The sequence below is a fragment of the Flavobacterium sp. genome, from assembly GCF_031423415.1.
GTDB lineage: Bacteria > Bacteroidota > Bacteroidia > Flavobacteriales > Flavobacteriaceae > Flavobacterium.
In genome coordinates this window covers 1-57671 of the sequence record NZ_JANPFL010000148.1, presented here as the reverse complement: position 1 = coordinate 57671, position 57671 = coordinate 1, and the positions used below count along the sequence as shown (strand labels likewise).

At 35.0% G+C, this 57671-nt stretch carries 53 protein-coding genes and 1 tRNA gene (1 of these 54 running past the window's edge); 25 read left to right on the top strand and 29 right to left on the bottom strand.

Translation table 11 applies throughout. The features are described 5' to 3' along the window. The 4 genes from RMO83_RS13115 to RMO83_RS13100 all read left to right on the top strand — a co-directional run. A protein-coding gene (locus RMO83_RS13115) for a LysM peptidoglycan-binding domain-containing protein (RefSeq protein ID WP_310560153.1) crosses the window boundary here: on the top strand, nucleotides 1-512 show its final stretch. The gene continues 1183 nt to the left of window position 1, outside the view; only the last 512 of its 1695 coding nucleotides appear in the window; its start codon lies beyond the left edge, outside the window; the stop codon is at nucleotides 510-512. Nucleotides 513-670: 158 nt separating this feature from the next. Further along, nucleotides 671-901, top strand: a complete 231-nt coding sequence (locus RMO83_RS13110) for an addiction module protein (RefSeq protein WP_310560152.1) — start codon at nucleotides 671-673, stop codon at nucleotides 899-901. Continuing rightward, nucleotides 901-1200 carry a hypothetical protein gene (locus tag RMO83_RS13105; RefSeq protein WP_310560151.1) on the top strand — a complete coding sequence of 100 codons (300 nt, stop codon included), beginning with the start codon at nucleotides 901-903 and terminating at the stop codon, nucleotides 1198-1200. The genes RMO83_RS13110 and RMO83_RS13105 overlap by 1 nt, the downstream gene beginning before the upstream one ends. Nucleotides 1201-1725: 525 nt before the next feature. After that, nucleotides 1726-3135: an amino acid permease gene (locus RMO83_RS13100; RefSeq protein ID WP_310560150.1), complete on the top strand. Its 1410-nt coding sequence runs from the start codon at nucleotides 1726-1728 to the stop codon at nucleotides 3133-3135. A gap of 148 nt (nucleotides 3136-3283) precedes the next feature. On the opposite strand, the gene ald is transcribed toward RMO83_RS13100, so the two are convergent. Continuing rightward, on the bottom strand, nucleotides 3284-4414 hold the full coding sequence (gene ald / locus RMO83_RS13095) for an alanine dehydrogenase (RefSeq protein WP_310560149.1): 1131 nt from the start codon (nucleotides 4412-4414) through the stop codon (nucleotides 3284-3286). A gap of 213 nt (nucleotides 4415-4627) precedes the next feature. Between ald and RMO83_RS13090 the strand changes: the two genes are divergently transcribed. Beyond that, entirely contained in the window at nucleotides 4628-5086 is a 459-nt protein-coding gene (locus tag RMO83_RS13090) for an Lrp/AsnC family transcriptional regulator (protein ID WP_310560148.1), read from the top strand. Nucleotides 5087-5168: 82 nt separating this feature from the next. On the opposite strand, the gene RMO83_RS13085 is transcribed toward RMO83_RS13090, so the two are convergent. Next, entirely contained in the window at nucleotides 5169-6566 is a 1398-nt protein-coding gene (locus RMO83_RS13085; protein ID WP_310560147.1) for a trypsin-like peptidase domain-containing protein, read from the bottom strand. A 136-nt stretch (nucleotides 6567-6702) separates the two neighbouring features. On the opposite strand from RMO83_RS13085, the gene dapF reads away from it, so the two are divergent. From dapF to RMO83_RS13060, 5 genes are all read left to right on the top strand, one after another. Continuing rightward, nucleotides 6703-7485: a diaminopimelate epimerase gene (gene dapF / locus RMO83_RS13080; RefSeq protein ID WP_310560146.1), complete on the top strand. Its 783-nt coding sequence runs from the start codon at nucleotides 6703-6705 to the stop codon at nucleotides 7483-7485. A gap of 201 nt (nucleotides 7486-7686) precedes the next feature. Continuing rightward, nucleotides 7687-8220, top strand: coding sequence for a GNAT family protein (locus tag RMO83_RS13075; RefSeq protein ID WP_310560145.1), 534 nt, complete (start codon nucleotides 7687-7689; stop codon nucleotides 8218-8220). A gap of 99 nt (nucleotides 8221-8319) precedes the next feature. Next, a complete protein-coding gene (gene mltG, locus RMO83_RS13070; protein WP_310560144.1) occupies nucleotides 8320-9360 on the top strand; it encodes an endolytic transglycosylase MltG in 1041 nt (346 codons plus the stop codon). After that, entirely contained in the window at nucleotides 9360-10277 is a 918-nt protein-coding gene (locus tag RMO83_RS13065) for a DUF2279 domain-containing protein (protein WP_409025012.1), read from the top strand. The genes mltG and RMO83_RS13065 overlap by 1 nt, the downstream gene beginning before the upstream one ends. Nucleotides 10278-10385: 108 nt before the next feature. Next, nucleotides 10386-11021, top strand: a complete 636-nt coding sequence (locus RMO83_RS13060; protein WP_310560142.1) for a peptidoglycan-binding protein LysM — start codon at nucleotides 10386-10388, stop codon at nucleotides 11019-11021. Between the two features lie 53 nt (nucleotides 11022-11074). Here RMO83_RS13060 and RMO83_RS13055 read toward each other — a convergent pair whose 3' ends face one another. From RMO83_RS13055 to dnaA, 3 genes are read right to left on the bottom strand one after another with little or no spacing between them, the layout of a single operon-like run. Beyond that, nucleotides 11075-11800, bottom strand: a complete 726-nt coding sequence (locus RMO83_RS13055) for an SAM-dependent methyltransferase (RefSeq protein WP_310560141.1) — start codon at nucleotides 11798-11800, stop codon at nucleotides 11075-11077. 53 nt (nucleotides 11801-11853) lie between these two features. Continuing rightward, on the bottom strand, nucleotides 11854-12321 hold the full coding sequence (locus RMO83_RS13050) for a low molecular weight protein-tyrosine-phosphatase (protein WP_310560140.1): 468 nt from the start codon (nucleotides 12319-12321) through the stop codon (nucleotides 11854-11856). 7 nt (nucleotides 12322-12328) lie between these two features. Then, the gene (gene dnaA, locus RMO83_RS13045) at nucleotides 12329-13756 is read right to left on the bottom strand and encodes a chromosomal replication initiator protein DnaA (protein ID WP_310560139.1); all 1428 of its coding nucleotides are present in this window, start codon (nucleotides 13754-13756) and stop codon (nucleotides 12329-12331) included. Between the two features lie 185 nt (nucleotides 13757-13941). On the opposite strand from dnaA, the gene RMO83_RS13040 reads away from it, so the two are divergent. Beyond that, nucleotides 13942-14343 (top strand): thioesterase family protein, encoded by a 402-nt coding sequence (locus RMO83_RS13040; protein WP_310560138.1) that lies wholly within the window; start codon nucleotides 13942-13944, stop codon nucleotides 14341-14343. A gap of 52 nt (nucleotides 14344-14395) precedes the next feature. Here RMO83_RS13040 and RMO83_RS13035 read toward each other — a convergent pair whose 3' ends face one another. From RMO83_RS13035 to ribD, 3 genes are all read right to left on the bottom strand, one after another. Next, a complete protein-coding gene (locus RMO83_RS13035) occupies nucleotides 14396-14998 on the bottom strand; it encodes a YigZ family protein (protein WP_310560137.1) in 603 nt (200 codons plus the stop codon). Between the two features lie 115 nt (nucleotides 14999-15113). Beyond that, complete coding sequence (locus tag RMO83_RS13030) at nucleotides 15114-15722, bottom strand: HAD family phosphatase (RefSeq protein WP_310560136.1); 609 nt, start codon at nucleotides 15720-15722, stop codon at nucleotides 15114-15116. Beyond that, the gene (ribD, locus tag RMO83_RS13025) at nucleotides 15715-16779 is read right to left on the bottom strand and encodes a bifunctional diaminohydroxyphosphoribosylaminopyrimidine deaminase/5-amino-6-(5-phosphoribosylamino)uracil reductase RibD (protein WP_310560135.1); all 1065 of its coding nucleotides are present in this window, start codon (nucleotides 16777-16779) and stop codon (nucleotides 15715-15717) included. Before ribD ends, RMO83_RS13030 begins: the two co-directional genes overlap by 8 nt. Before the next feature lie 105 nt (nucleotides 16780-16884). Between ribD and RMO83_RS13020 the strand changes: the two genes are divergently transcribed. The 3 genes from RMO83_RS13020 to RMO83_RS13010 all read left to right on the top strand — a co-directional run bounded on the left by RMO83_RS13020 (nucleotide 16885) and on the right by RMO83_RS13010 (nucleotide 18764). Next, nucleotides 16885-17376: a GNAT family N-acetyltransferase gene (locus tag RMO83_RS13020; RefSeq protein WP_310560134.1), complete on the top strand. Its 492-nt coding sequence runs from the start codon at nucleotides 16885-16887 to the stop codon at nucleotides 17374-17376. 34 nt (nucleotides 17377-17410) lie between these two features. Beyond that, nucleotides 17411-18310, top strand: coding sequence for a peptide chain release factor N(5)-glutamine methyltransferase (prmC, locus tag RMO83_RS13015; protein ID WP_310560133.1), 900 nt, complete (start codon nucleotides 17411-17413; stop codon nucleotides 18308-18310). A gap of 91 nt (nucleotides 18311-18401) precedes the next feature. After that, nucleotides 18402-18764, top strand: a complete 363-nt coding sequence (locus RMO83_RS13010) for a four helix bundle protein (protein WP_310560132.1) — start codon at nucleotides 18402-18404, stop codon at nucleotides 18762-18764. A 65-nt stretch (nucleotides 18765-18829) separates the two neighbouring features. Here the strand turns inward: RMO83_RS13010 and RMO83_RS13005 are convergent, their stop codons facing one another. Continuing rightward, on the bottom strand, nucleotides 18830-20071 hold the full coding sequence (locus RMO83_RS13005; RefSeq protein WP_310560131.1) for an ABC transporter permease: 1242 nt from the start codon (nucleotides 20069-20071) through the stop codon (nucleotides 18830-18832). Nucleotides 20072-20252: 181 nt separating this feature from the next. On the opposite strand from RMO83_RS13005, the gene hisS reads away from it, so the two are divergent. Further along, on the top strand, nucleotides 20253-21623 hold the full coding sequence (hisS, locus tag RMO83_RS13000; protein WP_310560130.1) for a histidine--tRNA ligase: 1371 nt from the start codon (nucleotides 20253-20255) through the stop codon (nucleotides 21621-21623). A 123-nt stretch (nucleotides 21624-21746) separates the two neighbouring features. On the opposite strand, the gene RMO83_RS12995 is transcribed toward hisS, so the two are convergent. The 3 genes from RMO83_RS12995 to RMO83_RS12985 form a co-directional block, all read right to left on the bottom strand. Then, a complete protein-coding gene (locus tag RMO83_RS12995; RefSeq protein ID WP_310560129.1) occupies nucleotides 21747-21947 on the bottom strand; it encodes a hypothetical protein in 201 nt (66 codons plus the stop codon). Nucleotides 21948-22094: 147 nt separating this feature from the next. Continuing rightward, the gene (locus RMO83_RS12990; RefSeq protein ID WP_310560128.1) at nucleotides 22095-28436 is read right to left on the bottom strand and encodes a choice-of-anchor D domain-containing protein; all 6342 of its coding nucleotides are present in this window, start codon (nucleotides 28434-28436) and stop codon (nucleotides 22095-22097) included. 641 nt (nucleotides 28437-29077) lie between these two features. After that, nucleotides 29078-35989, bottom strand: coding sequence for a reprolysin-like metallopeptidase (locus tag RMO83_RS12985; protein ID WP_310560127.1), 6912 nt, complete (start codon nucleotides 35987-35989; stop codon nucleotides 29078-29080). Between the two features lie 766 nt (nucleotides 35990-36755). On the opposite strand from RMO83_RS12985, the gene RMO83_RS12980 reads away from it, so the two are divergent. The 3 genes from RMO83_RS12980 to RMO83_RS12970 all read left to right on the top strand — a co-directional run bounded on the left by RMO83_RS12980 (nucleotide 36756) and on the right by RMO83_RS12970 (nucleotide 37604). Continuing rightward, on the top strand, nucleotides 36756-36965 hold the full coding sequence (locus tag RMO83_RS12980; protein WP_310560126.1) for a KTSC domain-containing protein: 210 nt from the start codon (nucleotides 36756-36758) through the stop codon (nucleotides 36963-36965). An 81-nt stretch (nucleotides 36966-37046) separates the two neighbouring features. Continuing rightward, nucleotides 37047-37364 (top strand): hypothetical protein, encoded by a 318-nt coding sequence (locus RMO83_RS12975; protein WP_310560125.1) that lies wholly within the window; start codon nucleotides 37047-37049, stop codon nucleotides 37362-37364. Nucleotides 37365-37382: 18 nt separating this feature from the next. Next, entirely contained in the window at nucleotides 37383-37604 is a 222-nt protein-coding gene (locus RMO83_RS12970; protein WP_310560124.1) for a hypothetical protein, read from the top strand. Nucleotides 37605-37646: 42 nt separating this feature from the next. Here the strand turns inward: RMO83_RS12970 and RMO83_RS12965 are convergent. Beyond that, nucleotides 37647-37720: transfer RNA gene (locus tag RMO83_RS12965), tRNA-Met, on the bottom strand. A 154-nt stretch (nucleotides 37721-37874) separates the two neighbouring features. Between RMO83_RS12965 and RMO83_RS12960 the strand changes: the two genes are divergently transcribed. Beyond that, on the top strand, nucleotides 37875-38267 hold the full coding sequence (locus RMO83_RS12960; RefSeq protein ID WP_310560123.1) for an START-like domain-containing protein: 393 nt from the start codon (nucleotides 37875-37877) through the stop codon (nucleotides 38265-38267). Between the two features lie 60 nt (nucleotides 38268-38327). Continuing rightward, on the top strand, nucleotides 38328-39161 hold the full coding sequence (locus tag RMO83_RS12955; protein WP_310560122.1) for an aminotransferase class IV: 834 nt from the start codon (nucleotides 38328-38330) through the stop codon (nucleotides 39159-39161). Here RMO83_RS12955 and RMO83_RS12950 read toward each other — a convergent pair whose 3' ends face one another. The 5 genes from RMO83_RS12950 to RMO83_RS12930 form a co-directional block, all read right to left on the bottom strand. After that, nucleotides 39162-39722: a YqgE/AlgH family protein gene (locus tag RMO83_RS12950; protein WP_310560121.1), complete on the bottom strand. Its 561-nt coding sequence runs from the start codon at nucleotides 39720-39722 to the stop codon at nucleotides 39162-39164. A 111-nt stretch (nucleotides 39723-39833) separates the two neighbouring features. Continuing rightward, a complete protein-coding gene (locus RMO83_RS12945) occupies nucleotides 39834-40106 on the bottom strand; it encodes an HU family DNA-binding protein (RefSeq protein ID WP_310560120.1) in 273 nt (90 codons plus the stop codon). Between the two features lie 183 nt (nucleotides 40107-40289). Next, nucleotides 40290-41237, bottom strand: coding sequence for a methionyl-tRNA formyltransferase (fmt, locus tag RMO83_RS12940; RefSeq protein ID WP_310560119.1), 948 nt, complete (start codon nucleotides 41235-41237; stop codon nucleotides 40290-40292). A 30-nt stretch (nucleotides 41238-41267) separates the two neighbouring features. Then, on the bottom strand, nucleotides 41268-43160 hold the full coding sequence (locus RMO83_RS12935; protein WP_310560118.1) for an ATP-dependent DNA helicase RecQ: 1893 nt from the start codon (nucleotides 43158-43160) through the stop codon (nucleotides 41268-41270). A 79-nt stretch (nucleotides 43161-43239) separates the two neighbouring features. After that, the gene (locus tag RMO83_RS12930) at nucleotides 43240-43773 is read right to left on the bottom strand and encodes an ATP-binding protein (protein ID WP_310560117.1); all 534 of its coding nucleotides are present in this window, start codon (nucleotides 43771-43773) and stop codon (nucleotides 43240-43242) included. A gap of 214 nt (nucleotides 43774-43987) precedes the next feature. Here RMO83_RS12930 and RMO83_RS12925 point away from each other — a divergent pair, with 214 nt between their 5' ends. The 4 genes from RMO83_RS12925 to RMO83_RS12910 all read left to right on the top strand — a co-directional run bounded on the left by RMO83_RS12925 (nucleotide 43988) and on the right by RMO83_RS12910 (nucleotide 47336). Next, the gene (locus tag RMO83_RS12925) at nucleotides 43988-44278 is read left to right on the top strand and encodes a DUF493 family protein (RefSeq protein WP_310560116.1); all 291 of its coding nucleotides are present in this window, start codon (nucleotides 43988-43990) and stop codon (nucleotides 44276-44278) included. A gap of 2 nt (nucleotides 44279-44280) precedes the next feature. Then, nucleotides 44281-45006 carry a DUF4290 domain-containing protein gene (locus tag RMO83_RS12920; RefSeq protein ID WP_310560115.1) on the top strand — a complete coding sequence of 242 codons (726 nt, stop codon included), beginning with the start codon at nucleotides 44281-44283 and terminating at the stop codon, nucleotides 45004-45006. Nucleotides 45007-45083: 77 nt separating this feature from the next. Continuing rightward, complete coding sequence (gene murA, locus RMO83_RS12915) at nucleotides 45084-46394, top strand: UDP-N-acetylglucosamine 1-carboxyvinyltransferase (protein WP_310560114.1); 1311 nt, start codon at nucleotides 45084-45086, stop codon at nucleotides 46392-46394. A gap of 69 nt (nucleotides 46395-46463) precedes the next feature. Further along, complete coding sequence (locus RMO83_RS12910; RefSeq protein WP_310560113.1) at nucleotides 46464-47336, top strand: cation diffusion facilitator family transporter; 873 nt, start codon at nucleotides 46464-46466, stop codon at nucleotides 47334-47336. Between the two features lie 115 nt (nucleotides 47337-47451). Here RMO83_RS12910 and aroQ read toward each other — a convergent pair whose 3' ends face one another. Together aroQ and RMO83_RS12900 are read right to left on the bottom strand one after the other, a co-directional pair. Further along, a complete protein-coding gene (gene aroQ / locus RMO83_RS12905) occupies nucleotides 47452-47865 on the bottom strand; it encodes a type II 3-dehydroquinate dehydratase (RefSeq protein ID WP_310560112.1) in 414 nt (137 codons plus the stop codon). A 73-nt stretch (nucleotides 47866-47938) separates the two neighbouring features. Then, nucleotides 47939-48502, bottom strand: coding sequence for a porin family protein (locus tag RMO83_RS12900; RefSeq protein WP_310560111.1), 564 nt, complete (start codon nucleotides 48500-48502; stop codon nucleotides 47939-47941). 422 nt (nucleotides 48503-48924) lie between these two features. Between RMO83_RS12900 and RMO83_RS12895 the strand changes: the two genes are divergently transcribed. Beyond that, entirely contained in the window at nucleotides 48925-49524 is a 600-nt protein-coding gene (locus RMO83_RS12895; RefSeq protein ID WP_310560110.1) for a hypothetical protein, read from the top strand. Between the two features lie 211 nt (nucleotides 49525-49735). Here the strand turns inward: RMO83_RS12895 and RMO83_RS12890 are convergent, their stop codons facing one another. The 9 genes from RMO83_RS12890 to RMO83_RS12850 form a co-directional block, all read right to left on the bottom strand. Next, entirely contained in the window at nucleotides 49736-49966 is a 231-nt protein-coding gene (locus RMO83_RS12890) for a hypothetical protein (protein WP_310560109.1), read from the bottom strand. Between the two features lie 51 nt (nucleotides 49967-50017). Further along, nucleotides 50018-50821 carry a Cof-type HAD-IIB family hydrolase gene (locus RMO83_RS12885; protein ID WP_310560108.1) on the bottom strand — a complete coding sequence of 268 codons (804 nt, stop codon included), beginning with the start codon at nucleotides 50819-50821 and terminating at the stop codon, nucleotides 50018-50020. Between the two features lie 16 nt (nucleotides 50822-50837). Continuing rightward, entirely contained in the window at nucleotides 50838-51053 is a 216-nt protein-coding gene (locus RMO83_RS12880) for a putative signal transducing protein (protein ID WP_310560107.1), read from the bottom strand. 46 nt (nucleotides 51054-51099) lie between these two features. Further along, the gene (locus RMO83_RS12875) at nucleotides 51100-51759 is read right to left on the bottom strand and encodes a DEAD/DEAH box helicase (protein WP_310560106.1); all 660 of its coding nucleotides are present in this window, start codon (nucleotides 51757-51759) and stop codon (nucleotides 51100-51102) included. Between the two features lie 116 nt (nucleotides 51760-51875). Beyond that, entirely contained in the window at nucleotides 51876-53039 is a 1164-nt protein-coding gene (locus RMO83_RS12870; protein WP_310560105.1) for a sigma-54 dependent transcriptional regulator, read from the bottom strand. 70 nt (nucleotides 53040-53109) lie between these two features. Then, complete coding sequence (locus RMO83_RS12865; protein WP_310560104.1) at nucleotides 53110-54426, bottom strand: ABC transporter permease; 1317 nt, start codon at nucleotides 54424-54426, stop codon at nucleotides 53110-53112. 113 nt (nucleotides 54427-54539) lie between these two features. Further along, complete coding sequence (locus tag RMO83_RS12860) at nucleotides 54540-55463, bottom strand: ATP-binding cassette domain-containing protein (RefSeq protein ID WP_310560103.1); 924 nt, start codon at nucleotides 55461-55463, stop codon at nucleotides 54540-54542. A gap of 145 nt (nucleotides 55464-55608) precedes the next feature. Next, nucleotides 55609-56721: a molecular chaperone DnaJ gene (dnaJ, locus tag RMO83_RS12855; RefSeq protein ID WP_310560102.1), complete on the bottom strand. Its 1113-nt coding sequence runs from the start codon at nucleotides 56719-56721 to the stop codon at nucleotides 55609-55611. A 57-nt stretch (nucleotides 56722-56778) separates the two neighbouring features. Beyond that, nucleotides 56779-57378, bottom strand: a complete 600-nt coding sequence (locus RMO83_RS12850; RefSeq protein ID WP_310560101.1) for a nucleotide exchange factor GrpE — start codon at nucleotides 57376-57378, stop codon at nucleotides 56779-56781. Nucleotides 57379-57671: the final 293 nt, after the last annotated feature.

The following is a 57671-nucleotide window of genomic DNA, read 5'->3' as shown; positions in this document are numbered from 1 at the left end:
GTTCAGTGCTTAAAATCCGCGGTTCGAAATTGATTGTGAAAGAGACTCCTGTTGAAAATTCAATTGCAAATGCAGCTCCAAATGTTGAGGAAAAATTTGAAAATAAAGAGACAAATACGGTACGCGATGCAGATTTAATTGACCAACTAATTTCGAAAGCTTCGGAAAATATTGGAACACGTTACCGCTCTGGTGGCACCACGACAGAAGGTTTTGATTGTTCAGGATTTATGTATTATACCTTTAGCAACTACGATATTAAGTTGCCAAGATCGTCGGTCGAAATGGCTTCTTACGGATCGAAAATTGATGTCCAAAATGCCCAAAAAGGCGATTTGATTTTCTTTAAAACCAGAGGAAGTAACCAAATCAACCACGTTGGAATGGTCGTCGAAGTTTTGGAAGATGAGATTAAATTCATTCATTCTGCCACTCACGGCGGTGTTATTATTTCTTCTACCAAAGAATCCTATTATGAGAGGAATTTGGTTCAGGTGAATCGGGTGTTGTAAATGACTGACTTTAATGCTTTTTAGTTTTTTTTAAGGAACTAGTGTAGAAGTTAGTATCAAATGTGTTCCGGTTTGGAAATTAAGAGGGTTTTACTTTTTTTTGTATTTTTGTTCAAACTTCATATTATAAATATATAAACTGCTAAATAATCACAACAATGAAACTTCAAGTATTAAAAGATAATTTTGGCAACCAAACAGGCGTTTATGTCCCAATTGAAGATTGGACTTTGATAAAAAATAATTACCCGGATATTGAGAATCTTGAACAAGATTTACCACAATGGGAAAAAGATTTAATTGATAGACGATTAGAGGCTATTGCTGAAAATCCTGAACGGTTAAAACCAATTGAAAGTCTTTTGGAAGAACTAAAACGCAAAATTTAGTGTATAATTCTCAATATCTTGACGAAGTCCTTACAGATATGCAAGAAGCAAAAATTTGGTACAAAGAACAAAAAGAAGGATTAGAAGTTGACTTTGCTTTTGCCATTGAAAAAGCCATTGAAAAAGTTTTAAAAATGCCTACAGCCTATTCGCCACGCTACAAAAAGGTTAGAATTGCTCATCCAAAAACGTTTCCTTATAACATTCATTTTTATATTGATGAAGATTATAAAACCATCGTTTTTACTGCTATTGTTCATAATAAAAGACATCCTAAATTCGCTGTGAATAGGATTTGATACCGTCAATGTTTTTAAAATTGTGTAAAATCAACGAGTATAAAAAGACAATCATTCTTGGCTTTTTTGTTTGCTGACTAGCTTTGCTAATTTGGTTTTGTTGCGCAAGGGTCGTATAATGGTCGAAGTTTTGGAAGACGAAATTAGATTCATTCTGCCACTCACGGAGGTGTGATTATATCTTCTACCAAAGAATCCTATTATGAGAGGAATTTGGTTCAGGTGAATCGGGTGTTGTGAATACTCTATTAATCATATTTATAAAACTCTCAAGGCGACTTGGGAGTTTCTTTATTTATTGTGAAAGTAGTTTGAAACTTTATTTAGGAAATTATTTAACTATTTTTATTGTAGTAGCAATCGTAACTCTTAGTTTTTTATCTACAAAATATTAAATTATTCGAAAATGAACAACATTCGTCAATACTTTTTTTAGGTTTTAAACCCAACTAATCGGCTATTTCCAAAAAAAGTATATCTTTAGCCAACTGAAACCTAATACCTAGAACCCAAAACCCAGAAAATATGCAAGACAACAACGAAGAACATTTTAAAAGAGAACTCGGATTACTAGACGGAACGATGCTTGTTGTGGGCTCGATGATTGGTTCGGGAATATTTATTGTAAGCTCGGATATAGCCAGACAAGTAGGTTCAGCAGGATGGCTGACCTTGATTTGGGTTATTTCGGGATTAATCACGATGATTGCCGCAGTGAGTTATGGCGAGTTGAGCGCGATGTTTCCAAAAGCGGGAGGTCAATATGTTTATCTTAAAGAAGCATATAATAAACTCATTGCTTTTCTCTATGGTTGGAGTTTCTTTGCTGTAATTCAAACGGGAACAATTGCAGCCGTAGGTGTGGGTTTTTCAAAATTTGCCGCCTATTTGATTCCCTCATTAAGCGATGAAAATGTTCTTTATGAAATAGGTTCTTTCAAACTTAATGCAGCCCAGATTGTTTCTATAATAATGATTGTTTTATTGACATACATCAATAGTCGTGGAGTGAAAAACAGCAAAATAATGCAAACTGTTTTGACGGTGATTAAGATTTTCTCTTTGTTTGGCTTGATTGTTTTCGGTTTCCTACTAGCGGCCAAAGCAGAAGTTTGGAATGCCAACTGGGCAGATGCTTGGAATACTCGTTCTTTTAATGTGGACAGCCGTTCTTGGATGCCAATAGGCGGATCGGCGTTGATTGCTGGTATTTCGGCATCTATGGTGGGTTCTTTGTTTTCTAGTGATGCATGGGTTGGTGTGACTTTTATTGCAGGCGAAATCAAAAATCCAAAACGAAATGTGGGGCTAAGTTTGTTTCTTGGAACTTTTCTTGTGACTATTATTTATGTCTTGACTAATTTGATGTACCTCGCAGTGATTCCTTTGGACGAAATTGCAACTGCAAAATCCGATAGAGTTGCCGTGGTGGCTTCCCAATATACTTTTGGAGACATGGGAACAATTATTATTGCAGTGATGATTATGATTTCGACATTTGCCTGCAATAATGGTGCAATAATGGCTGGAGCTAGGGTGTATTACACGATGGCAAAAGACGGTTTATTTTTGAAGAAAGCTGCAAGCCTTAATGAGGCGAGCGTTCCAGAATATGCTTTATGGGTTCAATGTATTTGGGCTTCGGCTTTGTGTTTGACTGGAAAATACGGTGATTTACTAGATTTCGTAATCATCATTGTATTGATATTTTACATATTGACAATTTATGGTATATTCATTCTTCGCAAGAAAATGCCAGATGCTGAAAGACCTTATAAGGCTTTTGGTTATCCTTTCTTACCGTTATTATACATTGTAATTGCTTCGGCAGTTTGTGTTTCCTTGTTGCTGACTAAATTCTCAACTTGTGGCTGGGGCGTTTTGATTATGCTAACGGGAATTCCAGTGTACTATTTGACAAAACAGAAAGAATAGTGTTCAGCCTGCCTGTCGGCAGACAGGTGTTCAGTTTTTTAGTGTGCAGTTATCCTTACTAAAAAATCCGTCTCGTTACATTCTAACTTGACGGATTTTAAATTTATAGCAATTAAGTCTTGAGGCTTTGTTCTTTTTTCTTATGAAATTATGCGTAAGCAAGATCTTCCAAAGCAGTTTCTACATCTTCAAAAGGCAAGTTCCAAGCATCGGCAACACCTTTGTAAAGAATTTTACCATTGGCAACGTTGAGTCCTTTTTTCAATTCTTCGTTTTCAGCGCACGCTTTTTTCCATCCTTTGTTGGCCAATTGCAAAGCATAAGGCAATGTGGCATTGGTCAGCGCCAAAGTAGAAGTATAAGGAACAGCACCTGGCATATTGGCTACGCAATAATGAACAATGTCGTCGATGATGAAAGTTGGATTTTCGTGTGTTGTTGGGGTACAAGTTTCGATACAACCTCCTTGGTCAACGGCAACGTCAACCACTACGGTTCCCGGAGCCATTAATTTTAGCATATCACGAGTAATCAAATGAGGCGCTTTGGCACCTGGAATCAAAACCGCTCCAATAACCAAATCAGCCTGAGAAATCGCGTCGCGAACATTATAATGATTCGACATAACTGTAGTTACGTTGGCAGGCATCACGTCAGACAAATAGCGTAAACGTGGCAAACTTACATCCAGAATAGTTACTTGAGCACCAAAACCAGCCGCCATTTTTGCAGCTTGAGTTCCAACAATTCCACCACCTAAAACAACTACTTTTGCAGGAGGAACTCCGGGAACACCTCCAAGAAGAATTCCTTTTCCTTTCATCGGTTTTTCGAGGTATTTTGCACCTTCTTGAATTGCCATACGACCAGCCACTTCTGACATTGGTACTAATAATGGTAAGCTGCGATCTGATTTTTCAACCGTTTCATAAGCCAAGCAAACTGCTTCACGTTCCATCATTGCATAAGTCAATGGTTCAGAAGAAGCAAAGTGGAAGTAGGTAAAGAGTAACTGGTCTTTTTTGATTAGCGGATATTCTGACGCTATAGGTTCTTTTACTTTAATAATCATTTCGGCAATTTCGTAAACGGCTTCAATGGTTGGCAAAAGTTGGGCTCCCGCTTCGGCGTAAGCTTTGTCACTAAAACCACTGTTCTCTCCTGCGCTTTTTTGCACATAGACAAGATGTCCGTGTTTTTTGAATTCGGCTACACCTGCTGGGGTTAGCGCTACACGATTTTCGTTGTTTTTGATTTCTTTAGGAACTCCAATAATCATATTGTTTGTGTTTAGTAGTTAGAATAATAACGATATACAAAGATACTGCAGAAAGAAAATATTTTGTCAAATGAAATTAAATTAAGAAAGTAATAGTATTATTAAGTATTTTTACATAAAATATTTCTGAATCGAAACCTATTTATGTTTCTAAAACGAAAAAATATCTGATTTCGAATCTTTAAAAAGTATTCATTTAATCCTTTCTATACTATGATTTTAGACGAAACCGACAAAAAAATCCTGCGACTGCTTCAAGTTGATGCACATTTGACTTTAAAGGACATTGCTAATAAAATAAATCTTTCGCTGACGCCTGTTCACGATCGAGTGAAGCGTTTGGAAAAGGAAGGTATCATCGAAAAGTATGTTTCGATTTTGAATAAAAAAAAGTTAGGAAATAACTTGATGGTGTATTGCCAAGTGACGTTGGTCAAACAAACCTATGATGTTTCGGAAGGTTTCAATCAGTCAATTATGAATATGCCTGAAGTGGTCGAATGTAATTTTATCTCGGGAAGTTTTGATTATATGCTCAAAATCATCTTACCCGATATGGAAAGTTACCACAATTTTCACCAAAAAAAACTATCGGTTTTACCCGAGGTTTCGTTGATTAATAGTTTTTTTATCATCTCGGAAGTTAAGAGCACGACCGTTTTGCCAATTTAAAAAGTTAGCCACAGATTCGCAGATTTTTTTTAAATTAATCTGTGAATCTGTGGCCTATTTTTACTCAAGTTTGAGATTATTTTTAAATTATAATTCGAATAATCTCGCCTCTTTTATTGATCATTTCCATTTGAACACTTTGATTGTCTGCCTTGTTATTCAATATTTTAGATGCAGATTCGATGTCTTTAATTTTTACATTATCAATACTGAGGATAATATTTCCTATCAGCTCCTGTTCGTATTGTTTTAGATTTTCGTTGCTGATAGATTTTATTTTCACACCACCATCCAAATGAAATCTTGTTTTTTCGGCACCAGCAATATTTTCTAATTCTATCCCTTTGAATTCGGTGTTGAAAAACTCGTTTTTGCTCAATACAACTGGTAGTACTTTGTTTTTTCCTTCGCGGATAAAAGTAACTTCTACTTTGTCATTTGGTCTTTTGGTGTTGATATAACCCGAAAGATCGGCAAAAGTGGAAATATCTTGATTGTCTAATTTGATAATAATATCCCCTTTTTGCAAACCTGCTTTTTCGGCTCCCGATTTTTGCTGAACTTTTTTGATGTAGAAACCTTGTGTTTCTTTGACACCCAATTCTTTGGAAGCCATCGCATTCAATTCTCCTCCTTCAACACCAAGAACTCCTCTTTGTACATTTCCAAACTCTATTAAATCATCAATTATTTTTTTTGCATTATTCGAAGGGATTGCAAATGAATATCCGGTGTAAGAACCAGTTGGTGAGGAAATCATTGTGTTGATTCCAATTAATTCGCCACGTGTGTTTACCAATGCACCGCCGCTATTTCCGGGATTTACTGCAGCATCAGTTTGGATGAACGATTGAATTCCGCTGGTGTCTAAGTTTCTGGCTTTGGCCGAAATAATTCCTGCGGTCACGGTCGAAGTTAAATTATACGGATTTCCAACGGCCAAAACCCATTCGCCAATTTTCACCGAATCCGAGTTGGCGAAAGCCGTATAAGGTAATTTTTCATCGGCATTGATTTTTAGTAACGCAATGTCCATTTTCGAGTCGGTTCCGATGAGTTTTGCTTTGTATGATTTTTTGTTGTTCAAGGTGATTTCTATTTCGGACGCGTCTTTTACTACGTGGTTATTGGTTACGATATAACCGTCTTCCGAAATGATTACACCAGAGCCAGTTCCTACTTGTTCTTGTTGTTGTCCTCCTTGAAAACCATAGAAATATTCCAATATCGGATTGGTAACGGTGGTTCTGGAGACATTTTTTACGTGCACCACAGTGTGAATGGTTTTGTCGGCAGCTTCAGTAAAATCAACTGCTTCTGCCGATAGTCCTACATTTCTACTATAGGAATTTTGGGCTTGAGTTACAATTGAATTGTTTTTAGAAAAATAGCCATTGTTGTCAAACAACAATTTATAAGAACCCAATGTAACGGTTCCGCTCAATAATGATACTAAAAATAGTCCTGAAAATCGTTTCATAGTTTTAAATATATTTATGTGTTTACAACGTAAAATTATACATTTTGATATTTCAAAAAAACAGTTTAACGCTCGTTTAACACTCTTTAACGTATCATTAATATTTGTACTTTTGTAACTCTTAATACAAAGCATAATGCAATTAGAATTTTATAAATATCAGGGAACAGGAAACGATTTTGTAATGATTGACAATCGTTCGGATTTTTTTCCAAAGGGAAATGTACAACTCGTGGCTCGTTTGTGCGATAGACGTTTTGGAATTGGAGCTGATGGACTCATTTTATTAGAAAACGATGAAGCCACCGATTTTAAAATGGTCTATTATAATTCTGATGGTAATCTAAGTTCAATGTGTGGTAATGGTGGTCGCTGTTTAGTGGCTTTCGCTAAATATTTAAATGTAATTAATGACAATTGTACTTTCATTGCGACCGACGGTTTGCATCACGCCAGCGTTGCAACTGACGGAATAGTTTCTTTGCAAATGATTGATGTAAGCAATATCAAAATAGAAACCGTTTACACTTTTATGAATACGGGTTCGCCGCATCACGTGCAAATGGTGGACGATTTGGAACATTATAATGTAAAAGAAAACGGTGCTGCACTTCGTTACGGTTCTTTATACGGAAAAGAGGGAAGCAACATCAATTTCGTTAAGAAAATAAACGAGGATACTTTCGCGCTTCGCACTTATGAAAGAGGTGTAGAAGATGAAACTTTGGCTTGTGGAACTGGTGCTACAGCAGTTGCAATCGCAATGAACGCTACAGGACAAACCAATGCTTCTTCTATTAAATTGAATGTGGAAGGCGGAAAATTAGCCGTCTCTTTTGATAAAAACGGTGATTTGTTTACCAATGTTTTCTTAATTGGGCCAGCGGATTTTGTGTTTAAGGGGCAAATAGAAATTTAGAAAAATAATGTTTTGGGCGTGACCCTCCGTAAAAACTTCGGGTCGGGCTTTACGTTCCCGCTTTTTTTTGAATTGCCCTGCCTTTAAAGGCACGGCAATTCAAAAAAAGAGCTCCACTGCAATCCCTCACGCGGAGCAACAAGAAAAAAGTAAATGAATAAAACTTGAGGAGCCAATTTGGCACCTCAAACTTAAATCAAAATGATCACACTAAAAGGCGAAAACATCTATCTCCGAGCACTTGAACCCAATGATTTGGAGTTTGTGTATGCAATGGAAAACGACCAAAGCATTTGGGAAGTCAGCAATACACAAACACCATACAGTAGGTTTTTAGTAAAGCAATATCTCGAAAATGCCCATCAGGACATTTATGAAGCCAAACAATTGCGATTGGCGATTTGTCAGGATGAGGATTTTCCGGCTTTGGGTTTAATTGATTTATTTGAGTTTGATCCTAAGAATAATAGGGCAGGAGTAGGCATCGTGATTCAAGGAACAGCAAACCGAAAACAGAATATCGGTTCCGAAGCTTTGGAACTTTTAATTCGATACGCTTTTTATCATTTGAATCTGCATCAATTGTATGCAAATATTGGTGCAGAAAATGAAGCTAGTATTGCTCTTTTTACTAAATTTGGATTCGAAAAAATAGGCACAAAAAAAGATTGGACTTTCGTTAATGGAGTTTATAAAGACGAGGCTATTTTTCAATTATTATCAAAAAATATTTAACCGTAGATTCGGAGATTTACACGAAATTAATATAAAAATCTGCGCAAATCTGCGCAATCTGTGGCAAAAAATAATTAATCAACTTTAAAAATTTTAGTTTTGAACTTAAAAAAGCACCTTACAATTGCATCCGTTATTTTTATTTCAGTTTTGCTTATTTATGGCGGAATAGTTGCCAATCAAGTTTTTTCTAAAAACACTAAGTTTTCAGAAAAAGAATTATTTGTTCACGTGCCAACGGGTTCCACTTATGAAGACTTAAAAAAAATAATAACACCTTTTGTCGAAAATATGGATCGTTTTGAAATGGTCGCCGATAAACGAAGTTATCCTGAGAACGTTAAACCAGGACGATTTTTATTCACCAGGGGAATGAGCAGTTATGATTTGGTTAAATCATTAAGAAGCAACGTTCCAGTGAAATTGGCTTTTAACAATCAGGAACGATTAGAAGATTTTGCAGGAAGAATAAGTTCTCAAATAGAGCCTGACAGTTTGTTGTTGCTAAATACTTTCAAAGATTCAATTTTCTTGAAAGAGAATGGTTTTAACGACGAAAATGTTTTTGTAATGTTTATTCCTAATACTTATGAAGTGTATTGGAACATTTCTGCCGAGAAATTCCGTGACAAAATGATCAAGGAATACCATAGTTTTTGGAACAAGGAGCGCATAGCAAAGGCTGAGAAACAAGGTTTAACGCCTGTTGAGGCAACCATTTTGGCTTCGATAGTACACAAAGAATCGGTTAAAAAAGACGAAAGACCCAGAATTGCAGGGGTTTATCTCAATAGAATGAAGCTAGAAATGCCACTGCAGGCTGATCCTACAGTTATTTATGCTATTAAAAAGAAAGATAATGATTTTCAGCAGGTTATCAAAAGAGTATTCTACAACGACTTGTTTTTGAATTCTCCTTTCAATACCTATAAAGTAATAGGTCTTCCTCCTGGACCAATTGCAATGCCTGATATTACGGCTTTGGATGCGGTTTTAAATCCTGAAAAAAACGACTTTATCTATTTCTGCGCTAGTGTGGATCGTTTTGGCTACCACGAATTTGCCGCTACTTTAGAGGAACATAATTTGAATGCCAAGAAATATTCCGATTGGATTAACGGTCAAGGAGTAAAAAGATAATTTTGAACAACAAAAAACAATTTTATTTTTTGTTTTTGTTGGTGTTCCAAAGTGTTTTGGCGCAAAAGTCAATTGATGCTTTTCTAAAACCCTCTGATTCTTTGAACCCCAAAAGGCAAAATTCAGTATTTGTTACTGAAGCTGTTTTGGCTTCTGGGGCTTTGATTGGCTTGAACCAACTTTGGTATGCCGATTATCCTAAATCCGATTTTCATTTTATTAATGACAATTCCGAGTGGATGCAAATGGACAAATTGGGACATTTGTATTCGTCATACCAAATTGGAAGATTTGGTGCAGAAGCACTGCATTGGAGTGGAGCGAGCCAGAAAAATCAACTGATTTATGGAGCTAGTTTAGGATTTGTATTTCTAACCGTGGTTGAAGTGATGGACGGTTACTCAGCCGAATGGGGAGCATCGATGGGCGATGTTGTTGCCAATGCTTCGGGAACCGTTTTGTATGTTTCACAAGAATTGATTTGGAAAGAACAGCGCATCATTCCAAAATTTTCGTATCGCAAAACGCAATATTCTGATATCAGACCAGATGTTTTGGGCAGTAATATTCCAGAGCAAATTCTCAAAGATTATAATGGTCAAACCTATTGGCTTTCGGCTAATTTATATTCCTTTTCTAAAGGCTCAAAAATCCCTAAATGGTTGAACCTTGCTTTAGGCTATGGAGCAGAGGGAATGATTAGCGGAAATGAAGCTAATTTTGCACCAATTTCGACTTCAAAACCGGAAAAATTCAGGCAATTTTACCTCAGTTTAGATGTAGATTTGACAAAAATTGACACAAAATCACATTTTTTGAAGACTTTTTTTTCCGTTTTTAATAGCCTAAAAATTCCATCTCCATCTCTCGAATACTCGACTCACAGTGGGTTCAAGTTCTACTCTTTTTATTTTTGAAAATACTAAAAGCTTGATTTTCAGCTATATTTTTGATTATTCGTTTTTTTGTGTATCTTTGCTGCGTAGAAATTTCAATACGGGACAGCGTTTGAAGAAAAACAATTTATGATAAACAAGTGGTTTTTTTATACAAGTTTAGCTCTTATTATTGCCTTTTTAAGTTCAGGTTTTAAACCTTCTGAATTGGATTCCAATGAATGGTTTCTGATTAATAAAAAGGATGGAACACACTACTTATATCCATCCCAAAAACAAAACGATTATTCTGATTTAAATGTTCCATACACGGGAAAATTTTTCATTGGTTACAAAGAAGCAATCGCCTTCAAAGAATCACAAGGCAATTACAAAAAAATAAATTCGCTTGGATATCTGGGAAAATACCAATTTGGTGCTACAACTTTAAAAACTATTGGTATTGAGGATAGTAGACAGTTTTTAAATAATCCTAGAATGCAAGAAAAAGCTTTTGTTGCTCTTGTTGCTCAAAATAAATCGGAATTAAAAGATGTGATTGATAAATATGATGGCAGGGTAATTTCAGGCATATTAGTAACAGAGTCTGGAATTTTAGCAGCAGCACATCTTGGGGGAGCAGGTTCTGTAAAAAAGTTTTTTAAACACGAAGGCAAACGCTATTTAAAAGATGCTTATGGCACTTCAATAAGAAGTTATATGAAAGAATTTGGAGGTTATGAAACTTCTGGAATTATTGCGGATAGTAATGCTATGGTGCAATAATTTGATCGTATATAAAATTCAAAACCATCCGCCGCGGATGGTTTTTTTTATGCTTACATTTTATGAATAATAAAAATAGTGGGGCGATTGTGTAAATCCACGTTTGTTTTTTTCCAATCTGACGCTCGCATTGTTTTGATGAATTCTGTTGGCAAAGTAATATCTGCGGCAACACAAAGGTTGGTCGACGGATTTAATGCTTGAATTATATCCTCCAACATTTTATTATTTCTATAAGGTGTTTCAATAAAGATCTGGGATTGATTTTTATCTTGAGATAATTTCTCTAAATTTTTCAAAGCTGTTTTTTTCTCGGCCTTGTCAATAGGAATATAACCATTAAAAGCAAAACTTTGTCCGTTCATTCCAGAAGCCATAATCGCCAATAAAATAGAGGATGGACCAACTAATGGTATCACTTGAATTCCTTTTTCGTGAGCCAATTTTACAATCACAGCGCCAGGATCGGCAACTCCAGGACAACCCGCTTCACTCATTAATCCCACGTTTTTACCTTCTAAACAGGGTTGTAGCATTTTTGCATGTTCAGAAATTTCGGTGTGTTTGTTTAGCGAACTTAATCGTAAAGAGGCTTGAACTTTTTGAGGTTGAATACTTTTTATGAATTTTCGAGCTGTTTTTTCATTCTCCACAATATAATCGTCAATAAAATCGATACTTCTTACTATGGTTTGTGGCAAAACATCATTTGGGTCACTGTTTTCTCCTAAAGTAGTGGGAATTAAATAGAGTTTTCCTAACGAAGAGTTTGGTTTCATTGTGTTCTAATTTGTTTAGAGGAAAGCTTTAAAATTTATTAAAAGTAATAAATTCATGTATGTTTGCCAATGAGCTTTTTAGCAATTATATCACAAGTCTCGTCAAGCATTTGATAAACAACTTCAAATCCATTTGATACACCATAATAGGGATCTGGCACATCTACATTTTCATTTGGAAATAATTCGTTCAAAATAAGTTGCACTTTGCTTTTTTGCTCTTGATTATGAGCTAGGTCGATAACGTCATGATAATTTGAATTATCCATTACATAAATGTAATCAAAGGCGTCAAAATCATTTTTTGCGAATTGCCTTCCTTTTTGTTTAGCGATGTCAATATTGTGTTTTATAGCAACTGCAATCGAACGTTCGTCAGGTTGACGGTCAATATGCCAAGATCCTGTTCCAGCAGAATCTACAATAAAATTTTCTTTTGGAAGTTTTGAGGCCAATATTCCTTGGGCCAAAGGTGACCGACAAATATTACCTAAACAAACCATTAAAATCTTGATGGGCATAAAAAGGTTATAGGGTTAATTTTTTATTGATATCTTCTACAAATTTTTTGAATTGTTTGTCGGTAGCAACTAGATTATCGACCGTTTTGCAAGCGTGTAAAACGGTTGCGTGATCACGATCACCTATTTGTGAACCAATGTTTGCTAAGGAAGCTTTGGTGAATTTTTTAGCAAAAAACATCGCCAATTGTCGAGCCTGAACAATATGTCTTTTTCTAGTTTTGGATTGTAAAGTTTCTAAATCTAATTGAAAATAGTCAGAAACAATTTTTTGAATATAATCGATAGAAATTTCTCTTTTTATATTTTTAACAAATTTCTCGACTACGCTTTTAGCCAAATCTAGTGTTACTTCTTTTTTATTGAAAGAGGATTGAGCAATTAAAGAAATGATTGCACCTTCTAATTCCCTTACATTTGATTTGATATTCCGCGCTACATATTCAATGATTTCTTCAGGAATTTCAACACCATCTCGGTATAAAATATTCTTGAGAATAGAAATTCTTGTTTCATAATCAGGTTGGTGTAATTCAGCCGACAATCCCCATTTGAAACGGGATAATAATCGTTGTTCGATGTCTTGCATATCTACAGGTGCTTTATCCGAAGTTAAAATTACCTGTTTGCCATTTTGGTGTAAATAGTTGAATATATGGAAAAAAACATCTTGAGTTCCTGATTTTCCCGAAAGAAATTGAACATCGTCAATAATTAAAACATCAATCAATTGGTAGAAATGTATAAAATCATTTCTATTATTTTTCTTTACCGAATCAATATATTGTTGGGTAAAAATTTCAGCCGAAATGTATAAAACCGTTTTTTCAGGATATTTATCTTTGATTTCAACACCAATCGCGTGGGCTAAGTGAGTTTTACCTAAACCAACGCCACCAAAAATCAATAACGGATTGAACGAAGTTCCACCTGGTTTATTGGCCACAGCCATACCTGCTGAACGCGCTAGTCTGTTAGAATCCCCTTCAAGAAAATTATCAAAACTGTAATTTGCATTCAGTTGTGATTCGATTTTTAAATTTCGAATACCTGGAATTACAAAAGGGTTTTTTAACTCTGGGTTAAGGTTCTTGTATGGAGCGTCAACATCTTGTGGTTTCATAGGCACACGATTTGAACTTGGTAATTGTTCCGTATAGGGTTGTTTATTGCCATAAGTGTTTTCCATTTTGATTTTATAGAGTAACTTTGCATTTTTACCAAGTTCTTTAGTTAGCGCTACTTTTAATAATTTAACATAATGTTCTTCAAGCCATTCGTAGAAAAATTTACTTGGAACCTGAATATATAAAGCATTATCGGTAAGCTCAACTGACTTAATAGGTTCGAACCAAGTTTTGTAGGCTTGGTCTGCGATATTGTCTTTTATAAAAGAGAGGCAGTTTTCCCATACTGATTGTGCAGTCTTGTTCATAAATTTGGTTAAATTATTTCGTTTTGGTAATGATTTCTAATAAAAAATACTGTCAAATCAGTATGGTTATTCGGGGAAACAAATATGTGAATAAATATCGCTAAAAAAAAATTTTTTAGATGTAAATTTTATAAAATATTATCGTATAGAACTTCTTTCATTTTAATTTTTTAATGTTTAATTCAATGGAATATCATCAAACTCAAATCCGCGTTCGCTATTCAGAAACTGATCAAATGCGAGTAGTTTATCACGGTAATTACGCTCAATATTTTGAAATTGGAAGGGTCGAATGGCTTAGAAATAAAGGGGTTTCATATAAATGGATGGAGGAAAATGGAATAATGCTACCTGTAGTTTCCTTGACTATGAATTACAAAAAACCAGCCCGTTATGATGAACTATTAAGGTTAAAAACGATACTTAAAAACAGGACAACTGTTAAGATTGAATTCGACTATGAACTTTATAACGAAAGTGATGAGTTATTAACAACAGGCAGCTCAATTTTGGTTTTTGTGGATATGAAAACAGGCAAACCTATCAATCCACCTCAATATATTATGGACATTTTGAATAGAGTTTAATAATTGGACAATTTTATTGTTAATATGGCAAAAACAACTTTTTTTTAGAGTTTCAAAGCTGTTTTATTTTTACCTCAAACATAGTATTAAAAATGTCGAAAATCATTTCGGCATTTTTTTTACGAGTAAGAATTTCGATTTGGCAACTCATTTCCAATTTTTGTGAAACTATTTCAACTTTTTTTTTCTTTATCTCTCGCATCACTTTGTTGATGTTTTTATAATCGAATGTAATTTCAAAATGAATTTCGATTGTTTTTTCGATAATTTCAGAAGATTCTAATGTCATTTCTGCCGCAGTTTTATAAGCAGAAATCAATCCGCCAACACCCAATTTAACACCTCCAAAAGACCGAACAATTACCACCAAAACATTTGTAACTCCAAAAGATTGAATTTGACCATAAATAGGTGTTCCTGCCGTATTGCTGGGTTCACCATCGTCATTTGCTCTATATATTATGGTTTCAGTGCCAATTTGATATGCATAACAATAATGAACAGCGTGGGGATGTTGTTTTCGCAAACGGTCTATTATGGGTTTTATTGCAGATTCAGACTGAATTGGAAAAGCATAACCAAAAAATTTGCTATTTTTTTCTTTAAAAAGAATTTCTGTGGATGGAAACGCTATGGTTTTATAAGTGTCTTCCATTTTCGAAGTCAAAATTCAATATCAATTTCAAGGACAATATCAATTACAATTGATAATTGTGGGTTTGATTTTGGTTAGGTCGTTTTGTTATTTTTTTATTGCCTTTGATTCTTTTTTACAAATCAAATTCTTTTTTCTTGAACAAATCAACTACATCTTCCTGGCCTACTTGTAGATTCCACACTTGAATTCCAAGCGAAAGTGCTGCGTCGGTATTTTCTTTTTTATCATCAACGAATAAAGTATGATTGGGAGCTAAATTGTTATTTTTTAATACATAATTAAAAATTTCAGCGTCGGGTTTGCGCATTCCCATTTCAAAAGAGAAATAGACTTTTTCGAAACACATATAAAAATCTTTATAAAACGAAACGCCATTTTCGCGCTCGAAAGTTTCTATATGAATGGCATCAGTATTGCTCAATAAAAACAAGCGGTATTTTTTCGTGAGTTTTTGAAGAAATTCCAAGCGGCGCAACGGAAAATCCAGAAGGACAGCATTCCAAGCCACTAAAATTTCTTCTATTGAAGCATTTGGAACATGTTTTTGAATCCCTTTCAAGAAATTTTCTTCTGAAATTTGTCCTTTTTCAAATTGAAGATTCAGTTGGTTTAAGTCTTCATTCCATTGAGACAACCCTAATTTTTTCAAACCATTTATAGTGCCTTCTTTATCTAAATTGATAAAAATATCACCAAAATCAAATATGATAGTATCAATCATTATTTCTAGAAATTAAAAGTAAGTCATTTCCAATAGTATGTTTTTCTATGTTTTTTAAAGCTAAAACAGGTGCTTTTATTCCGGTTTCGAAGCTGTTATTTCCGATAAATACGCGGGTTTCGTCCCAAAGATTTTCGGTTATAAAAGTTTGTAAAGTTCGTGAACCACCTTCAATAATAACCGATTGAATGTGGTGTTTATACAATACAATTAGAATTTGTTCTGCCAGATTTTGTTTAAAATCGATCAATTCAAAGATAGTGTTTTCTGTATTGATTGCGATTGATGAATTTGAAAAAATGATAGTTTTCACTTGATTATCATAAATGTGACTGTATTGTGGAATACGATTATTTTGGTCTAAAACGATTCTAATAGGATTTTTTCCAGTCCAATTTCGTACATCCAATTTCGGATTGTCGTCAATAACAGTTTGAGTTCCCACAAGAATTGCCTGTTCTTCACTTCGCCATTTGTGAACTAACTGACGTGAAAAATCATTGGTAATCCAAACGGGTTTTTGTTCGTTGTCATTCAGAGCTTTGCGAAGAATCTTCGATGGAGCAATAAACCCATCCTTGCTTTCCGCCCATTTCAAAATCACATAAGGTCTTTTCTTTTCGTGAAACGTAAAAAAACGCTTGTTCAATTCTTTGCATTCGGTTTCAAGAACACCCAGGGTGACCTTTGCACCAGCTTCGATTAATTTTTTAATTCCGTTTCCTGCAACTTTTACATTTGAATCCTTGGTTCCGATAACCACATTTGGAATCTGATTTGCAATGATCAAATCGCAACAGGGTGGCGTTTTTCCGAAGTGACTACAAGGTTCAAGACTGACATAAATTGTTGATCTTTTCAATAAAGATTTGTCTGTAACGGAATTCACAGCATTCACTTCGGCGTGTGGTTCTCCAGATTTTTTGTGCCAACCTTCGCCAATGATTTTGCCATCACAAACAATAACACTTCCCACCATTGGATTGGGATAAGTTGTTCCCAAGCCATTTTTGGCTAATTCGAGACAACGAAGCATGTATTGAGTATGTTTTTCCACAAATGCAAAAGTAATGATTTTTGCGTTTAGGATTTAGGTTTGAATCTTTGGATTAATCCAATAAACTATACCTATTTTTGTGAAACAAAATTAGTATTTCATAGAATGAAAAATTGGATTATTAGAAAAATAGAAAAGAAAGACAATGAAACCGTTGCCCAATTAATACGTGCGGTTTTTGACGAATTGAACATTCCAAAAGTCGGAACTGCGTATGCTGACCCGTATTTGGATTTGATGTTTGAGGAATACAACAAACCAAAATCGGTTTATTTTGTGGTGGAAGACGATGGTAAAATTATTGGTTCGGCGGGAGTTGCGCCGCTGGAAAACGAAGCCGAAACCATTTGCGAATTGCAAAAAATGTATTTCTTGCTAGTAGCACGCGGCTTAGGAATTGGAAGCCAAATGATGGAAAAATGTCTACAAGCAGCTAAGGATTTCGGTTTTAAAAAATGCTATCTCGAGACAATGCCATTTATGCACGATGCCCAGAAACTCTACAAAAAAGTAGGTTTTGAATATATTTGTTCGCCTATGGGAAGCACGGGACACGTTTCTTGTCCAGTATGGATGCTGAAAGAGTTAGCCCCCTAACCCCCGAAGGGGGAATAAAAAAAGATAATTATAAATGAAAATAAAAGAATACAGAACTCTATTCATTCAAGAGCTATCACCAATATATGATATTGACGAAGCGGAAAGTTTTTTCTATTTGATTTTGCAAGAAAAGCAAAAACTGAAAAGAATTGATTTGGCACTGAATCCTGATTTGACTTTTTCGAATGATGAAATCCTAATTTGGAATTCGATTTTAGAACAACTTAAAAAAGAAATACCTATTCAATATTTATTAGGTAAAACCTGTTTTTATGGTTTGGAATTTGAAGTCAATCAGAATGTTTTGATTCCAAGACCTGAAACCGAAGAATTGGTGGAATGGATTATTCAAAGTTCGAAGTACGAAGTTGGAAGTTGGAAGTTGGAAGAAAGAAGTATTACAATTCTGGATATAGGAACGGGCAGTGGCTGCATCGCTATTTCATTGGCAAAAAATATTCCTAATGCACGGATTTTTGCTATTGATGTTTCGGACGGAGCATTAGCAACAGCCCAGAAAAATGCTAAATCAAATAAAGTTGAAATACATTTTATAAAAACCGATATTTTAAAAATTAATGATTTAAAAAAACTTCCAACTTCCCACTTCCACCTTCCCGCTTGTTTTGATATCATCGTTTCAAATCCGCCTTATGTTCGAGAGTTGGAAAAAGTGGAAATCAAGAAAAATGTTTTGGATAATGAACCTCATTTGGCACTTTTTGTAGAAGATGATGATGCCCTGATTTTTTATAGAAAAATAGTCGCATTAGCTCAGAAAAACTTATCTCCAAATGGACAATTATTTTTTGAAATCAATCAGTATTTAGGAAAAGAAATGATTGATTTACTCGAAAAAATGGGATTTAAAAACGTTGAATTGAGGGAAGATATTTATGGAAATGATAGAATGATTCGAGGTACGAGGTGAGAAGTACGAGGTGAGAAGTACGAGGTACGAAATGAGAAGTTAGAAGTACGAAGTGAGAGTTACAAAGTTAGAAATTTTAAAAAATTTATTTATGATAGATATGAAAGCAAGAACGAAGCAATTTACTATTAATAGTTCTTATTTATGTAACAAATTACCAACTACTAGAGAATTTAATGCTTATGTAAATCAACTTATAAGATGTTCGAGTTCTGTAGGTGCCAACTATAGAGCATCGCAAAGAGCAAAATCGACGGCGGATTTCATTAACAAGTTAAAAATTGTTGAAGAAGAAGCAGATGAAAGTAGTTTTTTTCTTGAAATAATTCTTGAAATTAATAAAAACCAAGATTTAAAATTTGAAATTGAAAAACTTCTAAAAGAGTCAAATGAAATCCTCGCAATTGTTGAAGCGTCATTAAAAACAGCTAAAAATAATCTAAATAAAAAATAAATTTAATTATTTTTCACTTCGTATTTTTCACCTCGTAACTCTAACTTCTAATCTCGTACTTTCCATTATTCGTATCTCAACGCCTCAATTGGATCGAGTTTAGACGCTTTAATAGCAGGATACAATCCAGAAACTATGGCGACAGCAAAACTAGTAATAAAGGCTGCAATAATTGCTCCCCAAGGAATTACGAAGACAAAATTTATCGCGGACGCAATGCCATAACCTATCAAAATTCCGAAAATTATGCCCACTAAACCGCCCATTTGACCAATAAGTAAAGTCTCTATAAAAAATTGAAAAGCGATGGTGCTCTTTTTGGCTCCCAATGCTTTTCGAACACCAATTTCTCGGGTGCGTTCAGTAACCGAAACGACCATAATATTCATCAAGGCTATAGAGGAACCCAAAATAGTGATAATACCAATTAGCCACGAGGCTAGTCCTAAATATTGCGTAATACTTAATATTCTGTTGATGAGATCGTCACTTCTGACAATAGCAAAATCGTTGTCTTGAACAGGGTTTAGTTTTCGGACTCTTCGCATTGTGCTATTGGCATTGTCGATGGCTTCGTCCAGCAAATCTTTTTTAGCCACCATTACGCTAAGCGTGTAGTTGATATTGGGTGCAGTAAACAAGGAACGAGCCACTTGAATGGGGATTAAAACTCTCAAATCTTGGCTGTTGCCGAAGGTGGAACCTTTTTCTTTTAATACGCCAATAACTTTAAATTTGGCTCCACGAATTGAAATTATTTTGTCTATTGGGTTGACGTCTTTTAGTAATCCTTTTTCGAAATCGGAACCGACGATACAAGAATAGGTGTTGTTTTGAATGTCGAATCCAGTGAAATTTCTACCTGAACTTGTTTCTAAACCCGAATTGACCATAAAATATTCATCAACTCCTACAATTATATTTTCGGGATCTGTTTTGTTGGATTCAAATTTTATTTCTGCGGTTGAAGTTGCTGTAAATGAAATAGATGTTTCAGTCAACGGATAACTATATTTATTTTTGAAAGCCACCGCTTCGGGATACGAAATGATAGGATTGATTATTTCTCTTTCGTCGCCACCACGTCTTCTCGAAGTATTTTCGTATTGATTGATATTGAAAGTATTAGCGCCCATCGAAGCAAAATCCGAAGAAATAGTGTTTTCTAAAGCCGAAACTACGGTTAAAATCCCTACCAGCGCGGTTATTCCAATAGCAATTATCAATACAGTAAGTATGGTGCGTAACAATTGGGTTTTAATAGAGCCAAAAGCAATTCGGACGTTTTCTCGGAATAATTTAAACATAGTGCTTATTTGACACGAAATTACAATTTTTGTTACAAGTTCGCTTTAGAAGACGTAATATTTATTTTAAAATCAAGATATTTGCAATCTGAAGCAGGAAGATGGAAGCAGGAAGCTCGAAGTTTAATACTTCCAGCTTCTAACTCCCAGCTTCTAACTCCTAAACTTCTAACTTTAAATAATGGCTCAAAAACCTAGTATTCCAAAAGGAACCAGAGATTTTTCACCCGCTGAGGTGGCAAAACGTCACTATATTATATCTGTTATAAAAAGCAATTTCGAGAAATTTGGTTTCCAACCCATAGAAACGCCTTCGTTCGAAAATTCCGAAACTTTGATCGGAAAATACGGGGAAGAAGGAGATCGATTGATTTTTAAGATTTTGAACTCGGGAGATTTTTTGGATAAAATTTCTGGTGAAGAACTACAAATCATAAACGCTAAACAATTAACTGGTAAAATCTCCGAGAAAGCTTTGCGCTACGATTTAACCGTTCCTTTTGCACGATATGTAGTGCAACACCAAAGCGAGATTGAATTTCCATTCAAACGGTACCAAATTCAACCTGTTTGGCGAGCAGATCGTCCTCAGAAAGGTCGTTTCAGAGAATTTTTTCAATGTGATGCTGATGTTGTGGGTTCGAAATCGTTGTGGCAAGAAGTTGAATTGGTGCAATTGTACGATTCGGTTTTTACGCAGTTGGGTTTGCAAGGTGTGACGATAAAAATCAATAACCGAAAAATCCTTTCGGGAATTGCTGAGGTTATTGGCGCAAAAGATAAATTAATCGATTTTACTGTTGCTTTAGATAAACTTGACAAAATAGGAGAGGACGGTGTAAAAAAAGAGATGATTGAAAAAGGAATTTTGGAATCTGCAATCGAAAAAGTGCAACCATTATTTAATTTCACTGGAACCATTTCAGAGAAAATAGAAAAACTTTCTTTTTTATTAGCGGAATCCACAGAAGGAATGAGAGGTGTGGAGGAGTTGCGATTTATTTGTGATAAAGTAACTAATTTGGGTTTGACTCAAGCTATTTTAGATTTAGATGTTACTCTAGCTCGTGGATTGAATTATTATACAGGAGCTATTTTTGAAGTGGCTGCACCAAAAACCGTTTCGATGGGTTCTATTGGTGGTGGAGGAAGATACGATGATTTGACTGGTATTTTCGGATTGAAAGATATGAGTGGCGTCGGGATTTCTTTTGGCTTAGACCGAATTTATTTAGTTCTCGAAGAATTGAATTTATTTCCAGAAACGGTGACTTCAACATCAAAAGCTTTATTTATTAATTACGGTGAAAAAGAAGCGTTTTATTCTATGCAAGCCATCACGAAATTGCGCAATATTGGTATAAAAGTGGAATTGTATCCAGATAATGTGAAGGTGGGAAAACAGTTTCAGCACGCTGATAAACGCGGAATTCCGTTTGCGGTAATCGTTGGAGAATCTGAAATGAATGTAGGCAAATTTGCTCTGAAAAATTTAATATCTGGCGAACAGGTTTTAGTTGATTTTGAAGCTTTAAAAAAAGCGCTTTTGTAAGTTATAATATTAACTATTAAAAAAAAGGTAGTTTTTTGGGTGTGCAAATTTATATAATTTCAAATAGGATATAAACGAAAAATGTCTCGAGATTATCGAGACATTTTTTTTGTGATTTGTGATTTAGGCTTTCTTAGCACAACAACTTTTGCTTGTTTTTGCACATTTTGCTTTTTCTTCTGTTGTACAAGTTTTTTCTTCTTTTGCACCTTTCTTCACAGTAGTCTCTTTTTTTGTTGCTTCTTTTTTTGCAGGTTTTGCTTCCTGAGCGCTAACACTAATAGTGAAAAGAGCAATGACTAAAACAGTAAATAATTTTTTCATTGTTATAGGTTTATTGTTAATGAATCGTGATTATATTAAATATCAAGAACAAATGTAATAAAAAAAGCTTCTCTAAAACATCACACAAGTTAACTTTTCCTTAAAATATTTACTTTTTGATTTCGTTTCTCCTCTCAAACAGCCTGTCTATTTAACGATTAATTTTTTGCTTAGTTCTCCCGTCGTCGTTTTTAATTTTACTACATAAACCCCAGAACTTATACTTTTTATTGGTATTTGAATGTTTTGTTGGTCTTGGTTTTCAATTTTCCAATTAGCGATAGCTTGACCGTTTATACTAAATAATGTAACTTTTGAAATTGAAATATCTGAAATCGTATTCTTAATAATAATGGTGTTGCTATTTTGAATATGAGCAATCTTTATCTCGTTAGCATTAGTTTTATTTTCCTCAATACCCAATAATGATGCTGAATTGTCTTTGAATCGCAATGAAAAACGTGTGTTGTTTACTCCAGCAGGCAAATTAACTTCAAAAGTATTTTTTTGAATTTCGGTTGATATTTTGGTCACATCATCATATAAATATATTTTTTGTTCCGGTTCAAAGTTCTCGAGTGCATCTATTGTAAATGATACTTTTCCTTCCGCATCCGTTTTCACGCCAATAGGATAGGAATTGTCTTCATTAAAATAACCTTCTCCTTGAATCACCAATTCGTTTTCACCATTTAGAAAATACATATCATTGGGTGTTTCATCTAGGTTAAAAGCATCATAACCAGAATCCATTTCGCTACTGGCTTTTTCGTTCATAAAGCCCAAAAGAATTTGGCGATGGTACTGATTACTGGTACTGAATCCTAAACGAATTTTTTTATATCTATAATTTGGAAGTTCATCATTTGAATTATCGTGCCAATGATCTGTTTTGTGACGCTTTGATTCAGGACGATTTTTGAACATACTATTAGAGTTGCTATCAGTTTCTTTTAAGAAGGCTCTTTGATTATTAAAGATTACGGTTCCTCCTGTTGCACTTCCATTTACAAAAAATCCTTGTCCTACAGGAATATATTGTTTTGGGTCTCCTTTTGAAGAGCTTCCAAGATTACTAATGTTTAATTCGATAGAGCTAGCTATACCGCCAGAAGCAATACCACCTACTAAATTTAATGTACCATAACCTCCTTGATAATCTCGTAAAACGTGTGTATTGTTAGTCGAGTAATGTTCCCAGAAATATATTGTACCATCAGTTGAGGTTAAATTGTCATTAATAAAAGCATCAGCATCTAATGCAGATGGATAAGGATTTCCGGTTAATAATAATTGGTCTGACAAAACAGTATTAGAGTTTATTGCACCATTATTAGGTTTACCTGTAAAAATATAATTTTGCGTTCCTGCTACACCACTACCTTTCATGGTGAACCCTTGTCCCACTCGAATTGGGGTTGTCTCTGTTATTTTGTTCCAGTTTGCATAAGCATTGGCTTTATCATCAAAAGTATATAGCCAATTTTTGGCGATACTCATAGGGGTTGATACACTACCTGCAATACCATCATAGCCAGCAATCCAGTTAATTTCTCTTGGGGTAGTATTAAATCCATCTTTCATGACACCAGCAAGAGTATAATTATTGTTATTTGAAAAATTATTTATTGGACTCACTGGTGAACACCAATAGTTGTAGTTGTATTTATTTGCTTGTCCTTGTTGCTCGCGTTCTATTGAGCCATTACTGGTTACATCTAAATCACAGTCTTTTGTTTGAACTAATTGAGACAAACCGACAAGGTCTATTTTTCCATCAAGTTTTAAATAATTTGAAATCTGGATTTTTGTATCATTGAAAGCGCTTAAGGTATTACTTTTTACCATTAGTCCTAATACTGATTTGTTTCCAGTTGAAGTTACATTGTGAGAAGTCTCGACAATATTCCAATCTACATTTATTAAATTGTCTGAAAGTGAAACACTATTAGGTAAATCTTGAACACTAGAGTTCAGCCAAGTAGAAGGTGTTTGCCAAGGGCCATCGTTGGCTGTTTTATATGGCAGAGGAGCCGTTTGGTAGTCAACAGTGGTTAGGTTTCTCAATGCAGCAGTATAACGATTGTTTGAAGCATCTTGAGCATTTGTAAAAGTGTAAGTTGACATTGGATAGTAGGCACTCAAATTTGACCAAGGGATAATACTAATGTCATTAAGGGTAATGGTATTAGGCATTGTTTTTCCATTAGTTGCTAAACCGTTGCTTAGTATTTCTTGATTCATTACATAGCGCAATTGTTTTTCTGACAAGGCTACTTTCCAAACACGAACCTCATCTATATTTCCATTGAAAAAAGAGGTTGTATTTGCTGCAATTCCATCTGCGGCAGCAATTAAGAACGATAGTGTTGGATTTGCAGGAACGTTTAATAATGCTACACTTGCATCTTCGACACCATCAATATACAATCTTGCGGTTGCTCCATCATAAGTAACCCCTACGTTATGCCAGATTCCTTGCGGAAGCACCATCGTTGATGTGATAGATTGCTTTGCGCCATTAATCCAACTCATTTCTACTTTACCTACACTGTTGATGCTTAAATCATATCCAGCGGTAAAATCCTTGTCTCTCTTAGAAAGTATGGTTTTGTTGATGGCACTACTTTTCACCCAAGCAGAAACGGTGAATGATGTATTTAAATCCAATACTTTTCCAGAGTCGAGGTAATCATTAATTCCATCAAAATTTATACATCTTTCGTATATTTTTTCAGGAGCATATCCAAAAGTAATATATTTTGTGCCGTCAAAATCAAAATCAGTTTCAAGTTTTGAACCATTTACTCGCATAATGCGGTATTCTGATGTTGGATTAAAAACGGGACTATCGGATATAAACATTAAAAAATCTCCAGGAGGGGTTATTGTTGACGTAAGCAATGTTGAAGGAACAGAAACCTTAACCGAAGGAATATTGCCTCCAGTTTCTACGACTTTCCAAGTTCTTCTAATAGAAATAAAATTGACGACACTTGTTAATGATGGTGCAATACCAGAACTCATATTCACCACAACTTCTGGCTTTGCAAGTAATGAGCCATTATCACTACCCCAAACTAAAAAGTTTTTATCACTCACAAATGTGTTTGGGTTGTCGGAGTTTTTATCGTAGATGTCTCCTAAACCTATCGTAATATCATCTTTAGTGTTTTCTGTTTTGGATTGTTTTTGATATAATTGAGAAGCATCGTCACGACCTATTCCCGCTATATTATAATTGAACCCTGAACCAGCTGCATAGATAGAACTTCCAGTATTTGTTGAAGCAGAACTATAATAATCTAAACTCGATCCGTTTACTCCTAGCGTAATTCCATATTTTATAGCCAAATAAGATTCTATTCGTCTGCGGTCTGTAAGTGAATTTGCAAGGCTGTAATTAATTATTTCAAGAATATCACCGTCATAACTTGGACCAAATGTTTCGCTAGCACCCAACCAATATCTTGAGTTTACAATATTCTTATAAGTAGCGGTATTTACTTCAATGGTTGCTAAAGCACCAGTTCCATTATTGAGTGTTCCCCCATTATTGAAAATACTCATTCTTGTACCGTTGTTTCTTGGGTTGAATATATTTACACCAGTGTATGATTTTGTAGTGCTTATTTCCCCAACCCCGTAAGCAGTAAATGCAGCTTGATTGTATGCAATGATTTCATTGCTATATCGACTAGATGTATTGCCCATTTCAAAACCAGTTACATCTTGGTTGTTTTTGTTTGATGTAATGTCGTCACCACAGTAGGTATCCATAGGACTGGTAAGGTAATTTACTGTTTTTGTTGGTTTTACAACAATAAACATATCTAGATTGTTAAATCCCTGACCGCCCGCCATTGCATTGGCTCCGTTAAACTGAACAACAGGATTAAAATTAACATTATTAGTAGTATTGTTGAAGAATTTTGGCTCTTTTCCTAATTTTGCGATAGCATTTTTTGTACTTCCGGTCGTTCTGTCTTGCCAGTTGGTTATATCTGTATTGTCTGCGGTGCTTCCAATATTACTGTCTGCTTTTATCCAATATTTAAGGTTTGAGGTCACGCCACCTGGCGCAACTGTGAGCGCAACTGGGTTTTTAATTTCTGCTGAAACAGCAAAATCATATGAGGTTTCAAGTGGTAGAGCAGTCTCAGTGTTTGTTACAGTAATAGTCGCAGTTTTAATTCCGACAGCTGTGGTTGGTGTAAATGTAACAACAAAACTGGTTATTCCTCCTGAGCCTAGAGAGCTTGTTAGTACTGGGCTAGCTGTGAAAAACGAAGCATTTGGGCCAGTTATACTTACAGTAGTTGTTATGCCTAATGAACTAGTACCATAATTCAAAATATGGTACGGAATTGCTATTTTTGTTGTTGTATCGGTACTACCAAAATCAGTTTGGTCTAAAGCACTAGGAGTTGTATCTCCATCTGCGATAGTGACATCATTTCCCTGAATGTCAATTTCACTTCCTGATACGGTTGTTTTTCCTGAAATAACAAAATCATATAGGCTTTCATCTGAATCATCATTTGCAATACTTATTATTGCTAGAAAGTTTCCTGTTACCGCAGAATTAAAGGTAACTTGAAATGTAGTGTTTCCGCCTGCAGCGATTGTAGTGCTAGGCTGTGCAGTAACAGTAAAAACTGCATCTCCCGTTATAACAACTTTAGGGGTTCCTGTAAGAGTTAAGATTCCAGTTCCAGTATTCTGGATTGTGATAGTTTTCACAATGGGTGTTCCTACAGGTGTACTACCAAAATCAGTACCATAAACAACTCCAGTTGTTGAAACTCCTGATGAAGCTCCATCAGGTATGTCATTGGTTACTCTCAAATTAATTTCTGGCGAAACCCCTGCAAGACCTGTACCAGCAATATTAAAATTAAACGGATTTTCATCAGAGTCATTATTAGTAAACGAAATGTTAGCTGTGCGATTACCAGTGGAAGTAGGAGTAAATGATATTGAAAAAGTTGCTGAGGATTGAGCAGGTATTGACGGAGGAAGAGCGCCTCCTACTATTACAAATTCGGAAGCATTTGCCCCAGTTATTGTTGCGGTTCCTACTGTCAATGGAGCACCTCCTAAATTGTTTATAGTGTAGGTTTTAACTAAGGGTATTTGTAGGTTCGTTCCTCCTAGATCAGTATCATCAGTACTGCTTGGTGTGGTTTCTCCATCGGCAATATTGATACCATTTCCAGAAACCGCAATTTCTGCGGTGTTAATTGTTGCCACAACCTCAACTCTGGGGCTTGAGGTACATGCACCATTTGTAGCTTCTACATAATAAGATGTTGTAGCGGAAATAGATGGAGTTGTATAATTGGTATTGGTTATCAAAAGAGTTCCTCCAATAGCACTGTCATACCATTTAACGCTACCTGCCGAAGACGCAGCAATTAAACTAACAGTTCCTGTTCCTGTTCTGCTGTTAGGTGTTGTACTTGTTATGGTAGGAGTTGCTCCTACGTTTGCCACTACCACATTATTAGTTGCTATAACATTTCCGCAGGTTAAGGACGCAATATTGGTGATTGTAATAGTAGTATTTCCTGCATTTGATAAAACAGTTGTATTAAAAGTGCCAGTTCCAGCTGTAGAAACTGTCATTTGAGCAGTATTTGAAGCAGCGATATTCGCTCCTGATAAAGTGTAAGTAACGGTGTAAGTTCCAACTGGCAAACCGGTTGCAGTACCTTTAGCAGTTACAGTTGCTGCAAAAGTTGTACACGCTGGCAATACGGTAGGAGTAGCATTTAGACTATATGCAGGACATGCCCAACTTACAACCACTTGACCACTAGCCCCGAATCCGCCAGATTTGTTTTTGGTACTACTTCGTACAGCTCCAGCCCCTCCACCACCGGGAGTCAATCCATTCGCACCGTTCCCGTTTATAGTAGAACCAACAGCTCCGTTTCCACCACCAGTAGGCGCAACTCCTCCGTTTATTCCGATGGGGGCATTTCCATTCGCATTTCTTCCCGCACTAGAGCCACCAGCACCACTACTCGAAGGGGTTCCAGAGGTTCCTTTACCTCCAGCACCGCCATAATAACTAAAAGGAGCAGTAAAACCAATATTTCCTGAAGATGACGCTGAGGCTCCATTTGCAGATGTATTACTTGTATTTCCCAAATTCCCACCATTTCCTCCAATAGCAAAAATAGTTGCAGCTGATCCAAACCAAGAGGCATTTCCTGTGCCTCCATTGGTTGCGCCTCCTGTGCCACCTGCACCAACGGTTACGGTATAAGTTGATCCAGGAGTTACAGACATAGCAACTTTTTTCACATATCCACCTCCAGCGCCTCCACCTCCAGCAGAATTATTTGCAGTTGCACCACCTCCAGCACCTCCAGCACCCCATACTTCGATGTCGATACTGATTATTCCCGTTGGAACTGTGAAAGTATAAGTGCCAGCGGTATTGTATGTTTGTGAAGATTGAGCCAACCCTACAAGGCTCATTAATAAAAAAATTAGGGTAAGAAACGATTTTGTAAGTAATGTAATTTTTTTCATGTCTTTAAAGGTAAAAGGATGAATAACTGCTTTTTAAAGATTTTAGAATTTCAAATGGAACATCGAATAGCAAAATTTTATCTTTTTAAAATTTTTTATGTTCTGATTTGTTTTCTGACATTTCAAATGTAAAAAATTTTATTAAAAAAAAATAATTTTTAACCGACTAAATACATAATTTATCGATAAAATACACAAATTTATGATTTTTATAAGAAAAAAAATACGATATGTTGCTGCTTTGAAGCAGTAAAACATATCGTATTACGTAATAAATTATAAAACATTCTACATAATCTTTTTGGGGAAAGAATAAATGAAAATGGAAGTAGAATGATATTTGGAGTAACTATAAGACAAATGAATTCAGAAATCACTAATTGTAAAAATCAGATAATTTGTCAAAAATATTTTTCATTTCTTTTATATGCAGTTTTATTTACACAAAGTTTAGAGTTGATGAAATAAATAACATCTTCTGCGACTTGGTTAAGATTGGTTCAAAACTATAATTGATAATTTCTTGTTAAGAGATTATAATTTTATTTTAATAAATTATGTCAAACTTTATACAACATCTATATGGTTTAAATTGCAATTTTCTTTTTAACTACCTTAAGTTCAACAGATGTGATTTGAATTATTAAAACCTGTTTGGCATATTTAGAACTTTCAATACTAGTTTCAATGTCATTTACATTTGCTTTTTCGAATAGTAGTCGACCTCTGATATCGTAAAGTTTAACATTGTCAATAGAGGTTCCTTTAGATTTAATATTGATTATTCCATTTTTATTGGAAACTGCTAAACTATTTTCGTCAAAAGTAGGTTTATTAATTCCCAATGTTTTTTGATATTTCAACAAAAATCGTGAGTTGTCAAGGCCCGCCAAAGCAGAGAATGTATACCCATCAGTTTTTAAATTAGTCTCTTTTCCTGTGATGTTGTCTTTTAAAATGATTTCTTGACTACCAGAAAACAAACCATCAACGTGGTCTATAGCTATTGTATAATTTCCGGAGTTTGTAGCTTTGAAACTCAATGGCACTTCATCTGTTCCATCGAATGGTAAGGCACGACTTTGAATTACATAATCGGTATTGTCAAGAAATGAATTTAATGCAATAGCCCCATCATTATAATATTTTCCGTCGAAATCATCTACACCCTGCGTCGCATCAGTAGCATAACTAACAGCCATTTGTGAAAAATTGCCAGTTGTACTTGTTGCGTTTAACCAAATAGTATTTCTTTCGATTGCTTTGGTTTTGAAAAATTGATTTGCATTATTTGCAATTCTCTGTCCATTATTGAATGTTACTGTTGTGGCAGAGTTCAATGCTTCAACAAAAAATCCTTGTCCAGTTTGAATAATCCCATTTGGATTTACTACTTGGGGTTCTCCATTGGAAGTGAATATTCCATTAAGCCAAGTGCAATACGTGGGATTCGTTAAGCCATTAGTTTTTCTCCAAAAATATAACGTTCCAGTAATTTTTGTGCTATTGTCCGCTACAAACTGAGTCATACTAATTGGTGAAGGGTATGGGTTCCCAATCAAATTAAAACGTTTTCCAGCACCAAGATTTGTCATCGTAATAGGAATTATTCCATTATTCGGAACGCCTGTAAATATTCCTGGATAATTTTCTCTAATTGTTGAAGAAGCATCATTTGGCATTCTTATTAAATAGCCTTTTCCTAAACTAAAATTAGTTGTCGATGGATTTGCAATTGTAGTAAAAAAATTAGTCGGGGTATCATAGAAATAAAATCTATTGGTACTGGTATTAGGTGAAAAAGATTGTAAAAACTGACTTGTGTTATTTGTAACCGGGGAAGACCATAAAGTATAATCAAGTCGCAATAAAGGCGAACCGTTTCGTTTTACAATAATATTTCCAGAATTTGCAACATTCGATGTTTGGATTAAATTGGCATTATTATTCAAGGTAAAACTACCAGAACTTACGGTCAATGCACCATTCAAAGTCACATTATATCCAGACGGAATGCTTACAATTGCGTTGTTATTTATCGTTAAAGTACAAGCAGTAATGTTTGTTGCTACGCTATAATTACCTGAAATAATTGCTGAGGTAATGCTTGTTGGAACTCCGTTGCTCCAAATGCTGCCATTCCAAGTAGTTGTTCCGCTAGAAATGACTGCTGACCCGCTATTGCTGACACTTGAGCAACCTTCAGCGCTATATACAGAGACTAATGAATAAGTTGTTGTAACGGTTGGCGATACTACAATTGATGAGCCGCTGGTGTAGTTATTTATTGTAAAATTACTAGTTCCATTGGTGTAAACTACTGTGTACGGAGCAACACCTCCAGCAATTATAACTAGCAAATTAGCGTTAGTTCCTGCACAAGTTGTTGAAGTTCCAGAAATAACGGCAGACATCGAATTATTTATAATCACATTTTGATTAGCAGTTACTGATTGTCCGTTTCCATCATTAAAAGTCCAAGTCACCACAGTAGTTCCTTGAGTAGTTATTGGAAAAAGGGTTGCAGTTGTTCCGGTAATTGTTCCAACACAAGCATCGGTAGTTGTTGGCGCAACAGGAGTCGCAGAACATTGAGCCGTTACATCCGCTAATGTTGGAATAGTTGGAGCAATAGTATCATCAATAATTACATTTTGATTAGCAGTCACTGATTGTCCGTTTCCATCATTGAAAGTCCAAGTTACCACTGTTGTTCCTTGAGTAGTGATTGGAAAAACCGTTTCAGTTGTTCCGGTAATTGTTCCTGCACAAGCATCGGTAGTTGTTGGCGCAACAGGAGTCGCAGAACATTGAGCCGTTACATCCGCTAATGTTGGAATAGGTGGAGCAATAGTATCATCAATAATTACATTTTGATTAGCAGTCACTGATTGTCCGTTTCCATCATTAAAAGTCCAAGTTACCACTGTTGTTCCTTGAGTAGTTATTGGAAAAACTGTTGCAGTTGTTCCTGTAATTGTTCCTGCACAAGCATCGGTAGTTGTTGGAGCAACAGGAGTCGCGGCACATTGAGCCGTTACATTGTCTAATGTTGGAATAGCAGGAGCAATAGTATCGTCAATAATTACATTTTGATTAGCAGTTACCGATTGTCCGTTTCCATCGTTGAAAGTCCAAGTTACAACTGTTGTTCCTTGAGTAGTGATTGGGAAAACAGTTGCAGTTGTTCCGGTAATTGTTCCTGCACAAGCATCGGTAGTTGTTGGCGCAACAGGAGTCGCAGCACATTGAGCCGTTACATTGGCTAATGTTGGAATAGCAGGAGCAATAGTATCATCAATAATTACATTTTGATTAGCAGTTACAAATTGCGCATTGCCATAATTGAAAGTCCAAGTTACAACAGTTGTTCCTTGGGTAGTTATTGGAAATGCTGTTAAGGTTGTTCCCGTAATTATTCCTGAACACGCATTGGTCGTTGGCGCAATAGGAGTTGCAGCACATTGTGCAGTTACATTGGCCAATATTGGAATAACAGGAGCGATACTTTCATCAATAATTACATTTTGATTAGCAGTTACCGATTGTCCGTTTCCATCATTAAAAGTCCAAGTCACCACTGTTGTTCCTTGAGTAGTTATAGGAAAAACGGTTGCAGTTGTTCCGGTAATTGTTCCTGCACATGCATCAGTAGTTGTTGGAGCAACAGGAGTCGCAGAACATTGAGCCGTTACATTGGATAATGTTGGAATAGTAGGAGCAATAGTATCGTCAATAATTACATTTTGATTAGCAGTTACAGATTGTCCGTTTCCATCATTGAAAGTCCAAGTTACCGCAGTAGTTCCTTGAGTAGTGATTGGAAAAACCGTTGCAGTTGTTCCAGTAATTGTTCCTTTACAAGCATCGGTAGTTGTTGGCGCAATAGGAGTTGCAGAACATTGAGCCGTTACATTGGCTAATGTTGGAATAGTAGGAGCAATAGTATCGTCAATAATTACATTTTGATTAGCAGTTACCGATTGTCCGTTTCCATCATTGAAAGTCCAAGTTACCACAGTAGTTCCTTGAGTAGTGATTGGGAACACTGTTGCAGTTGTTCCGGTAATTGTTCCATAACAAGTGCTGGTTGCAGTTGGGGCAGCAGGTGTTGCAGCACATTGTGAATTTACGGCTGTCAAACTAGCTGCGTTGGGAATCGGAGCTCCACAAACATTAATATTAAAGGTTTGACCTCCTAACAGAGCTAAATTAATCCCATTAATTGAAAATTTAAAAGTATCAGAAGTTGAACTGCCACCATTATTGGTGTAGCTTAACAAATTAGTGTTGATGTCAGCTTGGGTAAAAGTACCACCTACGACTACCGCGACATTATTTAATTTCAATGTTCCATTTATTGGCAGTTGAGTAATGGTATAAATTAACTGTGATGTTGTTGCAGTGGGTTGTGTTGCTGCTAATTTAGCCTGAGAAATAGTAGCAGTTGCTCCTTGTGAAAGCGCTAATGCATTGTTTGAAACAGCAATGTTGTTGACTATTTGAAGTTTTCCGCAAATGATAACCGAAAAATTAGTAAATGTTCCTCCTGATGTTGCTGAAACTCTATCGGTTGCCAATAATGTCCATGTACCAAGCGAGCTGGAACCATTAAATTTAGATAAGGATTGACTGGCTTGTTTTATACCTGAAAGGGTAACTGAACATGGAACAGGCAGCGCAGATCCGCTATCATCAAAAGTAACATCAAAGTTAGCTGCACTACAATCCCTATTATAAATTTCAGCAAAAATTCCAGTCGGTCCACTAAATTGCATTTTAAGATCACTTAGGGCGGCGTGAGTACCCTTCATATAGAAATTTACATCACTTATAACAATATTGTCTGGAATATTGATTTTTGCACTAACTGCATTATTAGAACCAATCTCCCAAACTGCATCTGGTTCAAAAGTAGCGTTGGAATAGGTTTTACATAAATCACTAGCGATTTGAAATACATATACCTCAGAAAAAGAGCCAGTTGTACAGGAATTTATGGGTTTAACTCTCCAATAATTTACAGTTCCTTGTGCTAATAAGGTGGTTTGATAGGAAGTTCCAGTTACAGTAGCCGATTCGGTTATAGTTGCAAAAGTTGGGCTAGTAGAAATTTGGACTAAGTAGGAGGAAGCACTTGCCAAAGGATTCCATTGTAGCAAAGAAGAAGTTTGTTGATTTGTTGCTCCATTCGAAGGGCTCGTGAGCGTTACGTTTCCAATTGTACTATCAAAAACATTTAACAAAACTGGAAAATCAATATTTGCCGTTGTCGAAGTTCCTTTTATGGTTATTGGATAATTTCCAGCAGCAACTCCACTTGTATTTGAGACGGTCATAGTAAATGGCCCTGAAGTACTTCTAGTTGTTGGAGAGAAAGTTATGGTTGATCCTATTGGAGCGCCAACTGCACTAAATGTTGTTGTTTCTGAAAAAGTAGGAGCAGTAGTATAATTAATCGTATAAACAGCATTTGTTGGTTTACAAACAGATTGAGTACTTGCCGTTGAAGTCATTTCAAACTTACCGGATTTAATTTCAAAATTTGCATTGGATATATCGAAGAAAATATTAGCAGCGGCTTCTACTTTAATTCTATTTAATTTTCCAACATTATTTGGAACAGTTATGTTGGCTGTTCCATTATTTGCAACTCCTGTCGCTAAAGTTATAGGATAAGTATTACCGCCATCTGTAGATAATTTAATATTCACAGTAGTTGAATAAGTAGCCGTATTTGTACTCGCTACATTCCAAGTTACTGCTTTTGTTTCACCTGCATACCAAATTTCAGTACCAGCGTTTGGTGTGGAAACAAGAAATGGGCCTGCAGTTCCAACAGTTATTGCTACTGCTTTGTAATCAGTTCTTCCGCCTAGCGTGCTATTATCTCTAACAGTTAATCTAAAGTTTAAGGTTCTCGCAACACTCGGTAAAACTTCCCAAGTTGGGGTTGTGTTGCTTATAATTGCTGCTAGATTAGGAAAAGTTCTAGTGGGGTCGCTAGTTGGCATTAAAGATTTAAAAACTGGCCCAACCGTATTTGTTGATGTTGGCGGTTGTACACCGCCGTCGTTGTTATCATATTGTTCCCAAGTGTAAGTCATAGCATCTGCAGTATTGGCATCAGTAGCACTTCCAGTTAAAATAAATGGAGTAGATTTTGGAATAGTACGAGCTGTAATTGCGGCAACTACAGGTGCAGCGTTTCCAGTAGAAGTTCCAGTGACACAAGAGTGCCCACCTATTGCAGTTGTCATTTGTTCAATACTTCTCGCATGAAAATAGGCATCGCTATTATCTTGTACATTAGGTGCGCAAATTCCAGCGTATGCCATGATTGTAGAACCACTTCCTGGTTCGTAATCCTGATCATTTGCAGGATCCTTGGCAGCGCCAAAACAAGCATTATAATAGGTATGTGCTGCACCAAATTGGTGTCCAATTTCATGAGCAACATAATCAATGTCAAATGGATCGAACTGTGGAGTTACAATTCCGGTAACACCGCGTCCCTTAGTTGTAGCTCCACATGGAGCTGGACTTGCCACACCACCACCACCTGTACTAAAAACGTGTCCAATATCATAGGCGCCAACAGTAATTAAACCTGTTATGTTCGATGTGTTTACAGATAACATTCCACTACCATTGTAATTGTCATAAGGGTCTGGGTCTGGTGAAGCATCTTTGTTGAAACCATTGATATATATTAACCTATCATTACTGGCTACAAGTTGAAAAACAACCGATAAATCTCTTCTATATACACTATTGACACGTGTAATCGTGGTGTTCATAGCGGCCAAGACATTTGCAATTGTGTTACCGTAATACAAAGAGTATGCTGATGTACAAGCTAAAGCTAACCTGTAAGTTCTTAGGTTGCCATCTGTAGTTGAGGAAGTTTTTGCATTTGCCGAAGTTTTTGATTTACTCAAAGCTTCGTCCATTACAGCATTACAAACAAAGGCATCGTCTGGATTTCGTGAACAGTCTTTCCTGTCATATACAATGTAGTTGCTTACATCATTTTTAGAAAATGGGTCGATATAGATTGTTTTGTTACCTGTAATAAGCCCAGTAAAACCTGCAGGAGATGTACTAATGTAAATTTTATTTAAAGGGTTCTTATTACTTACTCCGTAATAAGATTGAATTTCAGGGTATTTTGCCTCCAATTCAGGAGCTAAAACACTTGTTTTTTCTATACTAAAAGTTTCCATTGTACCATCTTCAGTAGGGAAGTCCAAAAGCAATGTAGTTGCCAGTTTATTGTTTTGAGATCTTTTAGAAGCTGATTTTAAATTTGTTTGTAGTGATTTAAAATCTAAAGACAAAACTTTATATTTATTTGGAATGTTTTTTTTGTCAATTCTTAATCTCGTTTTTAAAGCTTGAGATTCTTTTTTTACCAACCAATAGTTCATTGATTGTGCAAATAATGATTGACTTAAGATGGTTAGAATAAACACTATCAAAAATGTATTTTTTTTCATATTAGGTGAATTTAAAGTATCAAACGTATAAAATTTATTTATATCAACAAAATAAAATATCGATAAAGTACATATATTACCGATAAAAGGCATATATATATTTATATTTGTAATTATAAAACTACAATAGAGAATAAAATTTTTGTTTTGGATTTTTAATAATAAAAGGATTGATAGTGGTTAACTAACATATGAATAGCAGAAAAAAGAATTTTTTGATTGTCACAATTAGTACTTCGTATGATGGAGTTATAAGCATCTCTAAAAGCCACACACAAAAATTTATTTAAAAAAGAAAGGACTTACGGATTTCTTAAGTCCTTGATTCTTTTGTAGCGAGATCGAGATTTGAACTCGCGACCTCAGGCTTATGTATTTGATAAATTATTGAAAAATAATCCAAACAACCCCCCTATAGTACTTGATTTTATTCCAAATCGTGTGCTGTTACTATTAGTTATTTAGGCTAAATTAATTAACTTTAATAATCGGATTATACTATTTATTCAATTATTCATATTTTTTTGAAAAATGGCTACTTTTATTAGATTTCAACTGTGACTGAGCAAAACAATTAAATCAACAGATTAAACATTACTTTAATTTATTTTTGCTTTTTATTAATTCTTTTTAATTTTTACTTCACTTAAATACAATTAGTTACTTAAATTTTTGAATTTAATTTCTTTTTTTTTACTTCTTTACGGTTTCCCGTAAGGATGTACTTTTTATTGCATTTACATTTGATAAAAAATTATACCATCCTATGAATCGCTACACCGTAAACGACCGCAACATCATTTCTGTAGGATATGATGAAATCCTTAAAACACTCGAAATAGAATTTAAATTCCAAGCTATTCATCAGTATTTTGATGTGTCTTTAGACGAATTTGTTGCTCTAATGAAGGCTCCAGCAATTGAAACTCATTATTTTGATTTTGTATATTGTCAGTATTATTTTGATGTAGATTGATTTATTTTCACTCTTTACGGTTTCCGGTAAGGATGTTATTTTTATTGGATATAATTTTGAAATTATTTAAAAAAAACTACTATGGAAAAGTTCCTTAAAATAAATTCAGTAGAAAATAGAACAACCCTAAATGAGAATTGTCCTCAAATACCTAACCACAAAAAATGGGACAAATGCCTTGATGATTATGAAAACTACACCAAAGAATATATAAAGCAATACAAAAAATCGCTACAAGGAAATCTCATTTCACTATCCAAATATCCTTATATGAAAGCAAGATCAGAAGCCTTGTGCGAACAACTTAATGAATTACAAAACCAAGGCCTTTTGACTGAAAAACAACTTCAACGAATATCAAAAATTCAAATGAAAACACTGTACACCAGCTGCTCTTAACTATAAATTAAACCCTAAATGAAAAAACTTAACCTAGTTACTTTACTCCTGCTTTGTTGCTTGTCGCTTTCCTGTAACCCCAAAACAGAAAAGGAACAACCCACTATTTACAACAACAGTAACAACAATCAAAATTACAAATTTGATGATGATGTCTTACTAGAGAAAAACACTAAAAACGTCAAGAAAAAAAAGCCATCTCACAAATACAAGAGTAAAAAAGTAGGAGTTAAAATATAACCATAAAAAAAACTCTAAACAAAAATTGTTTAGAGTTTTTAGTAGCGAGACCGAGATTTGAACTCGGGACCTCAGGGTTATGAATCCTGCGCTCTAACCGACTGAGCTATCTCGCCATATTTTTAAGTGCAACCCATCTTTCAATGCGGGTGCAAATATAAAAATTAAATTAGAGGTTACAAGCATAAATCTGATAAAAAAATTTATTTTAAAAAAAGCTTTTTTATTGGCTTTATATTCTATAAATTTCACAAAAATTAATAGTGCCTAATGGATACAAAAATACGATACGAAATAGAATTCCCAATAAACTCTTCGCCCCAATTGTTGTACCAATATATTTCAACACCGTCAGGTTTGTCAGAGTGGTTTGCCGACAATGTCAATTCTCGTGGAGAGTTTTTTACCTTCATTTGGAATGATTCCGAGGAGAAAGCTAGGCTTTGCTCCAAAAAATCAGGAGAAAAAGTGAGATTTAAATGGGTCGATGACAACAATAAAGATACTGAATTTTATTTTGAACTTCATATTTTAGTTGACGAAATTACGAAAGACGTTTCTTTAACGGTTATTGATTTTGCGGATATTGACGAAGTAAGTGAAGCTAAGCTCTTGTGGGAAAATCAAATTTCAGATCTCAAACACGTCATAGGTTCGGTATAGCAATATTGTTATTTATAGTTTATATTTGTCCTGATTTAATCGGGACTTTTTTTTGATATTATGATAAATTTTAATGGTGCTATTACCTCGTCAGATACTAATTTATTGGTTCATAATCGCGGGTTTTTATACGGCGATGCAGTTTTTGAAACGGTTAAGGTCGTGAATTCCAAAATTCTTTTTCTAGAAGATCACTATTTTAGATTGATGGCTTCTATGCGAATTGTGCGCATGGAAATTCCCATGAATTTTACAATGGAATATTTAGAAGAACAAATTCTTACTTTAGCTAAAGCCAAAAAATTAGAAAATTCTGCTCGTGCAAGAATTACTGTGTATCGCAATGATGGTGGCTATTATTTGCCGCAAAGCAATACCGTTTCTTTTTTGATTGCTATAGAAAATCTTGAAAATAGGGTATATTCAATTGTTCATAACGAATATGTGGTGGATTTATATACTGATTTTTATGTGGCAAAACAGTTACTTTCTTCAATAAAAAGCACAAACAAATTACTAAATATTGCGGCAAGTATTTATGCCACAGAAAATGGTTTGGATAATTGTCTCTTAGTAAATGATAGCAAAAATGTTATTGAGGCTGTTCAAGGAAATTTATTTATGCTTAAAGGGAATACTCTTGTAACACCGCCTGTTAGTGAGGGTTGTTTGAATGGGGTTATGAGAAAGCAAATCTTAAGTTTGGCAAAAACTATTGAAAATCTAGAAGTAGTTGAAGAAGCAATTTCGCCATTTGAACTTCAAAAAGCCGACGAGTTGTTTATTACGAATGTGATTAAAGGAATTCAACCGATTACAAAATATCGCAAAAAAGAGTTTACAATAGATTTTTCGGCGTTATTGTTGCAAAAATTAAATGATGCTATAGCTTGATTAGTTGAAGGTTGGATTTTCAGGAGCGTTGACCCAAATTAGATATTCTCCGCCCAATTCCATAATTTGTTTTTTCCAAAAATGAGCGGCCGATTTTCCAATTATTTTGTTTTGGTAATTATTTTGGATTATAATCCAAGAACTTTCAGCCATTTCAGTTTCTAGTTGGTCTTGATCCCAACCAGTGTAACCTAGAAAGAAGCGGATGTTATTCTTGTTTATCTTGCCATTGTTTATGAGCTCTTTCGTAATTTCATATTCACCTCCCCAATAAATGCCGTTGGATATTTCTAAACTATTAGGAATTAGATGAGGTACATTATGTATGAAATAGAGATTGTCCTGCTCAACTGGACCGCCATTGTAGATCTTGAAAGTGGCTTTTATGTCTGGTACCAAATCATTGATTGTATACTTTAAGGGCTTATTCATAATAAAACCAACCGAACCTTTCTTATTATGATCTGCCAATAAAATAACCGACCTATTGAATGACAAATCTCCAATTATTGAAGGCTCTGCAATAAGTAGTTTTCCCTTTTTTAATTTTTCTGATATCATAAGCCGTATTGTTTCCTAATGTATAAAAAGAGCACAAACAAATCTAATCAATATAATGTACAAAAAAAACCTTCCAATGGAAGGTTTTAATATATTAGTGAAAGCATAAATTTAATTAACAGCTCCTTCTAATTCAGCTCCAGCTTTAAATTTCACTACATTTTTTGCAGCAATTTTTATAGTATTTCCAGTTTGAGGGTTTCTACCATCTCTTGCAGCTCTAGCAGAAACTGACCACGATCCGAAACCTACTAAAGATACTCTACCACCTTTTTTCAAGGTACTACCTACGTTTCCTAAAAATGATTCTAAAGCTAGTTTTGCAGCAGCTTTTGTAATTCCTGCATCAGCAGCGATAGCGTCGATTAATTCTGATTTGTTCATAATGATTATTTATTAAATATTAGTTAAAAAAAACTTTGTTTATAATAACAAAATTAATAGGAATATGTTTCCTTACAAGTGTTTTTATTAATTTCAGCTTGTTTTGTTGATAACTTGTTTTTTTTGTTCATAAACCAACGTAAAATCTTCTTAAATGGGTGAAAAACACCCGTTTTATTGGTCTTAATACGCCTTTGCATTTTCAGAAAAAGTCATTCCATTCAATAATTCTCCTACATTCATCTTCTTTTTTCCAGGAAATTGGATGCTAATTACCTCAATATACCCATCTTTCACTGCGATTTTTATTTCTTTTTTAGAACAAATTAAGTTCCCTATGGTATAGTTATGATTCTCCAGTAACATATTTGCTGCGTGAATTTTTACATTCCACTCTTCGTTTTTGTCACTAATATAACACCAAGCAGATGGATACGGACTCAAACCCCGAATTAGATTATAAATTTCCTTTGCCGATTTTGTCCAATCGATTTTGCAATTTTCTTTATTTAGCTTGTAAGCTGTTTTTATTTCAGGAACATCTTTTTGGATGGTAGTTTTTACATTTCCTTTTTCTATTAATGTTACAGTCTCAATAACAGTGGCGCTTCCCAACCGCATTAATCGATCGTGTAACTGACCAGCATTTTCGTTTGGAGTAATTTCAATTTCCGAACTAAGAATCATAGCCCCAGTATCTATTTTGTCATCAATAAAGAAAGTAGTTACTCCAGTCTCTGTATCACCATTTATTATTGCCCAGTTTATTGGAGCGGCTCCGCGATAATTGGGTAATAAGGATGCGTGCAGGTTGAAAGTACCCCGTTTTGGCATGTTCCAAACTACTTCGGGCAACATTCTAAAGGCAACCACGATTTGCAAATTAGCATTTAACGATTTTAATTCCTCTAAGAAGCTTTTATCTTTCAGATTTGTGGGTTGCAATAAAGTAAGATTGTTAGCCAAAGCATATTCTTTTACAGCCGAGTATTTTATTTTTTGACCACGACCTGCGGGTTTATCAGCTGCGGTAATAACACCTACTATAGTATAGTTGTTCTTGATTATGGTGTCCAAAATGCCAACGGCAAATTCTGGCGTTCCCATAAAGACGATTCGTAATTTTTCCATTGTCATTGCGAGGAACTACGCCATCTCCTCTTATTTTAGTGAATATTTATTGTTTGGTTTTACGACAACTTTATTGTTTTCTAATAAAGTTTGTAGGGCAAAGATAATATCGTCTTCGCTATTTTTGGTCAGTTTCTGAATTTCTCTTGAATTCAAGTTTTGAATTTTCAACAAGCCAATGATTTTTTCGGACGTAGAAGAACTGTCAACCAATTTCTTTTTTTTGGAAATGCAATTCGAACAAATTCCACAATCTGCTGCTGTTTTTTCTCCAAAATATTCTAAAATCAACTTGCTTTTGCACACTTTTTTCTCAGTGATGTAATGCAAAACCGATTCGAATTGGGCAACTTTTTGTTTGTTTTGGGTTTCTAAATACTTCGAAACTCTATTGATGGTTCTTTCGTCTTCGCGAACTTCGTTGAAAATAATGGTGGCATCATTGTTTTTTTTATGATAATCAATGATTTCAAGCCCTTTCAATTTTTCAAAAACAGCAAGGATCTCCGTTTCATTACAATTCGATTTTTTGGCAATTAACGATAAATTGATGGCGGTTTGCGATTCATAAATCCCTGGATAAGTTCGAAGTAAGGACAAAATAACGGGTTCTTCATTAGAATTCAAACTTATATATCGAATGACTTCTTTCGATTCAATAATGAATTGCATCGTGATTTTCTCGGAATATTCTTGTGACATACTCAATATTCCTTGACGGTCTAAAAACTGAATAGCATTGAAAGTTTTTAAGGTTGGAAATACATATTTTTGGCAAAAATGATTCAAATTGAACGAAAATTGTTCGTTGATTCCTTCGCCATAAGCGATTCGGAAATAGGTACACAATTTGATGTAAATCTGGGTGAGAATTATTTTATCGGGTAAAACATTGATAAACTGGCTTTGCGCTTGAATTTTATCAGATGGACTTGTAAGCAATACAGCAAAGGCTTTTTCTTCATTTCTACCAGCACGACCAGCTTCCTGATAATAACTTTCCATACTTTCTGGAAGATGAATGTGAATGACTGTTTTTACATTCGATTTGTCAATTCCCATCCCAAAGGCATTGGTGGCAACAATAATCTGCGCTTCTTCATTCATCCAAAGATTCATGTTTTTCTCCTTTTCTTTAACAGATAAACCACCGTGATAAAATGTAGCTTTGAATCCTATGGATTGTAATTGAGAAGCTGTATCCGAGCACGATTTCCTATTTCGGACATAGATTATAGAAGGCTGCGGATTCTTTTTCAAGATTTGCTCCATTCGATACAATTTGTCTTCTATTTCAAAGACCATATAGGCAATATTTTGTCGGGCAAAAGATTTCTGAAAAATAACTGGTTTTTCTAATCCTAATTGAAGAATGACATCATCAAGAACAGTCTTCGTGGCTGATGCTGTAAGTGCGAGAAATGGAACTTTTGGAAAATGGGTTTTCAGATTGGCAATTTTCAAATATGCTGGACGAAAATCGTGTCCCCATTGCGAGACACAATGTGCTTCGTCTATGGCAATTAAATTGATGGGCAGATTTTTGATTCGTTCCAAAATCCAATCCGACTGCAAACGTTCTGGCGATAAATACAAGAATTTATAATTCCCAAATTCGCAATTATCTAATAGTGTAATCATTTCATCCGATTGGATTCCGCCAGTCAGCGCAATAGCTTTGATGTTGAGGTTTTGTAAGCGTTGCACTTGGTCTTTCATCAAGGCCACCAAGGGCGAAATGACCAAACAAATTCCGTCTTTCATTAGGGCGGGAACCTGAAAACAGATTGATTTTCCGCCACCTGTAGGCATCAATCCAAAAGTGTCTTTACCATCCAAAACCGAATTGATAATTTCGTCTTGAGGTGACCTAAATTTGTCGTGTTTCCAATATTTTTGAAGAATTGCTAATGCTTCCTGCATCTTTCAAGTGTTTAGTATTCAGTTGCATTTAGCAGATTTCTCAACCCATAACTCACAACTCATAACGCATAACCAATAACTAAATTTGGTCTAAGATAAATAAAATTCTGTTATCAAGCGCGTCTTTTGGAACTTCTATAAGTTCGTACCCATAATTTTGATAGGTTTCAACGAGGTGATTGTGGATGAGTTTCGCTTGTTCAAAATTTTCATATCGGGCTTCGTCACTCACATAAATTTCTTCCCAAGGCGGAAGAATAAAGATTTTTGTGTATAAATTTTCACGGCAAGCCAAATCAAAATGTGCTGGATAACTGTCGCCAATGTAGTGCATATAAGCCAAAACATCTGGAATTCCTCGGTCGATAAAAACTATTTTATGCGTTTCGTCTACTGCACTTGTGAATTGTTTTTTTCTCCCTTCCAATAATAATTCACTGAAAAGCAATGGGTTTTCAAGAAATAATTGTTCGATTCCTGCTTTTTTTGCTTCTAATGTTACTTGTCTTGAAATTTCTGGATAGCAGCAAAACCCTTTTTCTATCAATCCATCGATGATAGTACTTTTGCCAGTTCCAGGTCCGCCAATGATGACTATAATTTTTTTGCTCACTTTTTCCAAATAAGGTCCAAATTTACCTAAAGTTATCGGAATTCTGAAACATTATTTGGAGCAATACCTTTCTTTATTTTCGAAAATGATACACTATAAAATACAATTTTTAATTTTCTAAACTACGGATTCTAAAATCTACTCCCGAAATTTCGGGACTAAACTCTAAAATGTAATTTCAAAACTGTATATTTGCTCTTATTTTTATTTTAGAATGGATACAGAAAAAGAAGCCAAAGAATTTTACGAAAGATTAAAAGTGGAGTTGGATTTAAGTACTACTTGGCCAGCCATTTATTTGTACAAATTTATTGTGCCTTCAGAAAAAGAAAGCATTCTTCGTGTAGAAGAAGCTTTTGATTGTGTGGGAGCAGTTATTAAAACTAAAAAATCCAAAACAGGTAAATTCACTAGCATTTCTGTCGATGTTATGATGAAAGATTCTCAAGAAATAATTGATAAATACATCGAATTATCTACTATTAAAGGTATTATTTCCCTATAAATATGAACACAAAATATATAAAAGAAGTTGCAAACGATGTCGTTCATCATTTGGAATACAACGCTGAGCGAACTCACCTAATTATTCCAGAATATGGTCGTCATTTACAAAAATTGATTGATCAAGCAACTGTTATAGAAGATAGTGAAGAGCGCAACAAAGCTGCAAAATACATCATACAGGTTATGGGAAGTTTGAATCCTCATTTGCGTGATGTCGCTGATTTTCAACACAAATTATGGGATCAAATTTTTATAATGTCCGATTTTAAATTGGATGTAGAATCACCATATCCCGTGCCAACTCGTGAGGTTTTACAATTGAAACCGGATGTTTTAAAATACCCACAGAACTACCCAAAATACCGATATTATGGTAACAACATTAAATATATGATTGATGTTGCCAACAAATGGGAGGAAGGCGAAATGAAAAATGCCTTGGTAAAAGTGATTGCCAATCATATGAAAAAATCGTATTTGAGTTGGAATAAAGACACCGTGAAAGATGATGTAATTTTCGAGCATTTATTCGAATTGTCTGGCGGAAAATTGAATATGTTACAAAGCACAGAGGAACTTTTGACCACCACCGATTTATTGCGAACCAATAAGCGTGTTTCTAATAAAATAACTCCTGCTGGACAGCCAAAAATTCAAAGTAACAAAAACATCAAATCAGGAAAGTCAAATCCGACAAATAAAAACCAAAACAGAAAACCTTTGTAAAACGGTTATTAGTTCGAAGTAATGAGCTTGTCGCGGGCAACTTATAACTTCTAACCTATAACCCATAACCTAAAAATATGGGAATATTCAAAATTGAAGGCGGTATTTCACTAAAAGGAGAAATCATACCACAAGGAGCGAAAAATGAAGCACTACAAATATTATGTGCAATATTATTAACAGCCGAAAAGGTCACGATAAATAATATTCCAGATATAATTGACATTAATAAACTCATTACGCTGCTAGGAAATTTAGGGGTCAAAATCCAAAAAAATGGAGCGGGTTCTTATACTTTCCAAGCTGATGACGTAAATGTAAACTATCTCGAAACCGAAGCTTTCAAAAAAGAAGGTGGAGCACTTCGAGGTTCTATTATGATTGTTGGGCCACTTTTGGCACGATTCGGGAAAGGATATATTCCAAAACCAGGTGGCGATAAAATTGGACGAAGAAGATTAGACACTCACTTTGAGGGTTTTATCAATCTTGGTGCTAAGTTTCGTTACAACAGAGAAGATCATTTTTATGGAGTAGAAGCTACCGATGGTTTAATTGGTGCCGATATGTTGCTAGACGAGGCTTCAGTTACAGGAACTGCTAATATTGTTATGGCAGCTGTTTTGGCCAGAGGCACAACTACTATTTACAACGCCGCTTGTGAACCTTATTTGCAACAATTGTGTAAAATGATGAATGCTATGGGAGCTAAAGTTTCGGGTATTGGCTCCAATTTATTGACTATCGAAGGTGTCGAAAGTTTGGGCGGTTGCACGCATAGAATTTTGCCAGATATGATTGAAATTGGAAGCTGGATTGGATTGGCAGCGATGACAAGAAGCGAGATTACAATTAAAGATGTAAGTTGGGAAAACTTGGGAGTGATTCCAAATGTATTTAGAAAACTTGGAATTACTTTAGAAAAAAGAGGTGACGATATATATATTCCGGCGCACACAGAAGGATATCAAGTAAAAACCGATATAGATGGTTCTATTCTTACCATTTCAGATGCGCCTTGGCCAGGATTTACACCCGATTTATTGAGTATTGTTCTTGTTGTAGCAACCCAATGTAAAGGAGATGTTTTAATTCATCAAAAAATGTTCGAAAGCCGTTTGTTTTTTGTCGATAAATTGATTGATATGGGAGCAAAAATCATTTTGTGTGACCCACACCGAGCAGTTGTTATTGGTCACGATTTCAAATCACAGCTGAAAGCTACCACAATGTCCTCGCCAGATATACGTGCTGGAATTTCGTTATTGATAGCTGCACTTTCTGCCAAAGGAACGAGTACTATTCAAAACATTGAACAAATTGATAGGGGTTACGAACGAATTGACGAACGATTGAGAGCTATTGGAGCTAAAATTGTAAGAGCTTAATTTTATTCAATAAAAAACGCTAAACCTCAAAGATTTTTAAACCCTTTGAGGTTTATTAGTATAATTCAAATGACAAACGAACAAACTGCAGTTAGGGCAACTTATTTTAGTATTGCAAGCAATGCATTACTAGCGTTAATAAAAGGCTTAGCTGGTTTTTTTGGTCATTCCTATGCTTTAACGGCAGATGCCATTGAGTCAACTACAGATATTTTTTCTTCCTTTTTAGTGTTATTTGGAATCAAATATTCTAACAAACCAGCAGACGAAAATCATCCTTACGGCCACGGTCGAGCCGAACCATTAATCACTTTTTTGGTAGTTGGTTTTTTGATTACTTCGGCAACAATTATTGCTCACGAAAGTATTACCAATATTGGAGTTCCACATAAATTACCTGAATCTTGGACTTTGATTGTTCTTGGAGCCATAATTTTATGGAAAGAATATTCATATCGTTTGGTCATGAAACGAAGCAAAGAAGCGAATAGTTCTTCTTTAAGAGCTGATGCTTGGCATCATCGAAGTGATGCAATAACATCAGTTGCCGCATTTATTGGAATTTCTATTGCCTTATTTTTTGGAAAAGGCTACGAATCGGCCGATGATTTGGCTGCACTTTTTGCATCAGGATTTATTTTCTACAATAGTTATAAAATTTTCAGACCCGCTTTGGGAGAAATCATGGATGAAAATTTATATGATGATTTAATTGTCGAAATCAGGAAAGTTTCTCTTAAAGTCAATGGCGTTGAAAGTACCGAAAAATGTTTTATTCGTAAAGCAGGAATGAAATACCACGTCGATTTGCATGCTATTGTCAACGCTAATATTTCGGTGAGAGAAGGTCACGATATATCGCATTTATTAAAAGATACTTTACGAGCAGAAATCCCAGAATTAGGACACGTTTTGATTCATATTGAACCTTCTTATCATTGAAGTTGCCTTTTTTTTTACTTCAAAACATTCAAAATTTTCAAATCAAAAATAACTCCGTTTTCTTGAACCCCGTTTTGGAAAGAATTATTGTTATCATCGAATAATTGCGAAGAAACTACAAAAACGACATTATCGCCAACTCATAGCTTTTCATTCCAAAACCGAGAATAACACCTTTAGCATTTCCCGAAATATATGATTGATGGCGGAAACTTTCGCGCGAAAAGGTATTCGAAATATGCACTTCGACTACAGGAGTTGTGATGCTTTTTATGGCGTCGCCAATACCAATTGAAGTATGAGTATAAGCACCAGCATTGAGAATAATGCCGTCATAAGAAAAACCGTTTTCCTGAATTTTGCCAATCAATTCCCCTTCGATATTGCTCTGAAAATAAGTCAGTTCCACGTTTGTAAATTTACCTTTTAAGATTTCAAGATATTCTTCAAACGTTTGAGAACCATAAATTTCAGGTTCGCGTTTTCCTAATAAATTCAGGTTAGGTCCGTTTATGATGCAAATTTTCATAAGTATGTTTTTGTAAAAATAAAAAAACCGCTCCAATTAAGAACGGTTTTGGAAAATTTATTGTTTTTTATTTTTAAAACATAATACCTGCTGAAACTTGTACGACAGAGTTTTTTGTTTTTGCATCTTGAGAAACTTCCGTTAATCCGAGAACATATCTTCCTTGTACGAAGATACTTTTGGTAATTTTAAAACCCAATCCAGCATTGACTGCAAAATCAAATGTGTTCGAGTCTTTAGCATCAAAGGCATTTTTTTCGCTCAATAAAAAAGAAGCTTGAGGTCCCAATTCGAGGCTAAAAGTATTGCTCAAATATATTTTTGCTAAAACAGGAATAGCAATATAGCCCAATTCATTTTTATATTCTTTTATTCCAATTTTATAACTTGCTCCTTGAGTAGAGTATAATAACTCTGGCTGAATAGCAAATTTGTCCAATAGTTTAATTTCTGCTATCAATCCTGCGTGATAGCTTGTTATGGCGTCAGTTTTGTAATTTGTACCGTCAACAGTAATGCCTGTCCCGGTTGCATTAGCGTAATTTATTCCAGCTTTTAAGCCAATTTGCAATAACTGGGCTTGCACACTAAAAGATGTTGCTAAAAGTAATACGAAAATCAAAATAGGCTTTTTCATTTTTTTATTTTTATTGGTTAGTATTATTGTTAAAACTTCATTATCAGTTTATTATTGCAGTGTTCGGCATTTACATTACGTTTTGTCATTAAGATTTAATAACCATCAATTTTATCACTACACCTATTGAAGTCATCAAAAATCTATCATTATGACAAAATTATGAAATCATCTTCATAAATTGATTTAATTGTCATTAAAAATTGTGCAAAACAATTATTTTTATCTACTTTAACTAAATAAAGATTTTAAAATCATAATTTAAAAAATAAATTGAAATTTTTTACTAATATTCATCTAGATTGTATAGCTATGTCTTGAACATTAGATTCTTTTATTTAAAAATTTTATTATAAATTATCTTGGTATTTTAAAAAAATATGTTAATTTTAATTTAGTTTTTAATTTAAATTGTAAAAATTATGAAAAAAAATATTCTGTTAGCACTTTTAGCTTTGGTTATTACTAACGGCTATGCACAAAAAAAAGGGGGTTTTAGAGTTGGTTTGGATTTAGGTTTTGTTCCTTCAGGAGGTGGAGGAGGAGCGATGTTTTCCTTAGAACCCAAGTATAATATTAAAGACAATATGAATATTGGTTTACGACTGGGCGCCGCCGCAATCGTTAAAGATATAACTGTAGATTCCGCCGGCGCGGCTGCTTCTGGAAAAGTTGCCGTTAGTGGATCTTATGTGGGGACTTATGATTATTATTTTAATAAGTCTGGAAGTTCTTTTGCGCCTTATCTTGGCGGTGGCTTTGGGTATTATTCGCTAGCAAATGTTGAACTGGATGAAAATAGCACAGTGCCAGATAAATACTCACCTACTGTATCCGGCGCATTTGGCGGTTTAATACGTGGAGGTTTTGAATGGGCTGGATTTCGAATGGGTTTAGAATATAATATTGTTCCAGATTCTGATTTAGAAGATATAGATGGTAATAAGGTTGGAACTGCAAAAAACGCCTATCTAGGAATTCACATCGGATTTTTCGTAGGCGGTGGTAAGTGGGGTAAATAATTTTTATTTATTCCCATAAAACTCTAAACAAACAAAACCTCAAAATTAAAAACTTTGAGGTTTTGTTTGTTATTGAGAATTAGTCATGATCCTCAACAAATTGTTTCGCTTGATTCTTTTCAGGATTTTCAGGAAGATAGATTATTTCAATACTGTCAAATTTAACTAGTTCATCATTGTCATAAAATCCTTCATAGATATTATTATTTAATTAAAATTTATAAAATCCTCTAATCGTTCCTTTTGAACCAACCTCTTTAACCTCATACAAATAGCCTGTAACTTGTTTTCCGTTTATTTTTAATTCACTGATATTATTATTATTCCTAATTGAAATATAAATTAAAAATAAAACTAGTAGTATCCATAAATAATGGTTTTTAATTTTATCGAAAAAAGGTGAATTATTATTTATTAGCTTTTTATCCTTTCTCTTTACCATCGTTAAGTGTTTTGAAATATTCTCGAATCACTTGATAAAAATTACAAATCTTTATTCCAAAATAAATCTCCGTACCACTTCGGCAACACCGTGATCATTATTAGAAGCTACAATAACATCACCAAATTCTCTTAATTCGTTATCGACATTATCAACCCAAACGCCCAATCCGGCATATTGCACCATGGTTAAATCGTTCTCTGCATTTCCAATGGCGATTATTTCGCTTGGATGAATACTTAGTTTTTCGGCAATAATTTGAACAGCAGCTCCTTTATGAACGCCATAAGGTGCGGCTTCCAGAAAAAAGGGTTTCGACATACAAACGCTTAAATCTGGCATAGCGTTTTTTAGCAAAGGTTCGACAGTTTTAAGATAAGCGGGTTCTTCTAGCAACAAACATTTCACGGCCGAAGTAGTTACAGCATCCTTAAAACTTGGTACAATTACCAATTCTAAACCGGTGATAGTACTTTCGATATCTATATATTCCGAATGTCGCTCGCTGATTATTTTTCCGTCTAAATACGTGATAATATGCGTATTATTTTCTTGACTAAAATCGTAGATTGAATGAATTTGTTCTTTGGTCAAGGAATGTTCAAAAAGCACTTTGTCTTCTTTCAAGTCCGTAATTGTGGAACCGTTAAAAGAAATCATAAAGGAATTATTAATATCACATTGCAGTTCTTTGGCATATCCAATCATCGCTGAGGTTGGTCTTCCCGAAGCCAAAACGACATAAACGCCCATTTCCTGAGCTTTCAAAAGCATTGTTGCATTTTCATTTGATATTTGGTGATCGGCGGTTAGCAAGGTATCATCCATATCAACTACTAGCATTTTATATTTCATTATTTAACCTCTAATTTTATATACTCAACCTGAATTCTTCAATTACCGGATTGGCTTTTGAAAAGTCCGTTTCCTGAATGAACAACTCGACTGCCTTTGTGTTTTCTATACTAGGAAACACATTCGATTGGTTGTTATCTCGAATGACTGTTTCTACTCCAATTGCTTCAATTTTACTTTTAAGCGAAACTGCTAAAATTTCACTTCCCGAAAATACTTTCATTAATCCCATAATGCTGTTTGTTGTTTGTAATTAATAGTTTTTTGTAGAATATCGATTATTCTTCTTCTTGATCTTCTTCGCTCTCGTCAAAATCTTCTTCCTCTTCATCAAAATCAAATTCGAAAGGTTCTACCAACATTTTATCGGCTAGAATTTCGATTCTTTCTGTGAGCACATCTGTGAAAATAATGCGTTGGGTTTTGGCAATGCTATTCGAAATGCGCATAATTTTGGTTTCATGACGTAATTTTAGTATGGTATCGGCATCGTCAAGAATTAACATTCGCAGTCGGTTGACATTGTACCCTGCTGTACTGAACAAATCGTTCAATTTGTTAGGTGTTCCTATCAAAACATCGATGCCAGTAGAAATATAATTTTTATCATAATCCGTATCGCCTTTGTCGTGTATGCCATAAACTTCCAATCCCGAATGCTTTCCGTATTGAACAAAAAGAGCTACCATTTCTAGAACTTTGGTTTTATCTTCCACAATAATTAAAGCACGCGGCGATTCTTCGTTGCTTCCAGTCAATTTCTGAATTACATTGATAACAATTGTCGTCGTTTTTCCGCTTCCATCTGGAGCAATAATAATACAATCGGCACCACTTTTCAGAGTTGAAAAGGTTTCTTTTTGCATTTCGTTAGCTTCGGTCAAACCGTTAGCGATGAGTGCTTCTTGGAGGTTTTCGTTTATTTTTTTTAGTTTCATTTTCGAATTTTAGATTTTAGATTTAGGATTTAGGATTTGAAAATCTAAAGAATCTAAAATATTTATTTTTTGTTAATTCTTGTTTTCAATTCCCCCTTCGGGGGCTAGGGGGCTTTTTATTTTGAAGCAAACAACTGCACGTCGCTTTCCGAGATTTCATTTCCGCCCAGAATAATCAATCGTTCTACCACATTTCTGAGTTCACGAATATTTCCTGTCCAATCGTATTCTTGTAATAATTGAATGGCTTCTTTGGAAAAATGTTTGACTGCATTTCCTTGTTCAGAAGCGATTTTTTCGGTAAAATGGGAAATCAATAGCGGAATATCATCTCTTCTTTCATTTAGCGAAGGTACGTTAATCAAAATTACTGCCAATCGATGATACAAATCCTCACGAAATCGACCTTCGGCAATTTCTTTTTTCAAGTCTTTGTTGGTTGCCGCAATGACACGAACATCCACTTTAATATCTTTATCGGCACCCACTCGGGTAATCATGTTTTCTTGTAAGGCTCGTAATACTTTGGCTTGAGCCGAAAGACTCATATCGCCAATTTCATCCAAGAAAATCGTTCCTTTATCAGCTGCTTCAAATTTCCCTGCTCTATCTTTTACCGCTGAAGTAAAAGCGCCTTTTACGTGACCAAACAATTCACTTTCTATTAATTCACTCGGAATAGCGGCACAATTGACTTCGATTAACGGAAAACTCGCTCGTTGACTTTTCTCGTGCAATTGATGAGCAACCAATTCTTTGCCGGTTCCGTTGGGTCCAGTAACCAAAACTCTAGCTTCGGTTTGAGCGACTTTTTCAATCATCAATTTGATGCGATTGATGGGTTCGCTTTCGCCAATCATTTCGTAGTTTTTGCTAACTTTTTTCTTCAGAATTTTATTCTCTACAACGAGTTGTTTTCTGTCTAAAGCATTACGAACGGTATTTAATAATCGGTTTAAATCGGGCGGTTTCGAGATGTAATCAAAAGCGCCCAAACGCATCGTTTGAATAGCAGTTTCCATATCGCCGTGACCAGAAATCATTACCATTGGGATTTCGGGTTTTATTTTTTTGACCGCTTCGAGCACTTCAACGCCGTCCATTTTGGGCATTTTGATGTCGCACAAAACGAGGTCGTAGTCGTTGTTTTTTATTTTTTCTAATCCTTGAACTCCGTCTTCGGCATCTTCAACAATATACGTATCGTTCTCTTCGGAAAGTATTTTGGTAAGTACTCTGCGAATAGCTGCTTCATCTTCTATGATTAATATTTTACTCATACTTCGTAATTTTCAAATTTTAAAAATTCCAAAATCCAACTATTGGAATTTGGAATTTATTTTTTGGAATTTAATATTGTAACCATTTGTACATTTCTTTCCAGGTTGGTTTTTTGCCATACATTAATATTCCTACTCGATATATTTTAGAGGCAAACCAAACCACAAAAAAGAATGTTCCAAAAAGGATTGAGATGGAAAGTAGTAGCTGCCACCAAGGAACTCCAAAAGGAATTCGCATCAGCATCACGATAGGCGAGGTGAGGGGAATCATCGAGAATACGGTGGCTACCGTTCCGTGAGGATCATTGATTACTGTGAAAAACCCGATATAAACAGCGAGAACCAATGGCATAATGATAGGTAGAAGAAACTGTTGTGAATCGGTTTCGTTATCTACTGCAGCCCCAATTGAGGCGTAAAATGAGCTGTACAAAAAGTAACCGCCAATGAAATAAATTACGAAACTAATTAAAATTGTCGCGATGGGTAATTGCCATAATTCTTGGACATACATTTGTGCGGTGCTAGTCGTTTGCTGATGTGCTATTTGCATCGCATCAGAAGGTATTTTTTGTGCCGTATAAGTTTCTAATCCTAAAAAATAGGAGGCTACTAGCATCAATGACAATCCTATAATAGCCCAAATAAAGAATTGCAATAATCCAGCTAATGAAGTTCCAATGATTTTTCCCATCATCAATTGAAATGGTTTTACCGAGGAAATGATTATTTCGACAATGCGATTGGTTTTTTCTTCAATAACGCTTCGCATTACCATATTGCCGTAAATAATAATGAACATCATAATGAGATAGCCAAAAGCGCCTCCGATAGCAATCTTGATTTCGTTAAGGCCTTTGACGCTTTGCTCTCCTGAAGCTTTGGCCAAACTAATGGCGACTTTCGACGCTGCATTTTTTATAGCTAACGTATCTAAATTTGCTTTTTGATAGTTTTCTCTCGTGAGTTTTTGGGCAATTATACCTTGAATATTTTCTAAAAAAGATAAACTGGGACTGTCGTTAGAAACATATTGAATTTTACTTTCTAATTCCTTAACATTATTGACTTTCGGGATGTAAATTAACCCTTCATAACTCTCTTTGGTGATGCTATCTTTTAGAAATCTCATGTCGATATCGTGTAAATCTAAATATTTATATTCTGAGTCTTTATTGTTCAAGGAGAGAAATTCATTGGCAAATAAACCCGTTTCGTCGTGAATGGCAATTAGCTTAGTGTCGGCTTTCATAGTACTCAAATAACCAACAAAAACGGCTATTCCCACAAAAAGTAGCGGACTCAAAAAGGTCATTACTATGAATGATTTATTGCGGACTTTGGCAATAAATTCTCTTTTTATAATTAGCGATATGATACTCATTTGAAAGCCCCCTAACCCCCGAAGGGGGAATTCCTACTAGGGTAAATAGGGTTTAAAATAATATTTTTTATAACAATTTCTTAATTTATCTCTTTGTTTTTACCCTTCGGGGATTAGGGGGCACTTACTGCTTGTATGAAAATATCCGTGACGCTAGGAATTTTTTCCATAAAATGGGTTACCTGACCTCTTTGAGTCAGTATATTCAAAAGTTCGTTTGGCATAGTATTTCCAAGTTGGACTTCAAGTTTTATTTCATTGTTGAGTGATTTAAAATTCGTTTGTGTCACTTTGAATTTTTGGGTTAAATCATACATCAGTCCTTCGACATTGTCCGATAAAACACCCACTTCAAAACTATTGGTGCGGAATTTTCGTTTCACTTGGTCTAAACTTCCTTCGATTAACTTGTTCGATTTGTGAATTAAGGCAATATGATCACACAGTTCTTCGACACTTTCCATGCGATGCGTGGAGAAAATAATAGTAGAACCTTGTTTTTGTAACTCTAGAATTTCCTGCTTTATCACATTAGCATTTACAGGATCGAAACCTGAGAATGGTTCGTCAAAAATCAATAATTTGGGTTTATGCATTACGCAAACCACAAATTGCACTTTTTGTGCCATTCCTTTAGATAACTCTTCTATTTTCTTGTTCCACCAACCTTGAATACTTAATCTTTCGAACCAATATTCCAATTGTTTTTTGGCTTCGGCTTTCGAAAGTCCTTTCATTTGTGCTAAATACAAACATTGCTCTCCTACTTTCATCGATTTATACAAACCGCGTTCTTCGGGCAAATAACCAATGTATTGGATATGTTTTGGACTTAGCTTTTCACCATCCAAAATAATATTGCCACTGTCAGGCATCGTAATTTGATTGATAATTCGGATAAGTGATGTTTTTCCGGCACCATTTGGACCTAAAAGCCCGTAAATACTTCCTTTGGGAACCGTAAGTGAAACAGAATTAAGGGCAACGTAATCTCCGTATTTCTTAACGACATTGTTTACTTCAAGGATATTACTCATACTGCTTTTTTGATTTATTTCATTTGTTTTACCCTTCGGCTTAGGGTTGGTAAAAGTAAAAAAATAGGGTGTAATAAGGTGTTAAATAAAACAAAAAACCCATCCCTATTTTCACAAGGATGGGAAAAATCATTATAATTAAAAATTATGAAAACATATCTTTAACTTTTTCAAAAAAGGATTTGTCACTTTTTTCAGGATTTGGAGCGAAGTTCTCGTTTTCGAGATTGTTTTCAAAAAACTGTTTTTGTTCTTTATTGAGTGTTTTTGGAGTCCAAACATTAACGTGAACTAGCAAATCTCCTGTTCCATAGCCGTTGATATTTGGAATTCCTTTTCCTTTTAATCTCAGAATTTTACCAGATTGGATGCCTTCGTCGAGTTTGATTCTTACTTTTCCGTTGATGGCGGAAATATCTTTTGAAATTCCGAGAGCCGCTTCGGAGAAACTGATGTATAAATCGTAATGCAAATTCTCGCCTTCGCGCTTTAGAAATTCGTGTTCGATTTCCTCAATTGCAACGATTAAATCTCCCGGAACACTATTGCCTGGTGCATCATTTCCTTTGTTGGAAACTTTAAGTTGCATTCCGTCAACGACACCAGCTGGAATTTTTATGGTAACCGTTTCGTCATCTAAAATCATTCCTTGCGAATCGGCTTCTGAAGGTTTTTTGTCTAATATTTGACCGGAACCGCTACAAGTTGGACAAGTCGATGCTGATTGCATTCTTCCTAAAATGGTATTGGTCACGCGCATTACTTGACCTTGACCATTACAAGTCGAACAGGTTTTATAGGAAACTCCTGGAGCTTGAACTTTTCGTTTTACTTTTACTTTTTTCTCGACTCCATTGGCAATTTCTTCAAGAGTCAATTTTACTTTTATGCGAAGATTGCTTCCTTTGACGCGACGTTGTCCGCCACCGCCACTGAAACCTCCTCCACCAAAAGCACTTCCAAAAATATCTCCAAATTGACTGAAAATATCATCCATATTCATTCCGCCGTGGCCACCGCCAAAACCACCTGAACCATCAAAAGCTTGATGACCATATTGATCGTATTTGGCTTTTTTCTGAGGATCACTGAGTACTTCATAAGCTTCCGCAGCCGCTTTGAAACTTTCTTCTGCAGCCGCATTTCCTGGATTTTTGTCAGGGTGAAATTCAAGTGCTTTTTTTCGGTATGCTTTTTTTATTTCGGCAGCGTCGGCATTTTTGGATATGCCTAGTATTTCGTAAAAATCTTTTTTCATTTTCAATTAAAAATTAGTGCCTCAAGAAGCTCAAGGGTGACTGTTAGAATTTAGGAGTTAGTTTCCGATTACTACTTTTGGAAAGCGAATAATTTTATCACCCAATTTGTATCCTTTTTCTATTACATCAACAATTTTACCTTTCATCTTAGGCGATGGAGCAGGAATTTGAGTGATAGCTTCAGCGAAATCGGCATCAAAAGCGTCACCTGCATTCACTTCAACTTGCTCTAATCCTTTAGAAACTAAAGTGTTTTTCAATTTTTCTTGAATGAGTTCAACACCTTGAATCAAAATATTATCGTCTGTTTTTTTAATCTCAGATAATGCTCTGTCAAAATCGTCTAAAACAGGCAACAAAGCAAGTAAAACATCTTGATTTGCGGTTTTAAACAGCTCTATACGTTCTCTAGCTGTTCTGCGTTTGAAGTTTTCAAATTCGGCAAATAAACGCAAGAATTTATCCTTTTCAGAGGCTAAATCTTGTGATAATTGTTCCTCTTTCGATATTTCTTCAACTCGTTCTTCAATTGAAGCGTCTAATGTATCAATAGCATTTTCATTGTTTTCAGTTGCGGTTTGATCAACAATTTCGTCGTTTATCTTGTTTTCAGTCGTCATTCTTGTATTGTTTTTAAAAAAATTCGTAAACTTCATTTTATTCTGTCCTATAGATTACAAAAGTACTGCCAAAACTTGAAAAATGTCAAATTGTCACCTCTTAAATCTTTATTATTATTGTGTTCATCTTTATTTAAAAAATGCTTCTACTGGAAATGTTGTGGAGTTTTTAACCACATAGTTTTTAGTGTAGCAACATAGGTATAATTTTAGAAAGCTTCACTTTTACATAGTTGACATAGCTACTATGCGCAAAATGTATTTTCTATGACAATCTTTTTAACAATTTTAACAGTGATTCTATGTGGTTTAAATTTATCTTAAGTTTG

Bases quoted from the DNA above. Each gene is read 5' to 3' on its own strand.
- RMO83_RS13110 (WP_310560152.1), top strand. From the start codon at position 671: ATGAAACTTCAAGTATTAAAAGATAATTTTGGCAACCAAACAGGCGTT.
- RMO83_RS13100 (WP_310560150.1), top strand. From the start codon at position 1,726: ATGCAAGACAACAACGAAGAACATTTTAAAAGAGAACTCGGATTACTA.
- ald (WP_310560149.1), bottom strand. From the start codon at position 4,414: ATGATTATTGGAGTTCCTAAAGAAATCAAAAACAACGAAAATCGTGTA.
- RMO83_RS13090 (WP_310560148.1), top strand. From the start codon at position 4,628: ATGATTTTAGACGAAACCGACAAAAAAATCCTGCGACTGCTTCAAGTT.
- RMO83_RS13085 (WP_310560147.1), bottom strand. From the start codon at position 6,566: ATGAAACGATTTTCAGGACTATTTTTAGTATCATTATTGAGCGGAACC.
- dapF (WP_310560146.1), top strand. From the start codon at position 6,703: ATGCAATTAGAATTTTATAAATATCAGGGAACAGGAAACGATTTTGTA.
- RMO83_RS13075 (WP_310560145.1), top strand. From the start codon at position 7,687: ATGATCACACTAAAAGGCGAAAACATCTATCTCCGAGCACTTGAACCC.
- RMO83_RS13060 (WP_310560142.1), top strand. From the start codon at position 10,386: ATGATAAACAAGTGGTTTTTTTATACAAGTTTAGCTCTTATTATTGCC.
- RMO83_RS13055 (WP_310560141.1), bottom strand. From the start codon at position 11,800: ATGAAACCAAACTCTTCGTTAGGAAAACTCTATTTAATTCCCACTACT.
- RMO83_RS13050 (WP_310560140.1), bottom strand. From the start codon at position 12,321: ATGCCCATCAAGATTTTAATGGTTTGTTTAGGTAATATTTGTCGGTCA.
- dnaA (WP_310560139.1), bottom strand. From the start codon at position 13,756: ATGAACAAGACTGCACAATCAGTATGGGAAAACTGCCTCTCTTTTATA.
- RMO83_RS13040 (WP_310560138.1), top strand. From the start codon at position 13,942: ATGGAATATCATCAAACTCAAATCCGCGTTCGCTATTCAGAAACTGAT.
- RMO83_RS13035 (WP_310560137.1), bottom strand. From the start codon at position 14,998: ATGGAAGACACTTATAAAACCATAGCGTTTCCATCCACAGAAATTCTT.
- RMO83_RS13030 (WP_310560136.1), bottom strand. From the start codon at position 15,722: ATGATTGATACTATCATATTTGATTTTGGTGATATTTTTATCAATTTA.
- RMO83_RS13020 (WP_310560134.1), top strand. From the start codon at position 16,885: ATGAAAAATTGGATTATTAGAAAAATAGAAAAGAAAGACAATGAAACC.
- prmC (WP_310560133.1), top strand. From the start codon at position 17,411: ATGAAAATAAAAGAATACAGAACTCTATTCATTCAAGAGCTATCACCA.
- RMO83_RS13010 (WP_310560132.1), top strand. From the start codon at position 18,402: ATGATAGATATGAAAGCAAGAACGAAGCAATTTACTATTAATAGTTCT.
- RMO83_RS13005 (WP_310560131.1), bottom strand. From the start codon at position 20,071: ATGTTTAAATTATTCCGAGAAAACGTCCGAATTGCTTTTGGCTCTATT.
- hisS (WP_310560130.1), top strand. From the start codon at position 20,253: ATGGCTCAAAAACCTAGTATTCCAAAAGGAACCAGAGATTTTTCACCC.
- RMO83_RS12995 (WP_310560129.1), bottom strand. From the start codon at position 21,947: ATGAAAAAATTATTTACTGTTTTAGTCATTGCTCTTTTCACTATTAGT.
- RMO83_RS12990 (WP_310560128.1), bottom strand. From the start codon at position 28,436: ATGAGCCTTGTAGGGTTGGCTCAATCTTCACAAACATACAATACCGCT.
- RMO83_RS12985 (WP_310560127.1), bottom strand. From the start codon at position 35,989: ATGAAAAAAAATACATTTTTGATAGTGTTTATTCTAACCATCTTAAGT.
- RMO83_RS12980 (WP_310560126.1), top strand. From the start codon at position 36,756: ATGAATCGCTACACCGTAAACGACCGCAACATCATTTCTGTAGGATAT.
- RMO83_RS12975 (WP_310560125.1), top strand. From the start codon at position 37,047: ATGGAAAAGTTCCTTAAAATAAATTCAGTAGAAAATAGAACAACCCTA.
- RMO83_RS12970 (WP_310560124.1), top strand. From the start codon at position 37,383: ATGAAAAAACTTAACCTAGTTACTTTACTCCTGCTTTGTTGCTTGTCG.
- RMO83_RS12960 (WP_310560123.1), top strand. From the start codon at position 37,875: ATGGATACAAAAATACGATACGAAATAGAATTCCCAATAAACTCTTCG.
- RMO83_RS12955 (WP_310560122.1), top strand. From the start codon at position 38,328: ATGATAAATTTTAATGGTGCTATTACCTCGTCAGATACTAATTTATTG.
- RMO83_RS12950 (WP_310560121.1), bottom strand. From the start codon at position 39,722: ATGATATCAGAAAAATTAAAAAAGGGAAAACTACTTATTGCAGAGCCT.
- RMO83_RS12945 (WP_310560120.1), bottom strand. From the start codon at position 40,106: ATGAACAAATCAGAATTAATCGACGCTATCGCTGCTGATGCAGGAATT.
- fmt (WP_310560119.1), bottom strand. From the start codon at position 41,237: ATGGAAAAATTACGAATCGTCTTTATGGGAACGCCAGAATTTGCCGTT.
- RMO83_RS12935 (WP_310560118.1), bottom strand. From the start codon at position 43,160: ATGCAGGAAGCATTAGCAATTCTTCAAAAATATTGGAAACACGACAAA.
- RMO83_RS12925 (WP_310560116.1), top strand. From the start codon at position 43,988: ATGGATACAGAAAAAGAAGCCAAAGAATTTTACGAAAGATTAAAAGTG.
- RMO83_RS12920 (WP_310560115.1), top strand. From the start codon at position 44,281: ATGAACACAAAATATATAAAAGAAGTTGCAAACGATGTCGTTCATCAT.
- murA (WP_310560114.1), top strand. From the start codon at position 45,084: ATGGGAATATTCAAAATTGAAGGCGGTATTTCACTAAAAGGAGAAATC.
- RMO83_RS12910 (WP_310560113.1), top strand. From the start codon at position 46,464: ATGACAAACGAACAAACTGCAGTTAGGGCAACTTATTTTAGTATTGCA.
- aroQ (WP_310560112.1), bottom strand. From the start codon at position 47,865: ATGAAAATTTGCATCATAAACGGACCTAACCTGAATTTATTAGGAAAA.
- RMO83_RS12900 (WP_310560111.1), bottom strand. From the start codon at position 48,502: ATGAAAAAGCCTATTTTGATTTTCGTATTACTTTTAGCAACATCTTTT.
- RMO83_RS12895 (WP_310560110.1), top strand. From the start codon at position 48,925: ATGAAAAAAAATATTCTGTTAGCACTTTTAGCTTTGGTTATTACTAAC.
- RMO83_RS12890 (WP_310560109.1), bottom strand. From the start codon at position 49,966: ATGGTAAAGAGAAAGGATAAAAAGCTAATAAATAATAATTCACCTTTT.
- RMO83_RS12885 (WP_310560108.1), bottom strand. From the start codon at position 50,821: ATGAAATATAAAATGCTAGTAGTTGATATGGATGATACCTTGCTAACC.
- RMO83_RS12880 (WP_310560107.1), bottom strand. From the start codon at position 51,053: ATGGGATTAATGAAAGTATTTTCGGGAAGTGAAATTTTAGCAGTTTCG.
- RMO83_RS12875 (WP_310560106.1), bottom strand. From the start codon at position 51,759: ATGAAACTAAAAAAAATAAACGAAAACCTCCAAGAAGCACTCATCGCT.
- RMO83_RS12870 (WP_310560105.1), bottom strand. From the start codon at position 53,039: ATGAGTAAAATATTAATCATAGAAGATGAAGCAGCTATTCGCAGAGTA.
- RMO83_RS12865 (WP_310560104.1), bottom strand. From the start codon at position 54,426: ATGAGTATCATATCGCTAATTATAAAAAGAGAATTTATTGCCAAAGTC.
- RMO83_RS12860 (WP_310560103.1), bottom strand. From the start codon at position 55,463: ATGAGTAATATCCTTGAAGTAAACAATGTCGTTAAGAAATACGGAGAT.
- dnaJ (WP_310560102.1), bottom strand. From the start codon at position 56,721: ATGAAAAAAGATTTTTACGAAATACTAGGCATATCCAAAAATGCCGAC.
- RMO83_RS12850 (WP_310560101.1), bottom strand. From the start codon at position 57,378: ATGAAGTTTACGAATTTTTTTAAAAACAATACAAGAATGACGACTGAA.